General features: G+C 62.6%; 46 protein-coding genes (2 of these 46 running past the window's edge). 20 read left to right on the top strand and 26 right to left on the bottom strand.

Annotation, left to right across the window (positions count from 1 at the left end):
• The 4 genes in view from hutU to hutI are tightly spaced (at most 11 nt apart) and all read right to left on the bottom strand, a layout consistent with a single transcriptional unit that may run on beyond the window.
• A protein-coding gene (hutU, locus tag ACT53S_RS02415; protein ID WP_476065803.1) for a urocanate hydratase crosses the window boundary here: on the bottom strand, nucleotides 1-571 show its beginning. 1,115 nt of this gene lie to the left of the window's left edge; only the first 571 of its 1,686 coding nucleotides appear in the window; the start codon lies at nucleotides 569-571; the stop codon falls past the left edge of the window.
• An 11-nt stretch (nucleotides 572-582) separates the two neighbouring features.
• Complete coding sequence (gene hutG / locus ACT53S_RS02410) at nucleotides 583-1,383, bottom strand: N-formylglutamate deformylase (protein ID WP_476065802.1); 801 nt, start codon at nucleotides 1,381-1,383, stop codon at nucleotides 583-585.
• 2 nt (nucleotides 1,384-1,385) lie between these two features.
• The gene (gene hutH / locus ACT53S_RS02405; RefSeq protein WP_476065801.1) at nucleotides 1,386-2,921 is read right to left on the bottom strand and encodes a histidine ammonia-lyase; all 1,536 of its coding nucleotides are present in this window, start codon (nucleotides 2,919-2,921) and stop codon (nucleotides 1,386-1,388) included.
• Complete coding sequence (hutI, locus tag ACT53S_RS02400) at nucleotides 2,918-4,177, bottom strand: imidazolonepropionase (RefSeq protein ID WP_476065800.1); 1,260 nt, start codon at nucleotides 4,175-4,177, stop codon at nucleotides 2,918-2,920. Before hutI ends, hutH begins: the two co-directional genes overlap by 4 nt.
• Nucleotides 4,178-4,297: 120 nt before the next feature.
• Between hutI and ACT53S_RS02395 the strand changes: the two genes are divergently transcribed.
• Both ACT53S_RS02395 and hutC read left to right on the top strand, forming a co-directional pair.
• Complete coding sequence (locus ACT53S_RS02395) at nucleotides 4,298-5,659, top strand: formimidoylglutamate deiminase (protein WP_476065799.1); 1,362 nt, start codon at nucleotides 4,298-4,300, stop codon at nucleotides 5,657-5,659.
• A 59-nt stretch (nucleotides 5,660-5,718) separates the two neighbouring features.
• The gene (gene hutC / locus ACT53S_RS02390; protein ID WP_476065798.1) at nucleotides 5,719-6,450 is read left to right on the top strand and encodes a histidine utilization repressor; all 732 of its coding nucleotides are present in this window, start codon (nucleotides 5,719-5,721) and stop codon (nucleotides 6,448-6,450) included.
• Between the two features lie 5 nt (nucleotides 6,451-6,455).
• Here the strand turns inward: hutC and ACT53S_RS02385 are convergent, their stop codons facing one another.
• Both ACT53S_RS02385 and ACT53S_RS02380 read right to left on the bottom strand, forming a co-directional pair.
• On the bottom strand, nucleotides 6,456-7,628 hold the full coding sequence (locus ACT53S_RS02385; RefSeq protein ID WP_476065797.1) for a trans-sulfuration enzyme family protein: 1,173 nt from the start codon (nucleotides 7,626-7,628) through the stop codon (nucleotides 6,456-6,458).
• 145 nt (nucleotides 7,629-7,773) lie between these two features.
• Complete coding sequence (locus ACT53S_RS02380) at nucleotides 7,774-8,682, bottom strand: hydrogen peroxide-inducible genes activator (protein WP_476065796.1); 909 nt, start codon at nucleotides 8,680-8,682, stop codon at nucleotides 7,774-7,776.
• Between the two features lie 241 nt (nucleotides 8,683-8,923).
• On the opposite strand from ACT53S_RS02380, the gene katG reads away from it, so the two are divergent.
• On the top strand, nucleotides 8,924-11,101 hold the full coding sequence (katG, locus tag ACT53S_RS02375; RefSeq protein ID WP_476065795.1) for a catalase/peroxidase HPI: 2,178 nt from the start codon (nucleotides 8,924-8,926) through the stop codon (nucleotides 11,099-11,101).
• Between the two features lie 192 nt (nucleotides 11,102-11,293).
• Nucleotides 11,294-11,641, top strand: a complete 348-nt coding sequence (locus ACT53S_RS02370; protein WP_476065794.1) for a hypothetical protein — start codon at nucleotides 11,294-11,296, stop codon at nucleotides 11,639-11,641.
• An 81-nt stretch (nucleotides 11,642-11,722) separates the two neighbouring features.
• On the opposite strand, the gene ACT53S_RS02365 is transcribed toward ACT53S_RS02370, so the two are convergent.
• The 7 genes from ACT53S_RS02365 to mscL form a co-directional block, all read right to left on the bottom strand.
• Nucleotides 11,723-12,214: a DcrB/PsbP domain-containing protein gene (locus ACT53S_RS02365; protein ID WP_113377112.1), complete on the bottom strand. Its 492-nt coding sequence runs from the start codon at nucleotides 12,212-12,214 to the stop codon at nucleotides 11,723-11,725.
• Nucleotides 12,215-12,540: 326 nt separating this feature from the next.
• Nucleotides 12,541-13,653, bottom strand: coding sequence for an ABC transporter permease (locus ACT53S_RS02360; RefSeq protein ID WP_476065793.1), 1,113 nt, complete (start codon nucleotides 13,651-13,653; stop codon nucleotides 12,541-12,543).
• A 3-nt stretch (nucleotides 13,654-13,656) separates the two neighbouring features.
• Nucleotides 13,657-16,452 carry a ribosome-associated ATPase/putative transporter RbbA gene (gene rbbA / locus ACT53S_RS02355; RefSeq protein WP_476065792.1) on the bottom strand — a complete coding sequence of 932 codons (2,796 nt, stop codon included), beginning with the start codon at nucleotides 16,450-16,452 and terminating at the stop codon, nucleotides 13,657-13,659.
• Nucleotide 16,453: 1 nt separating this feature from the next.
• Complete coding sequence (locus ACT53S_RS02350) at nucleotides 16,454-17,524, bottom strand: HlyD family secretion protein (protein ID WP_476065791.1); 1,071 nt, start codon at nucleotides 17,522-17,524, stop codon at nucleotides 16,454-16,456.
• Nucleotides 17,525-17,709: 185 nt separating this feature from the next.
• On the bottom strand, nucleotides 17,710-18,738 hold the full coding sequence (galE, locus tag ACT53S_RS02345; protein WP_142073622.1) for a UDP-glucose 4-epimerase GalE: 1,029 nt from the start codon (nucleotides 18,736-18,738) through the stop codon (nucleotides 17,710-17,712).
• Nucleotides 18,739-18,916: 178 nt separating this feature from the next.
• Nucleotides 18,917-20,086 carry a pyridoxal phosphate-dependent aminotransferase gene (locus ACT53S_RS02340; protein ID WP_142073624.1) on the bottom strand — a complete coding sequence of 390 codons (1,170 nt, stop codon included), beginning with the start codon at nucleotides 20,084-20,086 and terminating at the stop codon, nucleotides 18,917-18,919.
• A 142-nt stretch (nucleotides 20,087-20,228) separates the two neighbouring features.
• A complete protein-coding gene (gene mscL / locus ACT53S_RS02335; protein WP_113377106.1) occupies nucleotides 20,229-20,654 on the bottom strand; it encodes a large conductance mechanosensitive channel protein MscL in 426 nt (141 codons plus the stop codon).
• 197 nt (nucleotides 20,655-20,851) lie between these two features.
• Here mscL and ACT53S_RS02330 point away from each other — a divergent pair, with 197 nt between their 5' ends.
• The gene (locus tag ACT53S_RS02330) at nucleotides 20,852-24,358 is read left to right on the top strand and encodes a PAS domain-containing hybrid sensor histidine kinase/response regulator (protein ID WP_476065790.1); all 3,507 of its coding nucleotides are present in this window, start codon (nucleotides 20,852-20,854) and stop codon (nucleotides 24,356-24,358) included.
• A 9-nt stretch (nucleotides 24,359-24,367) separates the two neighbouring features.
• Here ACT53S_RS02330 and ACT53S_RS02325 read toward each other — a convergent pair whose 3' ends face one another.
• A complete protein-coding gene (locus ACT53S_RS02325) occupies nucleotides 24,368-25,864 on the bottom strand; it encodes a pyruvate kinase (protein WP_476065789.1) in 1,497 nt (498 codons plus the stop codon).
• Nucleotides 25,865-26,023: 159 nt separating this feature from the next.
• Here ACT53S_RS02325 and ACT53S_RS02320 point away from each other — a divergent pair, with 159 nt between their 5' ends.
• Entirely contained in the window at nucleotides 26,024-26,764 is a 741-nt protein-coding gene (locus ACT53S_RS02320; protein WP_476065788.1) for a metallophosphoesterase family protein, read from the top strand.
• 38 nt (nucleotides 26,765-26,802) lie between these two features.
• Complete coding sequence (locus tag ACT53S_RS02315; protein ID WP_476065787.1) at nucleotides 26,803-28,263, top strand: serine/threonine protein kinase; 1,461 nt, start codon at nucleotides 26,803-26,805, stop codon at nucleotides 28,261-28,263.
• A gap of 15 nt (nucleotides 28,264-28,278) precedes the next feature.
• Here the strand turns inward: ACT53S_RS02315 and ACT53S_RS02310 are convergent, their stop codons facing one another.
• On the bottom strand, nucleotides 28,279-29,994 hold the full coding sequence (locus ACT53S_RS02310) for a GH32 C-terminal domain-containing protein (protein WP_476065786.1): 1,716 nt from the start codon (nucleotides 29,992-29,994) through the stop codon (nucleotides 28,279-28,281).
• A 158-nt stretch (nucleotides 29,995-30,152) separates the two neighbouring features.
• Between ACT53S_RS02310 and ACT53S_RS02305 the strand changes: the two genes are divergently transcribed.
• Complete coding sequence (locus tag ACT53S_RS02305) at nucleotides 30,153-31,184, top strand: glycerophosphodiester phosphodiesterase family protein (RefSeq protein ID WP_476065785.1); 1,032 nt, start codon at nucleotides 30,153-30,155, stop codon at nucleotides 31,182-31,184.
• Nucleotides 31,185-31,253: 69 nt separating this feature from the next.
• On the opposite strand, the gene ACT53S_RS02300 is transcribed toward ACT53S_RS02305, so the two are convergent.
• The 3 genes from ACT53S_RS02300 to ACT53S_RS02290 form a co-directional block, all read right to left on the bottom strand.
• Nucleotides 31,254-33,470: an FAD-dependent oxidoreductase gene (locus ACT53S_RS02300; RefSeq protein WP_476066620.1), complete on the bottom strand. Its 2,217-nt coding sequence runs from the start codon at nucleotides 33,468-33,470 to the stop codon at nucleotides 31,254-31,256.
• A 170-nt stretch (nucleotides 33,471-33,640) separates the two neighbouring features.
• Nucleotides 33,641-34,849, bottom strand: a complete 1,209-nt coding sequence (locus ACT53S_RS02295; RefSeq protein ID WP_476065784.1) for an acetyl-CoA C-acetyltransferase — start codon at nucleotides 34,847-34,849, stop codon at nucleotides 33,641-33,643.
• Nucleotides 34,850-35,048: 199 nt separating this feature from the next.
• Nucleotides 35,049-36,842, bottom strand: coding sequence for an acyl-CoA dehydrogenase C-terminal domain-containing protein (locus ACT53S_RS02290; RefSeq protein ID WP_476065783.1), 1,794 nt, complete (start codon nucleotides 36,840-36,842; stop codon nucleotides 35,049-35,051).
• A gap of 401 nt (nucleotides 36,843-37,243) precedes the next feature.
• Between ACT53S_RS02290 and ACT53S_RS02285 the strand changes: the two genes are divergently transcribed.
• The 3 genes from ACT53S_RS02285 (at nucleotide 37,244) to ACT53S_RS02275 (ending at nucleotide 43,030) form a co-directional block, all read left to right on the top strand.
• Nucleotides 37,244-41,098 (top strand): peptidoglycan-binding protein, encoded by a 3,855-nt coding sequence (locus ACT53S_RS02285; RefSeq protein WP_476065782.1) that lies wholly within the window; start codon nucleotides 37,244-37,246, stop codon nucleotides 41,096-41,098.
• A gap of 203 nt (nucleotides 41,099-41,301) precedes the next feature.
• Nucleotides 41,302-42,219: a sulfite exporter TauE/SafE family protein gene (locus ACT53S_RS02280; protein ID WP_113377096.1), complete on the top strand. Its 918-nt coding sequence runs from the start codon at nucleotides 41,302-41,304 to the stop codon at nucleotides 42,217-42,219.
• Between the two features lies 1 nt (nucleotide 42,220).
• Nucleotides 42,221-43,030 (top strand): TIGR02186 family protein, encoded by an 810-nt coding sequence (locus ACT53S_RS02275; RefSeq protein WP_476065781.1) that lies wholly within the window; start codon nucleotides 42,221-42,223, stop codon nucleotides 43,028-43,030.
• A 2-nt stretch (nucleotides 43,031-43,032) separates the two neighbouring features.
• On the opposite strand, the gene pdeM is transcribed toward ACT53S_RS02275, so the two are convergent.
• From pdeM to ACT53S_RS02250, 5 genes are all read right to left on the bottom strand, one after another.
• On the bottom strand, nucleotides 43,033-43,758 hold the full coding sequence (gene pdeM, locus ACT53S_RS02270) for a ligase-associated DNA damage response endonuclease PdeM (protein WP_476065780.1): 726 nt from the start codon (nucleotides 43,756-43,758) through the stop codon (nucleotides 43,033-43,035).
• A 48-nt stretch (nucleotides 43,759-43,806) separates the two neighbouring features.
• The gene (locus ACT53S_RS02265) at nucleotides 43,807-46,314 is read right to left on the bottom strand and encodes a ligase-associated DNA damage response DEXH box helicase (protein WP_476065779.1); all 2,508 of its coding nucleotides are present in this window, start codon (nucleotides 46,312-46,314) and stop codon (nucleotides 43,807-43,809) included.
• 54 nt (nucleotides 46,315-46,368) lie between these two features.
• Nucleotides 46,369-47,196 carry a CPBP family intramembrane glutamic endopeptidase gene (locus tag ACT53S_RS02260; RefSeq protein ID WP_476065778.1) on the bottom strand — a complete coding sequence of 276 codons (828 nt, stop codon included), beginning with the start codon at nucleotides 47,194-47,196 and terminating at the stop codon, nucleotides 46,369-46,371.
• A gap of 7 nt (nucleotides 47,197-47,203) precedes the next feature.
• Entirely contained in the window at nucleotides 47,204-47,842 is a 639-nt protein-coding gene (locus tag ACT53S_RS02255; protein ID WP_142073646.1) for a DUF6198 family protein, read from the bottom strand.
• Between the two features lie 118 nt (nucleotides 47,843-47,960).
• Nucleotides 47,961-48,899, bottom strand: coding sequence for a methyltransferase domain-containing protein (locus tag ACT53S_RS02250; protein ID WP_476065777.1), 939 nt, complete (start codon nucleotides 48,897-48,899; stop codon nucleotides 47,961-47,963).
• Between the two features lie 154 nt (nucleotides 48,900-49,053).
• Here ACT53S_RS02250 and ACT53S_RS02245 point away from each other — a divergent pair, with 154 nt between their 5' ends.
• The 3 genes from ACT53S_RS02245 to ACT53S_RS02235 are packed head-to-tail and all read left to right on the top strand — an operon-like array spanning nucleotide 49,054 to nucleotide 51,203.
• Nucleotides 49,054-49,320 (top strand): DUF6460 domain-containing protein, encoded by a 267-nt coding sequence (locus ACT53S_RS02245; protein WP_113377089.1) that lies wholly within the window; start codon nucleotides 49,054-49,056, stop codon nucleotides 49,318-49,320.
• Nucleotides 49,321-49,326: 6 nt separating this feature from the next.
• Nucleotides 49,327-49,824 carry a CAP domain-containing protein gene (locus ACT53S_RS02240; RefSeq protein WP_142073650.1) on the top strand — a complete coding sequence of 166 codons (498 nt, stop codon included), beginning with the start codon at nucleotides 49,327-49,329 and terminating at the stop codon, nucleotides 49,822-49,824.
• A 35-nt stretch (nucleotides 49,825-49,859) separates the two neighbouring features.
• On the top strand, nucleotides 49,860-51,203 hold the full coding sequence (locus ACT53S_RS02235; protein ID WP_476065776.1) for an MATE family efflux transporter: 1,344 nt from the start codon (nucleotides 49,860-49,862) through the stop codon (nucleotides 51,201-51,203).
• On the opposite strand, the gene ACT53S_RS02230 is transcribed toward ACT53S_RS02235, so the two are convergent.
• Nucleotides 51,179-52,267: a quinone-dependent dihydroorotate dehydrogenase gene (locus tag ACT53S_RS02230; RefSeq protein ID WP_476065775.1), complete on the bottom strand. Its 1,089-nt coding sequence runs from the start codon at nucleotides 52,265-52,267 to the stop codon at nucleotides 51,179-51,181. The genes ACT53S_RS02235 and ACT53S_RS02230 overlap by 25 nt on opposite strands.
• A gap of 2 nt (nucleotides 52,268-52,269) precedes the next feature.
• A complete protein-coding gene (locus ACT53S_RS02225) occupies nucleotides 52,270-52,623 on the bottom strand; it encodes a DUF952 domain-containing protein (RefSeq protein WP_476065774.1) in 354 nt (117 codons plus the stop codon).
• A 105-nt stretch (nucleotides 52,624-52,728) separates the two neighbouring features.
• Between ACT53S_RS02225 and ACT53S_RS02220 the strand changes: the two genes are divergently transcribed.
• From ACT53S_RS02220 to ACT53S_RS02200, 5 genes are all read left to right on the top strand, one after another.
• Complete coding sequence (locus tag ACT53S_RS02220; protein WP_476065773.1) at nucleotides 52,729-53,163, top strand: hypothetical protein; 435 nt, start codon at nucleotides 52,729-52,731, stop codon at nucleotides 53,161-53,163.
• A 132-nt stretch (nucleotides 53,164-53,295) separates the two neighbouring features.
• Entirely contained in the window at nucleotides 53,296-53,943 is a 648-nt protein-coding gene (locus tag ACT53S_RS02215; protein ID WP_113377084.1) for a response regulator transcription factor, read from the top strand.
• A 120-nt stretch (nucleotides 53,944-54,063) separates the two neighbouring features.
• Complete coding sequence (locus ACT53S_RS02210) at nucleotides 54,064-54,732, top strand: S24 family peptidase (RefSeq protein ID WP_476065772.1); 669 nt, start codon at nucleotides 54,064-54,066, stop codon at nucleotides 54,730-54,732.
• A gap of 12 nt (nucleotides 54,733-54,744) precedes the next feature.
• On the top strand, nucleotides 54,745-55,467 hold the full coding sequence (locus ACT53S_RS02205) for a thermonuclease family protein (RefSeq protein ID WP_476065771.1): 723 nt from the start codon (nucleotides 54,745-54,747) through the stop codon (nucleotides 55,465-55,467).
• Nucleotides 55,468-55,607: 140 nt separating this feature from the next.
• Complete coding sequence (locus ACT53S_RS02200; RefSeq protein ID WP_113377081.1) at nucleotides 55,608-56,021, top strand: tellurite resistance TerB family protein; 414 nt, start codon at nucleotides 55,608-55,610, stop codon at nucleotides 56,019-56,021.
• Between the two features lie 19 nt (nucleotides 56,022-56,040).
• Here the strand turns inward: ACT53S_RS02200 and ACT53S_RS02195 are convergent, their stop codons facing one another.
• Entirely contained in the window at nucleotides 56,041-56,964 is a 924-nt protein-coding gene (locus tag ACT53S_RS02195) for a transporter substrate-binding domain-containing protein (protein ID WP_476065770.1), read from the bottom strand.
• A gap of 118 nt (nucleotides 56,965-57,082) precedes the next feature.
• Between ACT53S_RS02195 and ACT53S_RS02190 the strand changes: the two genes are divergently transcribed.
• On the top strand, nucleotides 57,083-57,671 hold the start of the coding sequence (locus ACT53S_RS02190) for a glycosyltransferase family 2 protein (RefSeq protein WP_476065769.1). It continues 1,334 nt past the right edge of the window; 589 of the gene's 1,923 nt are visible here — the first part of the coding sequence; its start codon is at nucleotides 57,083-57,085; its stop codon lies off the right edge, out of view.

Genomic DNA, 57,671 nt, shown 5'->3' with positions numbered 1-57,671 from the left:
AGGCGCCGGCCATGACGGCGGCGAGTGGCTGGGCGCCACCCATGCCGCCGAGACCACCGGTCAGGATCCACTTACCCTTGAGATTGCCCTGATAGTGCTGGCGACCGGCCTCGACGAAGGTTTCATAGGTGCCCTGCACGATGCCTTGCGTGCCGATATAGATCCATGAGCCGGCGGTCATCTGGCCGTACATGGCCAGACCCTTCTTATCGAGCTCGTTGAAATGGTCCCAGGTTGCCCAATGCGGTACGAGGTTGGAATTGGCGATCAGGACACGCGGCGCATCCTTGTGGGTGCGGAACACGCCGACCGGCTTGCCGGACTGGACGAGCAGGGTTTCTTCCTCGGTCAGCGTCTTCAGCGTCGCGACGATGCGGTCGAAATCCTCCCAGGTGCGGGCGGCGCGGCCGATGCCACCATAGACCACGAGTTCGTGCGGGTTTTCCGCAACATCGGGGTCGAGGTTGTTCATCAGCATGCGCAGCGGCGCTTCGGTCATCCAGCTCTTGGCCGTCAGTTCATTGCCCCGGGGCGAACGGATGTCGCGGATGTTGTGGCGAGAATTGGTCATGTCTGATCCCCTTATGATTTGAGGTCGAGCGCGATCGCTTCGATCCGGGTGAGCATGGTCTTGAGGTGGCTGCGCAGGCGCTCCGCCTTTTCCGCGTGATAGGCGAAGGGCGGCGTTTCCGTGGCGAGATGGGTGGATTGGGCGAGTTCCATCTGAATGGCATGAACGCCGCTCTCAGGCCGGCCATAATGGCGGGTCGTCCAGCCGCCCTTGAACCGGCCGTTCAAAATGCTGGTGTAACCTATGGCGGCGGCCGTGGCTTCGACTGCCGCCTGCTCGATACTGACATCACAGGTGCGACCACCATCGGTGCCGGTGTTGAAATCCGGCAGGATGCCGTCGAACAGAAACGGGATCCTCGAGCGAATGGAATGGCAATCATAGAGGATGGCAACGCCGTGGATCGCTTTCACCCGATCGATCTCGGCCTGGAGTGCCGCATGATAGGGGCCGTGAAAAGCGGCCAAGCGATCCGCTGTGTCAGCGTCTGTCGGCTCGGCGCCGTCTCGCCAGATCGGCAGGCCGTCGAAGTCCGTGGTCGGCACCAGCCCGGTGGTGTTCTGCCCCGGATAGAGGCTGACGCCGGCAGGATCGCGATTGGCGTCGATCACGTAGCGGTGGAAGGTGGCGCGCACCGTGGTGGCATCGGTCAACAGACCGTCATACAGGTCCTCGATGTGCCAGTCCGTATCAGCGAGCAGGCGGCCATTGTCATTGAGGCGCGCCCAGATGTCGGCCGGCACATGCGTGCCGGTATGCGGCAGACCAAGAATGACAGGGGACGCCCCCCTGACGACATCGACGACGTTCATTCTTAAACCTCCAGTGCTGGCAGTATGCCTGCCGAGACAGAAGCGGCGACAGCACCCGATGCGACCAGTGCGGAAGCCTGCTGCAGATCCGGCGCCATGTAACGGTCTTCTTCGAGTGTCGGCACATGGGCGCGGAGCACGGCGACAGCCTTCTGCAATTCGGCGCTGGTTTTGGTCGGGCCACGCAGCTCGATACCCTGCACCGCAGTGAGCGCCTCGATGCCGAGGATGGCGAACAGGTTTTCCGTCATCGGCAGCAGACGGCGGGCGCCGTGGCAGGCCATGGAAACATGGTCTTCCTGATTGGCGGAGGTCGGCGTGGAGTCGACCGACGCCGGATGGGACATCTGCTTGTTTTCGCTCATCAGGGCGGCAGAGGTGACTTCGGCGATCATCAGGCCGGAATTGAGACCCGGCTTTTTCGAGAGGAAGGCCGGCAGGCCGTAGGAGAGTGCTGGATCGACCAGTAGGGCGATGCGGCGCTGGGCGATCGCGCCGATCTCGCAGATGGCCAAAGCGGTCTGGTCGGCGGCGAAGGCGACGGGTTCGGCATGGAAATTGCCGCCTGACACCACCGAATTGTCGGAGAGGACAAGAGGATTGTCGGTCACGGCATTGGCTTCGATGCGCAGGGTATTCGCCACCTGGCGCAGAAGATCGAGGCAGGCACCGTCCACCTGCGGCTGGCAGCGGATGCAATAGGGGTCCTGCACGCGCTCGTCGCCCTCGACATGGCTTTCACGGATTTCCGAGCCTTCGAGAAGCTCGCGCAGGGCCGCACCGGCATCGATCTGGCCGCGATGACCGCGCAGGGTGTGAATATCCGGATGGAAGGGTGCAGACGAGCCCATGGCGGCATCGGTGGAAAGCGCGCCCGTGATAAGTGCCGTCTGCAAGGCCCGGTGAGCGCGAAAGAGGCCGGCCAAAGCCAGCGCGGTCGAGGCCTGGGTGCCGTTGATCAAGGCCAACCCTTCCTTGGCTGCCAGAACGACCGGCTGCAGGCCGGCTCTTGCCAAAGCGTCGCGGCCGGACAGCGTTTCTCCGGCGAAGAAGGCCTCCCCCTCGCCCATCATCACGGCGGCCATATGGGCGAGCGGTGCCAGATCGCCCGAGGCGCCGACCGAGCCTTTTTCCGGGATCACGGGGATGACACCCTTATCGAGCATGGCTTCGATAAGGCGCACCAGTTCGAGGCGCACGCCGGAGGCGCCGCGGCCGAGCGAAATCAGCTTCAGCGCCATAATCAGCCGCACGACATTTTCAGGCAGCGGACTGCCGACGCCGCAGCAATGGGACAGGATCAGATTGCGTTGCAGGGTGGCGAGGTCGGCGGAGTCGATCTTGATCGAGGCGAGCTTGCCGAAGCCGGTATTGATGCCGTAGACCGGCGCATTGCCCGAGGCAATTTCGGCGATGCGGTCTGCTGCGCGGGCGATCCCGGCATCAAAGCACGAATCGAGCCGGGCCGAACCGTGTTCCCAGTAGATCGTGGCAAGATCGGCGAGCGTGACACTGCCTGGGTGAAGGATGATGCTCATGCGGACACCTTTTTGCCTTTGAATATGCTGCTATGAAGCGGGTTGAAGCCGATCCGGTAGACTAGTTCGGCGGGGCGCTGGATGTTCCAGACAGCAAAATCGGCCGACTTTCCGGCTTCGAGCGTGCCGACCTCGTGCTGCAAACCCAATGCACGCGCGGCCTCGCGGGTCGCGCCTGCCAGGCATTCCTCGACAGTGAGCCGGAACAGGGTCGCCGACATGTTCATCGTCAGCAACAGGGAGGTGAGCGGCGAGGTACCGGGATTGCAGTCGGTGGCGATGGCGATCCGGACCCCAGCGTCACGCAGGAGCTGGACCGGTGGCTTTTGGGTTTCCCGGATGGCGTAGAAGGCGCCCGGCAGGAGAACGGCAACGGTTCCGGCCTCAGCCATGGCCGCAGCACCCTCGGCATCGAGATATTCGAGGTGATCGGCCGAGAGGGCGCCACAGGAGGCGGCGAATTTGGCGCCGCCGAGATTGGAGAGCTGCTCGGCGTGCAGCTTGACCGGCAGGCCGAGTTCGGCTGCCTTGGCGAATACCCGGGCGATTTCCTCGACGGAGAAGGCGATACCTTCACAGAAGCCATCGACCGCATCGACGAGGCCTTCTGCATGGGCCTGTTTCAGGCCGGGCAGCACGACTTCGGAGATATAGGCACCATTCCGGCCGAGATACTCGACGGGTGTCGCATGGGCCGCAAGATAGGAGGTGACGACGCGCACCGGGCGCAGGGTTTCCAGCCGGCGGGCGGCGCGCAGCATGTTGAGTTCGCCTTCGATCGAAAGACCGTAACCCGACTTGATTTCGATCGTGGAGACACCTTCGGCGAGCAGAGTGTCGAGACGCGGCAGCGCCGCTTCGGCAAGCTGCTCGACAGTAAGGGCGTTGGTGGCCTTGACCGAAGAAACGATGCCACCGCCGGCGCGAGCGACCTCTTCATAGGTCGCGCCATTCAGCCGCATCTCGAATTCCATCGCGCGGTCGCCACCGAAAACGAGATGTGTGTGGCAGTCGACGAGACCGGGAGTGACGACGCGGCCGCCACAGTCGGTGACTTCTGCAGCCTCTTCCACGGACATGGGCAGGTTCTTTTCAGTTCCGGCAAACAGAATACGGCCATCACGCACGGCAATTGCGCCATCTTCGATCAGGTCGATGCCAGCGCCTTCCGCGAGCGTCAGCAAACGCGCGTTGCGCCAGAGGCGGATCGCGCCATCCGTTTCAGTTTTGTGGTTCAGCTTTTCGTTCCCGGTCATGGCAATTCCGCCTTTCCTTTGATCGAAATATGTATATACATAACAATCCGATGACAAGCGAAAAATCCGGCGCATGATTGCCAGCATGGAATTGCGCCCGATCGGGGAGAGACGGAACTTATGGGACAGACCGCAACGACCAGCCTTCATGCGATTAATGCCCTGCTCCCAGGGGGATGGGCGACAGGTGTGCGGGTTGAGGTCGCCGACGGGACGATCGCACGGATCGAAACCGGCGTTTCGCCGCAAAGTGGAGACGAGATACATTCCGTCCTCCTGCCCGCCATGCCGAACCTGCACAGCCATGCCTTTCAGCGGGCGATGGCGGGTTTGGCGGAAGTGCGCGGACCTGATAGCGACAGCTTCTGGAGCTGGCGCACGATCATGTACAAGTTCGCTCTGTCGATGACACCCGAACAGATGGAGGCCGTGGCCACGCAACTCTACATGGAGATGCTGGAAGCGGGCTTCTCGCGGGTCGGCGAGTTCCACTACCTGCATCACGACAAGGATGGCCGCCCCTATGCCAACATCGCGGAACTGGCCGAGCGGATCGGCGCGGCGAGCGCGGAAGCCGGCATCGGCCTGACACTCCTGCCGGTCTTCTATGCTCATTCCGGCTTCGGCGGTGCCGACCCGGTGGACGGGCAGCGCCGCTTCATCAACTCTATCGACAGTTTCGCCCACCTGATGGACGGCTGCGAACGGATTGTAGCCGGTCTGGACGGCGCCGTGCTTGGCGTCGCGCCGCATAGCCTGCGCGCTGTCACTCCAACGGAGCTCGAAGCGGTGGTGCCGCTTGCCAAGGGCGGCCCGGTTCACATCCATGTGGCGGAACAGGTGAAAGAGGTCGAGGATTGCGTCGCCTGGTCCGGCGCGCGGCCGGTGGAATGGCTGCTGGAGCATGCGCCGGTCGATGAACGCTGGTGCCTGATCCATGCCACCCATATGACGGAGGAGGAGACGCGGCAGATGGCGCGGCGGTGCGCGATTGCCGGGCTTTGCCCGATCACCGAGGCCAATCTGGGCGACGGAACCTTCGACGCGCCGCTGTTCCTCTCCGAAGGGGGCCGCTATGGCATCGGCTCGGATTCGAATGTGCTGATCTCGCTGCCGGGCGAATTGCGGCAGCTGGAATATTCGCAGCGGCTTGCGCGCCGGGCCCGCAATGTGATCGCCGAGCCGAACGGTTCGACCGGACGGCACCTGTTCAATCAGGCGCTTGTCGGCGGTGCGGCAGCACTGGGGACACAGACGGGCCTCAGCGTCGGGAGACTTGCCGATCTCGTCTCACTCGACACGACTGCCCTGCCCTATCTCTCCGAAAACCAGTTGCTCGATCACTGGATCTTTGCGGGCGGCGTTGAGGTCGACAGCGTCTGGGTGCGTGGGCGCAAACAGGTCACAGGCGGACGGCATGTCAGGCGGGCCGAAATCGAGCGCCGGTTCGTGGAGACCATGCAGGCCTTGATGAGCGCCTGACCGGCCTTGCATTCGGACGGTCATGCGCTATCCGATAAGGGAAAAACGTGGCGTGATGATTGCGGAGGGACACGGCGATTTCTGGTGATACCACCCTGCACAGCAGGATCCTTGCCGACATCGAGGGACAGATCGTGTCGGGCGAATGGCCGCCCGGACACCGCTTGCCGTTCGAGGTGGATCTCGCGGCCCAATATGGCTGCTCGCGCATGACGGTGAACAAAGTCATGGGGCAGCTGGTGCGCAGTGGGCTGATCGAGCGGCGGAAGAAGTCGGGCAGTTTCGTCGCTCAGCCCAAGGCGCAGTCTGCTGTACTTGAGATCCACGACATCAAGGACGAGGTGCAGTCCCTGAAGCTCGCCTATGGTTATGCCCTGATCTCCCGCACCACGCGGCGTTCGGATGCGGAGGACATGCGGCGGCTGGGGCTTCCCAAGGCAACAGACGTGCTGGATATCACCTGTCTCCATAGCGCTGGGCCCGACCCCTTCTGCCTTGAAAAGCGACTGATCAACCTCGCGATAGTGCCGCAGGCGGCAGGCTTCGACTTCATCGAGATCGCGCCCGGCCCCTGGTTGCTGGCGGAAGTGCCTTGGACGAGTGCACAGCACAGCATCCAGGCGATCTCTGCCGAGAAGGAGGAAGCGAGGTTGCTTCGGCTCCCGCCACACCAGGCCTGCCTTGTCATTGAACGACAGACCTGGGGCCAGGACGGGCCCGTCACCAATGTTCGACTGACCTATCCCGGCAGCCGGCATGTCGTAACAGCACAGTTCAAGCCGGGCGGCTGATCGCCTTATCCCGGATGCTGTTCCAGCGCCTGCAGGAACCGTTCGACATCGGCCCAGAGTTCGGCTTCGTCTTCGAGCCCGATGCTGAGTCTGAGAACCACATCCGGTCTGGTCCAGGGCGTAAGGCTGCGGTGTCGGGCAACAGGCATTGGCGCCACCAGGCTGCGCGTACCGCCCCAAGATGCGCCGATGGCGAAGAGCCGGAAGGCGTCGAGAGCCGCCGATACACGGTCGGAAACCGCCTTGTTGAAGACGATGCTGAACACGCCGCTGGACCCTAGAAAATCGCGCGCCCAGATCGTGTGCCCTGGCGAAGTCTCCAGTGCCGGATGCAGCACCTGATCCACCAGCGGATGGGCAGCTAGGCGACGGGCAAACTCCAGTGCGACACGCTCCGAATGCCGCAGGCGGACGCCAAGGGTCTCGAAACCACGCAACACCAGAGAGGCATCATCGGGCGACACGCCGATGCCGAAACGGCCCATCTGAGCGCGGATGGAGCCGATCAGCCGCTCGTCAGCCACCGTGAGCGACCCCATCAGCACGTCCGAATGGCCTGAAACGAACTTCGTCAGGGCCTCCGTCACGATGTCGGCGCCGTGGCGCAGCGGCTTGTAGTTGAGCGGCGTCGCCCAGGTGTTGTCAAGGCCGACCAAGGCCCCATGGGCATGGGCGATCTCTGCGATCCGGGGCAGGTCGATCACTTCCATGGTGGTGGAGCCGGGACTTTCGCACCAGACCATGCGCGTCGTCGGCCTTATGCGGGCAGCGACGTCTTCCGCATCGAGAGGATCGAAATAATCCACCTCGACACCGAGGCGTCGTAGATCCGTTTCGGCAAAATCCCGCATCGGCGGATAGACACTGTCGACCATTAACAGATGGTCTCCGGCGGCGATGAGGGGCAGGATCGCCAGGATATTGGCGGCCTGGCCCGAGGGCGCGAGGAAAGTCCAGGCCCCCTCTTCCAGCGCGGTCAGCTTGGCTTCGAGCGTGCGGGTCGTCGGCGTGCCGTAGAGACCGTAGGAGTAACCCTGATGGCCGCGCTCGCCGCGCGCCGCGTAAGCCGCCGCATCCTTGAAGACGATGGTCGAACCCCGGTGGATCGCGACGCCAAGCGGATCGAAACCCTCCGACGACACAACGGGGTTCAGAACACATTGGGTCAGATCAGTCATCGATAGGAGCCTTCAGAGATCTTTGGGAGAGGCACAGAAGCCTATTTGCGACGCCAATTCCATATGCAGAATTTAACACGTCGCCGCTTTCCGGCGGGTTTTACCGGGGTCCTTGCTCGCGCAGCGGCACCACCGCGACACAAGATCATGCAGCCGCCGTACGCAATCCTTCCGCCGCTTTTCGCACCAGATCTGCCACCTCGGTTAACTGCCGCGCGATCGGGCTGGTCTTGCGCCAGATCATGCCGATGGTGCGAGAGGGTTGCGGCTCCTGGAAGCGGGCGATGGAGACGGCGGCCGAGCGTGTCTCGACCGACATGGCGATTTCCGGGATGAGGGTGACGCCGATGCCGGCGCCGACCATCTGCACCAGTGTCGTCAGCGAACTGCCGTCGAGGATTTCGCGCGGGCGGACGGACCCCATGTCACAGAAGGAAAGTGCCTGCTCCCGAAAGCAATGACCTTCCTCCAGCAACAGCAGGCGCATTTCGCGCAGCGTGTCCTTGTTCGGAACGGGCTTGTCTTGATCCTCCAGCGGGCGGACCAAGACGAAGCTCTCGTTGAACAGGGGGGTCTCTTCCATCTGCGGCTCCGAGATCGGCAATGCGACGATCGCCGTATCGAGCCGTCCCTCTGCCAGCTCTTGAAGGAGCTTGGGCGTCACGGTTTCACGCACATGGATGTCGAGATCCGCATTGGCGGTCGTGAGGCTGGAGATCAGCGCCGGCAGGAGATAAGGCGCAACCGTGGGGATCACGCCGATACGCAGTCGCCCCACCAGTTGGTTTCGGTTGGCGCGGGCGAGATCGCCCAACTCTTCGACCGAGCGCAGGATGTCGCGAACCCTGAGCAGGAATTCCTCGCCGAAGGCCGAAAGCCGGAGCTGCCGGGCAGACCGCTCGAACAGTTCCGCGCCGAGTGCCTCTTCGAGGTCCTTGATCTGCACCGACAGAGCGGGCTGGGAAATCGAGCAGGCCTCGGCGGCACGGCCGAAATGGCCATGACGTGCCAGCGCATCGAAATAGCGCAACTGGCGGAGGGTGAAATTCATCATAACTTTTTCCTATGGAACTTATCAGTATTTCTAACTTACATTAATGATTCCGCTTTGCTAGAACAATTCCAGAAGCTGCCGACAGAGCGTCGTTCACAAGGGGTGAAGGCGCTCTGGATCGGCAGTCGGCGATGGCTCCCCCGCCTCTCGCCGGCGACTTCATCAGGCTGTGACGCTGCCGTGTTCGAAAGGGCAATGGCGGCTGCGTCCAGCTACCCGCGGGTTCTTCTAGGAGGTTACAATGGATACCCTGAGCAACAAAGGTGCCGGAAAATGTCCGGTCATGCACGGATCGAACACTGAAACCGGCGCGACGCCCGTGGCCTGGTGGCCCAATGCGCTGAACCTCGACATCCTGCACCAGCACGATACGAAGACCAACCCGCTGGGTAAGGACTTCGACTATCGCGAAGCGGTCAAGTCGCTCGACGTCGCTGCCTTGAAGGCGGACATGAAGGCCCTCTTCCGGGACAGCCAGGAATGGTGGCCGGCCGACTGGGGCCATTACGGCGGGTTGATGATCCGTCTCGCCTGGCACTCCGCCGGCTCCTACCGCTTGGCCGACGGCCGTGGCGGCGGCGGCACCGGCAACATCCGTTTTGCTCCGCTCAATTCCTGGCCCGATAATGCCAGCCTCGACAAGGCCCGCCGCCTGCTGTGGCCGCTCAAGAAGAAATACGGCAACAAGATCTCCTGGGCCGACCTCATCCTGTTTGCCGGTACCGTCGCCTATGAGGACATGGGTCTGAAGACCTTCGGCTTCGCCTTTGGCCGTCCCGACATCTGGGGTCCGGAAAAGGATGTCTACTGGGGTGCCGAAAAGCAGTGGCTCGCCCCGTCGGACAACCGTTATGACGACGTGACCAAGCCGAACACGATGGAAAACCCGCTTGCCGCCGTGCAGATGGGTCTCATCTACGTCAATCCGGAAGGCGTGAACGGCAAGCCGGATCCGCTGGCGACTGCCGCGCAGGTCCGAGAAACCTTCGCCCGAATGGCGATGAACGACGAAGAAACCGCTGCACTTGCCGCCGGCGGCCACACCGTCGGCAAAGCGCATGGTAACGGCAATGCCCAGGCACTCGGCGTCGAGCCGGAAGCCGGTGAAGTCGAAAACCAGGGCCTCGGCTGGCTCAACCCGAACCAGAACGGCAAGGCGAGCCTCGCCGTGACCTCGGGCATCGAAGGCGCCTGGACGACCAATCCGACCGTGTTCGACATGGGCTATTTCGAGCTGCTGTTCGGCTATGACTGGGAACTGACGCACAGCCCCGCTGGCGCTCAGCAGTACCAGCCCGTCGGCATCAAGGAAGAGCATATGCCTGTTGACGCGACCGATCCGTCGATCCGTCGCATGCCTGTCATGACCGATGCCGATATGGCGATGAAGGTCGACCCCGCCTATCGCGCCATCTGCGAAAAGTTCATGGCCGATCCGGACTACTTCAAGGAGACCTTCGCCCGCGCCTGGTTCAAGCTGACCCATCGCGACCTCGGACCGAAGGTTCGCTACATTGGCCCGGAGGCTCCGACAGAAGACTTGATCTGGCAGGATCCGATCCCGGCCGGCCCGAAGAACTACGACGTCGGCGCCGTGAAGGCGAAGATCGCCGCCTCCGGTCTCTCGATCGCCGAACTGGTCGCAACGGCCTGGGACAGCGCCCGCACCTATCGCCAGTCCGACATGCGTGGTGGCGCCAACGGTGCGCGCATCCGGCTCGCTCCGCAGCGCGAATGGGAAGGCAATGAACCGGCCCGTCTGGGCAAGGTGCTCTCGGTTCTCGAACTGATCGCCGAAGAATTCGGCGCCAGCGTCGCCGACGTCATCGTGCTCGCCGGCAATGTCGGCATTGAAAAGGCAGCCAAGGCTGCCGGCTTCACGGTCGACGTACCGTTTGCCGCTGGTCGTGGCGATGCCACGGCGGAGCAGACCGATGCGGCGAGCTTTGCAGCGCTTGAGCCGCTCGCCGATGGTTTCCGCAACTTCGCCAAGAAGGACTATGTCGTCAGCCCGGAAGAGATGCTTCTCGACCGTGCCCAGTTGATGGGCCTGACGGGTGCGGAAATGACCGTGCTGCTCGGTGGTCTGCGTGTGCTCGGTGCCAATTTCGGCGGCTCCAAGCATGGCGTCTTCACCGACCGCGAAGGCCAGCTGACGACCGATTTCTTCGTCAACCTGACCGACATGGGCTTTACCTGGAAGCCGACGGGCAAGAACTCCTACGACATCTGCGACCGCAAGACCGGCGCCGTGAAGTACACCGCGACCCGTGTCGACCTGGTGTTCGGCTCGAACTCCATCCTGCGCGCCTATGCGGAAGTCTATGCCCAGGACGACAACCAGGAAAAGTTCGTGAACGACTTCGTGGCGGCCTGGACCAAGGTGATGAACGCGGATCGCTTCGACCTGCAGGCCTGATGCGACCCTATGGACCGGCACCCCTTGCGGTGCCGGTATCCTCGAAGCCGGAGACGCCGCCGCGTCTCCGGCTTTTTGCATTCCGGCGGGATCTTGAAGGCTGGCGTAGATCTGCTTTTCACAGAATATAAACAGGATGCGTGACACGACTTCCGACAAGACCTGTCTCTTAAACGCTGTAGGATGCCCCAATTGCCCAGACTGCCGCTTCTTGCCCTTTTCCTCGCTTCACTCCTCGCCTCCCCAGTCAGCGCCGAAGAAGACCAACTGCCCGACCACGCCTCACCTTCGGCCTGTGTGGTAATTATCGGACTGGCGCTTGAAAATGGCGCCATCGATGCCGATCACGAAGAGGACCACAAAACGGCCGCCGCGACATTCCGCGCGAAATCGGAAGAGCTTAATGGCGGCAAGGATGCCGCGAACCAGATGATCGGTAGCACTGTCGCCTTCTTCGACGAGCTCAGCAGGAGCGAGCTCGAAGAGGGTGCCGATATGTGCCTGAGTGCCGAAGACGACAATTTCGAAGCAGACGAATAAGTCTAAGCAGTTCGAACAAAAAACCCGCCGGAAATCGGCGGGTTCGCAGAAGCGTGAAGGTCATCGACCGTCTGGTTTCCCTCAGCTCGCCGGCTTGAGCGAAGCGAGAATTTCACCCAGCTCCTTCTGGTGAGCGTCCTGGGTTTCCTTCGAACCCCAATAGGTGAAAATCAGGACCTTCTCGCCGGCGGCCGCAAAGCCGATCGATACGTCGACCGGGCCGTCCTCGTCTGTGCCCTGGTAGTCAAGCGAGGAAATCTTGAGGCCGTTCACGTCGGTCTCAGGTGACTCCTTCAGCGTCGCCGGGTCGATCTTCACGCCGTTCTTTGTCAGAAAGTCGATCGCAATCTCGGTCGTCTTGTCGGAAGATGCGGCATCCGCCACATCAATGGAGAAGTAGATGGCGCCGTCTTCGGACGTGGCGTCAACGCCGGTGTCCGTTTCCTTCGGCCCCCAGCTGTCGGGAATGGTGACGGAAGCAACCGGATCATCGCTCGGGAAGATAAGTTCAGCAGCAGATGCCCCGAACGGAATAGAGAGCGCGAAAACGGAGGCAATAAGCAGCTTCTTCATGGTTGTCCTTCAAGAATTGGCCCCATCAGGGCAGGAGGCAGTCTAGCGACAGATTCTATATTTGCAGCCAATCTGATTCGCAAATGTAGACGCATCCAACGCCGCAAAACCTCAGCTTTCTGATTGTTGTGACATGTGCATATCAAACACTTTCCGTTCTGCTGCGTGTTATGCACGCATCAATACACGGCTTCGTAGAGGATATTAATGAACGCAACTCTTCCCAGGGAAGAACGGGCTTAACGGAATACGATTTCCTCGAGACCGTCGAGGCCGCAAGGGTCGATTTCTCCGACTTCTCTTATCCCGCGAACGTCACAGGAGGCTCAGCGCAGGAAGTCGCGGAACCGACGCAGGGACAGCCCGAAAAACACGATCGAGATGGCCAGGAGCGCCAAAAGCTGCGGCCAAACCACTGTGAGGCCGGCATCGCGGAACAGCACCGCCTGAGCCAGGATGACGAAATGCGTGTTGGGGGCCAGCGTCATGATCCACTGGATCACCTCCGGCATGCTTTCCCTCGGCGTCATACCGCCTGACAGGATCTGCAGCGGCAGGAGCACCAGCATCAGCAGGAGCCCAAACTGCGGCATGGAACCGGCAATCGTCGCCAGAAAGATGCCCATGCAGGTCGCGGCGACCAGTTGCAGGGCTGCTCCCAGGATAAACAGGAGCATCGATCCGTAGAGCGGAACCTGCAGGGCTCCCTCGACCACCACGAACAGCGAGAAGATGGTCGCCAGCAAAACGACGAGTCCCATGGACCAGATCTTGCTCAGCATGATCTCCGATGGGCTGACCGGCATGACGAGCAAATGTTCTATGGTGCCGTGCTCTCGCTCACGAATGAGAGCAGCCCCCGTCAGGATGATCGACAGCATGGTCACCGCCGAGATGACCTCGTTGATCGAGCCGAACCAGCTCTTGTCGAGTTCCGGATTGAAGCGGGAGCGAAGCACCAGATTGGCCGGGATGGTCGCGTCATCGCGTCCGCGCGCGAGGAAATCGTTGACTTCCTTCGTGACGATCTGCTGGACATAGCCGCCGCCGGTGAAAGCCTGTGTCATGCGTGTGGCATCAATGTTCAGCTGGATCTCCGGCAGCTTGCCGGCAAGAAGGTCACGCTGAAAGTCCGGCGGGATATCCAGCACGAAGGTATCGAGACCAGAATTCATCCTGCTGTCGATCTCATCCGGCGTGATCAGCTTCGGGGACAGGAAATAGGGTGGATAAAAGGAAGCGACGAGGCGCTCCGAGAGCGGCGAACGGTCCTCGTCGATGATGGCGATCGCGGCTTTGTTGAGCGTCTCCGGTTCGGCGGTCGCCGCCGTGTAGATGTTCACGGAGAAGGCATAGACAATCAGAAGCATCAATGCCGGATCTCGGGCGAGACCACGCAGTTCCTTGATGCCGAGCTGGAAGATTGTTGCCAGTCGCATCACTCACTCCGCCTGCTTCTTGAGCATAAGGGTCCCCGCGATCAGCAGTATGGGACCGACCATGGCGAGCGCCACCAGCGGCGTGCCGAGGTCTGCGAAACCGAGGGCTTTGGAGAAAACACCACGGGAGATGGTGACGAAATGGCTTGCGGGATAAACCTGACCGATCAAGGCGCCCGCGCCCTGGAGAGCCGAAACCGGAGACAGCATTCCTGAGAACTGGACCGCCGGAATGATCGTGATCAAGGTGGTACCGAAGATGGCCGCGATCTGGCTTTTCATGAAACTGGACAAGAGAAGTCCCAGCGCCGTGGAGGCGAATACGTAAAGCAGAGCCCCCAGAGCGAGCGCCCAGAAATTTCCCGTCAGTGGCACCCGGAAGGCGAAGACAGCAAAAGCCGTCAGCATCAAAAAATTCGCAAAGGCAATGGCGAGATAGGGGATTTGCTTTCCGAGCAGAAATTCCAGTCGAGTCACCGGTGTCACATAGAAATTGGTGATCGAACCGAGCTCCTTTTCACGGACGACACTGAGCACGGAAAGCATGGCCGGGATCAGCATGAGGAGCAGCGGGATGACGGCGGGCACCATGGCCACGAGGCTCTCGACACCCGGGTTATAGCGGTAACGAAGCGCGAGCCCGAACTGTCCTGTGGCTGCGGCATCGCCATAGAGTTCACGCGCCTTGCGCGTCAGCCAGCCGGCATGCATGCCCTGAACATAACCCGAGATCGTTTCCGCCCGCATCGGCATGGCGCCGTCTATCCAGGCACCGATCTCCACGGGCGTCCCGTTCCGTTCCAGATTGCGCCCGAAACCGGCCGGAATTTCGATCGCGAGGCTGATGTCCCCGGACCGCATGCGCCGATCGAGATCGGCATAATCGGTGATCGGTGGGCGCTCGATGAAATAGCGAGACCCGGAAATCTCCGCGATGTATTCGCGGCTGAGGACGGTGTCGTCGCGGTCGAGCGCCGCGAAGGTGAGGTTCTCGACATCCAGATTGATTCCATAGCCGATCACGAACATCAGAATCAGACTGCCGACCATGGCGAGCGTCGCGCGAATGGGATCGCGGCGTAGCTCCAGCGCCTCGCGACGGCTGAAGGCCAGGAGACGACGCCGATCTATGAGCGGTCGCGGCCTCGTCGAGGCGCGAGGCGCTGGAGCCATGGAGGAAACTTCACCCGCGACCGTATCGGAGGCGACACCCTTGAGAGGTTCAGTCGGCACAGGCGCTTCGCCGATCGCCTGCTCCAGATAAGCAATAAAGGCCTCTTCCAGGCTTTCCGTCTTCTGGCTTTCCACGATCGCCTTCGGCGTGTCCGTCACGAGCACCCGGCCCGCATGCATCAACGAGATGCGATCGCAGAGCTCTGCTTCGTTCATGAAATGGGTCGAGACAAAAATGGTGACATTGTCCGAGCGGGAGAGGTCCGCCAGGATGCGCCAGAAATCGTCACGTGCGACCGGATCGACACCCGATGTCGGCTCATCAAGGATCAGAATGTCGGGGCGATGGATGAGGGCCACAGCCAAGGAGAGCCGCTGGCGCATGCCCAGAGGGAGGCTGTCCGGCAGATTGTCGAGTGCGGAGGACAGGCCGAAGCGACGTGTGAGTTCCTCGATACGGGGCGCGACCTCCGTGTCTGCCATGCCGAACAGCCGACCGTGCAGATCGAGGTTTTGGCGCACGGTGAGTTCACCGTAGAGGGAGAAGGCCTGGCTCATGTAGCCGACCCGGCGGCGGAGGCCGATGTCCTTCGGATCCACCGGACGCCCGAAAACCTCGGCCGTGCCTGCACTGGCGGCGAGCAGGCCCGTCAGCATTTTCATCGTGGTGGTCTTGCCGCATCCGTTCGAGCCCAGAAACCCGAAGATCTCGCCACGCGGAATCTCGAAGCTGACACCGTCCACGGCGGTAAAATCGCCGAAGCGCATGGTCAGACCTTCGGCCCGGATTGCGGTTTCCACTGTCTTCGAGATCGAACGCGGCGGGATGGACAGGGCCTCGTGGCCTCCGCGCTTTTCGGCGGGGAGAAGCGCGATGAAGGCTGCGTCGAGATTTGACGTATGCGTTCGGGCCAGAAGGTCTGCAGGTGTCCCCGTCGCCAGTATTCGGCCGTCATCCATGGCGACCAGCCAGTCGAAGCGTGCCGCCTCCTCCATGTAGGCGGTGGCGACGACTACGCTCATTCCCGGGCGCCCGACTCGGATCTCTTCGATCAGCTGCCAGAATTGCCGCCGCGACAGGGGGTCGACACCTGTGGTCGGCTCGTCGAGGATCAGAAGATCCGGATCATGAATGAGGGCACAACACAGACCCAGCTTCTGCTTCATCCCGCCCGACAGCTTGCCGGCGGGCCGGTCAGCAAAGGGTGCCAACCCCGTCGCGGCCAGCAGGCTGCGGATGCGCCTTTCGCGCTCGTGCCGGTCCTGGCCAAAAATGCGACCGAAGAATTCGACATTCTCGAAGACGGACAGCGTGGGATAGAGGTTTTTGCCCAATCCCTGTGGCATGTAAGCGATGCGGGGACAGCTGTCGCGTCGGTGCTTTGCCTTTGCCATGTCGCCGCCAAGAACTTCGATCCGGCCAGACTGTATGACCCGCGCGCCCGCCACGAGCGAGAGCAGACTCGATTTGCCGACCCCGTCCGGCCCGATCAGGCCGACCATGACGCCGGCAGGCAGATCAAGGGTGACGGATCTCAGCGCCGAAGTCTTACCATAGGCGAGGCTGACATTCTCCAGACAGACCACCGGGCCTTGCCCTGCGTCGTTGCGCGACAGGGCGTCCATGTCACTTCACCAACGTGCCGGTCAGGGCATCCGGCCAGGGTCGCTGCGGATCGAGGTTGACATAGGCCATGCCGGGAAGTCCCGTCTTCACCTGACGGATATATTTTTGCAGCAGTTCCTTGGGGATCGTCGCCTTGACACGAAACATCAGTTTTTGGCGTTCCTCGTCCGTCTCGACCGTCTTTGGGGTGAACTGCGCGACATCGGCGACGAAGCTTACCCGGGCCGGAATGGTATAATTCGGGACAGCATCGAGAACGATCCGCGCTTCGCTTTCCAGCGCAATTCGTCCGACTTCGGCGGTGGGCAGGAAGAAGGACATATAGACATCTGCGAGATCAACCATGTTCAATATACGCCCGCCGGCAGCGAGGACCTCACTCGGTTGAGCAACCCGGTACTGAATCCGGCCATCGCGCGGGGCCCGCAGGACGCTGTCGGCAATGTCAGCTGTCACCTTTTCGATCGAAGCGGCGGCGACGTCGACAGACGCCTGGGCATCGATGATCTGAGCCCTGGCCGCGCCGATCGCGGCATCGGAGGCTGCGACCTGTGCCTTTGCGGCGGCAAGAGCCGCGCGGGCACTGGCCACATTGGCCCGGTCATCGTCCACCGTCTGCTGGCTGGTGGTGTTGCTCTGGATCATGCGCTCGGCGCGAGCGAGCTTGATGGCGGCCGCATCGAGCTGCGCCTCACGCTGATCGACCGTCGCCAAAGCTGCCGCGCGTTCGGCCTCGCGCTGAGCGACAAGGCTCTTGGCGGTTTCGACCCCGATCTCGGCTCGCCGTCGCTCGGCTTGCGCCTGGCGAAGTCCCGCCTGTAGCTGATCAGTGTCCATCACAGCGAGGATCTGGCCGGCCGTGACGAAATCCCCCTCCCCGACGAGAATTTCCTTAACTCGGCCACCACCCTTTGCGGCGATGTCGATCTCGACGGCCTCAATGCGTCCATTGCCGCTGGCGATATTGTCCGGCAGACCGTCTCCGGCATAGGTTTTCCAGCCGTAGTATCCACCGCCCGCCGCCAGGAGGATTACCACTGCAGCAAGCCAACCGCCCTGTCGCATCGCCATCTCGTCTCTCCGCAAACCCGTGCGCCCAACCCAATTCGGCGGTCGGCGCTTCCGCAAGCAGTGATAGGATCGCAGCGCAATATTGATCTTGATTCAAATCAAGAACCGGTAGCGTCGCGGAAGCACACGACGAAAAGCGCCGCCCGACGGTGTCGGGCGGCGCTTTCGGAGGCGACAAACGTGTCTTAAAATCCGCTGGCGAGCCTGCGCAGATCCCTGATGTCGGGGGTGGCCATCGCTTCGAGATGCCGCTCCCAGGCTAGCGCCGTCTCGACGATCACGTCGAGATCGTCGTATTTCGGCTGCCACTCCAGGACCGTCCGCGCCAGGGTGGAATCCGCGACAACCAGACCCGCGTCACCTGGACGGCGGTCGACATATTCCACTGAGAAGTTGTGGTTCGTTGCACGGCGGACGGCTTCGATGATGTCGAGTACGGAGTAGCCGCGACCATAGCCACAATTGGCAACCAGAGGACCGCCACCCTTGCGCAGGTAACACAAGGCCCGCAAATGCGCGTCGACGAGGTCGTTGACATGGATGTAGTCACGAACGCCGGTCCCGTCAGGCGTATCGTAGTCTGTGCCGAAGACGGACATCGACGGACGGCGGCCAAGTGCTGCCTCGCAGGCGACCTTCAGAAGATGGGTCGCGCCCACAGCCGAATTTCCAGTGCGCCCCCTCACGTCGGCACCGGCGACGTTGAAATAGCGCAGGGCAACGTAGTTGAGGCCATGGGCGCGGGCCGTGTCCCTGAGCATCAGTTCGCTCATCAGCTTAGACTGGCCATACGGTGTTTCGGGCCGCAAAGCTGCGTCCTCGCGGATCGGCAGCGCGCTGTCGGGTGTCCCGTAGACGGCCGCCGTCGAAGAGAAAATCACCTTATCGATGCCAGCCTTGACGGCGGCGGTCAGCAGGCGATGGGTGTTGGCGGTATTGTTCTCGTAGTAGCCGAGCGGATCTGCGATGGAATCCGGGACGACGATCGAGCCCGCGAAATGGATGATGGCCTCGATGTCGTTTTCCGCCAGCACATGCTTCAATACCGAGGGCCTGCCGATGTCGCCGAGGTAGAACCGCGCCTGCGGGGCGACGGCCCATCGAAAGCCGGTGGACAGACGATCGACGACAACGACCTCTTCGCCCGCATCGAGCAAGGCCCAGACCATGTGACTGCCGATGAAGCCGGCACCGCCGGTGACCAAGATCGCCATGATTTTCTTCCCGCATTTTCTTATGGGGAAGACGAAAGCACGACTTATCTTTCCGAGTGCTTATCAAGCGCACTCAAGCCATTGAAACCGATCGCATTTTAGGAGTTTTGCTGAAGATCATCTAAACGCATTCACTCGAATTTTATGCAGTTTGCATTGCGCGCACCAAAGCGAGACCTCAAAGGGCCTTGATGAAGCCGGCAAGTCGCTCTGCCGCGTCCTCTATGTGGGCGGGATTGCGCAGGAAGCAGGCACGCAGGAACGGCAATCCTCCTTCGCCGAAGGCCGTACCCGGTGCCAGGCCAACACCAGTCTGATCGACAATGTCGAGCGCCGCCTGCCGGCTGTCCGTGATGCCGTCGACCTTCAGGAAGGCATAGAGAGCGCCTTCGGGTTTCAGCGTCTCCACCCGGTTGGTGGCAATCAGGGCATCACAGAGGATGTCGCGGGATGTGGTTGCGCGGACAATGTTCTGACGCACGAACTCGTCGCCCTCGTCGAGGGCTACGACCGCACCGCGCTGCATGAACTGGGCAACACCGGATGTCGAATACTGGATGAGGTTTTCCAGCACCTGTCCCAGTTCCGGCGGCGCCACGATCCAGCCGACACGCCAGCCGGTCATCGACCAGTTCTTCGAGAAGGAATTGGCGAAAATCACCCGGTCGCCCTCTTCCATCACGTCGAGGAAGGAGGGCGCGCGCTCGGCCGCTCCGTAGTAGTAAAGGGCATAAATCTCGTCTGCCAAAATCCAGATGCCGTGGCGACGGGCGATGTCGAGGATCGCTTTCAGATCTTCCCGGGAGGCCGTCCAGCCGGTCGGGTTCGAGGGCGTGTTGATGAAGAGCGCACGCGTCTTCGGCGTGATCGTCTTTTCAAGGCGGTCGAGATCCAGAACCCAGCGTCCCTCCGCGAATGTCAGCGGCAAGCCGACCGATTTGCCGCCGGCGAGATCGATTGCGGCAACGATGTTGGGCCAGCACGGGGAGAGATAGATCATCTCGTCACCAGGCGAGGTGATGGCCTGCACGGCCAGCGCAATCGCCTGCATGCCGGAGCCCGTTGCATAGAAATGCTCGGCCGGAAGATCGACGGAGAAATGGCGCCGATAGTATCGGGCAAGCGCCTGCCGCAGCTCCGGGATGCCCCGCTGCCAGGTGTAGAAGGTCTCGCCGCCGAGCAGTGCTTCGCTTGCAGCGCGATTGATGAAGTCTGGCGTCGGAAGGTCGCCCTCGCCGGCCCAGAGCGGCAACAGGCCTTCGCGGCCGCGGGCGTAATTGATGATCTCGACAATGCCGCTTTCAGGGGCTGCGAGGGCGCGCGGGCTCAGGCTTTCCAGCAAAGACATGCAGTGGGCTCTCCTTCCATCGAAGCGCCCTGTCTAGCTCATCCAAAGAGAAAAATCCCATGATATTCCGTGAGGAAGGGATCGATACGGCTGATGGGTGGCTGCGGCCGGACCGCGACGATACGGCCGCAGTTCGCCCCGCTCAGCGGGTCTTCAGGAGATCGCGGATTTCGGTCAGCAACTGGATGTCTGCCGGCGGCGGTGCTGCTTCCGTCGCCTTCTGTTCTTCCTTTTCCAGCGACTTGCGCAGCGTGTTCACGCCCTTCACCATCAGGAAGATGATCCAGGCGAGGATCAGGAAGTTGATGACGACGGTGATGAAGTTGCCATAGGCGAAGACTGCGCCCTGTTCGCGTGCGGCCGCGAGCGTGGTGGCGGTAACCTTGCTGCTGAGCGCGATGAAGTAGTTGGAAAAATCGAAGCCACCGAAGATCACGCCGACAACGGGCATGACGATGTCCTGGACGAGCGAATTGACGATCAGGCCAAAGGCCCCCCCGATAATCACGCCGACCGCCAGGTCCATGACGTTGCCACGTGCAATGAATGTCTTGAATTCGTTCAGCATACCGCTCTCCTTTTGTCCTGCCGTGCCCGACGCCGTCCCCGGCGGTTCAAGCCATGGTTAATGAAAATCCGTCCATTCGGAAATGGTGATTTTCGTACTTTCGCGATTTCTCTTCGACTTTAGGTCAAGTCGCGAGGCGATTTCAAAATCGCCAGACATCCCCTAGAGTTCCCATCGGGTACGATGAGGAGGAAAGCGTGCTCCCAGGCTGGATTATCGTTGTCGCGGCGCTCGGCTATCTGCTGTTCCTGTTTGCCGTGGCAAGCTATGGCGACCGCAAGTCGAAGATCAACGGCGTGCCGCCGGGCGGCCGCCCCATGGTCTATGCCTTGAGCCTTGCCGTCTACTGCACCTCCTGGACCTATTTTGGCGGCGTGGGCCTGGCGGCCGAGCGTGGCCTCGAATTCATGGCGATCTATATCGGGCCGATCCTGATGTACACGCTCGGCATGCCGATCCTCCAGCGCATCGTCGAGCTCGCCAAAACCGAAAAGATCACGTCAGGCGCGGACTTCGTCGCGGCGCGTTACGGGAAAAACCCGATCGTCGGGCTCCTGGTCACCATCATCTATCTCGTCGGCATCATCCCCTATATTGCGCTTCAGCTGAAGGCAGTCTCCAGTTCCGTTGCAGCCGTCATGGACCCCTCGGCCTATGGTATTGGCACCGGCAATCTCTATTTCATCGACCTACCTCTGATCGTCGCTTTTCTGCTGGCTTGCTTCGCCGTCGTATTCGGGACCCGCCACACAGATGCCACCGAACACCAGGATGGCCTGATCCTCGCTATCGCCATGGAATCGGTCGTCAAGCTCGTCGCGTTCTGGACACTCGGCATCTTCGTCGTCTTCACGCTTTACGACGGGCCGGCAGACCTTTGGCAGAAGGCGACGGAAAGCCCTGCGGTGATGGCCGCGGTGGCGCATCAGACACCGGCAAGCCGGTGGATCCTGCTCATCCTGCTGTCGGCCTTTGCCATCATCATGCTGCCGCGCCAGTTCCATGTGACCGTGGTCGAGAACCGCACAGCCCGCGAACTAAAACTCGCGGGGATCCTGATGCCGATCTATCTGATTGCCATCAATATCTTCGTGCTGCCGGCCGCCATCGGCGGGGTGATGACCTTCGGGGGCGGCGGTGACGCCGACCTTTATGTGTTGTCGCTGCCGCTCGAAGCCGGGCACGGCCTTGTCACGCTGATCACCTTCATCGGCGGCTTTTCGGCGGCTACCGCCATGGTCATCGTTGCGTCCGTCGCGCTGGCGATCATGATCTCAAACGACATGGTTCTGCCGATTTTCCTGAGGCAGCGGCTGCTGGGGCGGCCGAGCCAGCGGGAGGATTTTGCCAAGACACTGCTGCATATCCGACGCACCGCAATCTTCGGCGTGCTGGCGCTCGGCTATGTGTATTTCCGCTCCGCCGACAACACGACGGGGCTTGCGAAGATCGGCCTCCTCTCGTTTGCGGCCATTGCGCAAATCGCACCTGCCATGTTCGGCGGGCTGATCTGGAGGCGAGCCAATGCGCGCGGCGCCATTGCCGGGCTCACCTCGGGTTTCCTCGTCTGGGCCTATCTGCTGTTCCTACCGAGCCTTGGCGCCGACGATCACTCCTGGATCGCGTCCAGCGTGCTCGGCTTCCTGCTGCCCGGCCTCTCGATGTTCGAGCCGCAATATGCCGACGCGCTGGTGAACGCGACGATCTTCAGTCTGCTGATTAATACGCTCGCCTTCATCGTCGGCTCGCTCAGCCGCAATCCGCGACCGGTCGAACGCATCCAGTCGGCGATTTTCATCAAGCGGCAGCCACGCTCCAATTTTGCCATCCGGGGCTGGAAAACGAGTGTCGCGGTCGGCGACCTCAAGACGGCCATCGCCCGTTATCTCGGCAATGAGCGCATGGAGCGTTCTTTCCGCTCTTACGAACAGGCGGCCGGCCGCAAGCTCGCGGATGACAGCCCGGCCGACATGGCCTTCATCCACTTCTCCGAACAGTTGCTCGGCAGCGCGATCGGCTCGTCCTCGGCACGCCTTGTGCTGTCGCTGATCCTGCAAAAGGCCGAAGACCCGTCGGCCGACACCGTCTGGCTGCTCGACCAGGCCTCCGAGGCGCTACAGTACAATCAGGACATGCTGCAGACGGCACTGGCCCAGATGGAACAGGGCATCGCGGTCTTCGACGCCTCGGACCGTCTCACCATCTGGAACCGGCGTTTCCGCAGCCTTCTCGATCTGCCGGAGCATGTGGGGCAGGTCGGGTTCCCGCTCGCCGACATGATCGCCATCCTCGCACAGCGCGGTGACGTCGCCGCATCCGATGTGGCCGCCGTCATCCATGGCTTCCACCAGTTCGATCACCCCTTCCAGATGGTGCTTGGTGGCGGGCAAAGGATCATCGAAGTCCGTTGCAATCTGATGCCGGACAAGGGTCTGGTCGCAACCTTCAGCGACATTACCGCCCGGGTCGAGGCCGATCAGGCGCTCAAACAGGCAAACGAGACGCTGGAACAGCGCGTCAGCGAGCGCACCGCAGAACTCACCCGCGTCAACCATGCGCTCGCCGAAGCCCGCGCGGCGGCCGACGAGGCGAACATCGGCAAGACCCGCTTTTTCGCAGCGGCGGGCCACGACATCCTGCAGCCGTTGAATGCCGCACGGCTTTATTCTTCCTCGCTCGTCGAACGTCTCGGGGATTCGGAAAACAGTGCGCTGGTCGAAAACATCGATTCCGCGCTGGAATCAGTCGAAAGCATTCTCGGTGCCGTGCTCGACATATCGCGGCTCGATACGGGGGCGATGAAACCGCGTTTCTCCACCGTTCCCCTTGCCGGGTTGCTGCAGAAGATCGAGACCGATTTTGCGCCGATGGCCCGCGAGAAAAATCTGAAACTGGTGGTGATGCCCACCCGGTTCTCCGTCCGCTCGGACCCGACCCTGCTGCGCCGCCTGATCCAAAACCTTGTCTCGAACGCGATCAAATATACGCCTTCCGGCCGGATCGTCGTCGGCGCCCGGCGTCGCGGCGACAAGGTCGTGATCCAGGTCACCGATTCCGGCATCGGCATTCCGTCGTCAAAATTCCGCACCGTGTTCAAGGAATTCGCCAGGCTGGAAGAGGGGATGCGCACCGCTTCCGGACTTGGCCTCGGGCTTTCGATCGTAGACCGCATCGCGCGTGTCCTGCACCATCCGGTCGAACTGGCTTCAAAGCCCGGCAGAGGCACGACGTTCAAGGTGGTCATGCCGATCGACGTTGCCAAGCCGGCTTCCGACGGCGTCGTCAAGCTTGCTAGCGACAGTCGCACGACACCGTCGCTCATCGGCTTCCGCGTCCTGTGCATCGACAACGAGCCGAAGATTTTGGAGGGCATGCAGTTGCTGATCTCGGGCTGGGGCTGCGACGTCACATGCGCAGGATCGATTGCCGACATGGATGCGGCTCTGGAAGGTGCGGCCGCACCCGATCTCGTGATTGCCGACTATCATCTTGGCGACGGCAGCGGCATTGGCGCAATTCTCCGGCTGCGTGCATTGACCAAAACGGAACTCCCCGCCCTCCTGATCACCGCCGATCGTTCGGCAGAGGTGCGCGCAGAGGCAGAGCGTCACGCAATCACATTGCAGCACAAGCCGGTACGCCCGGCGGCATTGAGAGCCTTCCTGACACAGATTTCCTCGCAGCGTCGCGTCGCAGCGGAGTAGAGGGGAAGTTCACCAGCTCTTCAGCGCACGCAGCGTCGGGGTCTTCTTGAACAGATGTCCGTCCATGCGTGCGAGCAGACGGTCGAGCAGCGAGACCGCCTCGACGATCGCCGGCCCCTTGTTGAGCATCACGCATTCGGCGCGGGCTGCCATGGCCGCATCGGTCATCTCGCCGCGGGTCGGAATGCCCTCCTTGACCATGTCCTCCAGGACCTGCGTTGCCCAGATGCAGGGAACGGAGGCCGCCTCGCACAGCCAGAGGATTTCCTCCTGCATCTCGGCCAGCCGCTCGAAGCCGATTTCGGCGGCGAGATCGCCACGGGCGATCATGACGCCGAAGGGGCCCCGTCGACGCGCACGGGCGATCAGGCCGGGCAGATTGGTCAGTGCCAGCGGTTGTTCGATCTTGGCGATCAGGCCCAGCTGTCGAGCGCCCTGGCCGCGTCGGGCGAGAACGGCATCGAGAAGGTCGATATCCTCGGGCCGGCTGACGAAGGAATACCCGATGAGGTCGGCGCATTCGATGACCGTTTCGAGATCGGTCTCGTCCTTGGCGGTGAGCGGTGAGAGGCCCAGTGCCGTGTCCGGCAGATTGACGCCCTTTTCCGGTTTCAGCTTGGTTCCGCCTGCCTTCGTTCGCTTCACGACGACCACAGCCTCACCATCCCCTACGCTTTCGACAACGGCCTCCAGCTTGCCGTCATCGTAACGCAGCCGGTCTCCTGCTGTCAGGCGCGTCACCATTTCGGGCAGGGAGACGGTGGCGGAGAAGCGGACCGCGTCGTCGAGACGAGGTTCACCGTCCGCGACGAGGCGCAGCCGGTCACCGACCTGCAGGCGGGCCTTCTTCTCAGCGGTTGCCACAGCTTCGGTTCGGATCTTCGGGCCGGCCACATCCATCAGCACCTTAATGTCACGCCCGACCACCTTCCCGGCCTGACGCACGTAAGCGGTCATGGCGCGCCATACTTCCGGGCCATCGTGCGCGCAGTTGATGCGCGCGATATCCATGCCGGCGCGGGCGAGGTCGAGGATCATGTCGGGACCATCTGCTGCCGTTCCCGGCAGCGTGACCATAATGCGGGTACGGCGGTCTAATCCTCTGTCGCCGAGTAGCGCGCCGGTGGCTTCGTCCAGGCGGGCTTCGCCTGCGAAGAATGAGGTTTCATCGGTGGCCGGCGGAGGTATATCGGGCCGTCCGCCCGCAAGCGCAGACAGCGCGTTTAGCACGGCATCTATAGTGGGCAGGACACGGTTTTCCAGCCGACCCATGGAGGAGAGGCCAAGCGCCATCAAGCGGCGCTGGAGGGGGCGGATGTCGTGGTGGCGTAGGGCGAGATAATGGCAGAGGTTGTCGATGGCCGGGTCGTCCTGGGCGCCCCCTTCGCCGCTGATCCGTGTTTTCCGTTCGGCGGCATCCGTCAGGATCTGCGCCCGAAGCCCAAGAAGCTCTTCGTGGGCTGCAGCGGCGCGCATGGCGGGGGTGTTGGCGGCGGTGATGTTCATTGTCTTGCCTTGTTCCGGCTGATGCTGCCGACAGGCTACACCGGGGATCTTGACGTTCACGTGACACACGTCAAGCCTTCGTCTTCCGGCGAATAGCGGTGCGCGACAAAGCACTCTATGGTGCCACCAACCGACGCGGCAGGGAGGGCTGACGAAGGCATGAAGATCGCAATTCTGTCCGACATCCATGGCAACCGGCAGGCCTTCGAGGCCGTGCTCGCGGATGCCCGCGTGCGCGGTGCAGAGCGCTTCGTCATCCTCGGCGACATCGTGGGCTACGGCGGCGACCCGAAATGGTGCGTCGAAACATGCATGGATATGGTCAGCCATGGCGCTGTCGTGGTGCGGGGCAATCATGACCAGGCGATCAGCGATCCTTCGTATGCCATGAACGCGTCCGCCGGTATCGCGATCGACTGGACCCGGATGGCGCTGGAACCACGGCACCGGGAGTTTCTCGCCCGGCTGCCGGTTTCCGTCACAGACGAGGACCGACTCTACGTGCATGCGGAGGGATCAGCACCGAGCCGCTTCACCTATGTCCATGACCGTGGCGATGCCGATGCGCATTTCCGGGGCTGCGATGCGCGGCTCAGCTTTTGCGGTCATGTGCATGCGCCTGCCCTCTACGGCCTCGGTCTCGGCGGCAAGGTCACGACCTTTGTTCCGGCCTCCGATATCGGCATTCCCGTCGGTCCCCCGCGACGCTGGCTGGCCGTCATCGGATCGGTCGGACAACCGCGTGATGGAAATCCAGCAGCGGCCTGGGCGCTTTACGACACGGACGCCTATGAGCTGTCCTTCCGCTGGACAGCCTATGACATAGACGGAGCCGCTTCCGCCATTCGCGCGGCCTCCCTGCCGGAAGGGCTCGCGCTCAGACTTTACAAGGGACGCTGAGAAAGGGCGCCTCGACGGCGCGGGACAGAGGGGGCCGCATGGCACGCACACGCATCGACGAAGGCGACGTCATCGACGGTTTCACGCTCGGCAAGCTCGCCCATACCGGGGGCATGGCCAAGCTCTACGAAGTGACCCATCCCGATCACCCGGGTCCCCTTTTGATGAAGGTGCCGCGTATCGGCTCCGGCACGGATCCGGCCACCATCGTCGGCTTCGAGATGGAACTCATGATCCTGCCGCGGATCAGCGGGCCGCATGTCCCACGCTTCGTGGCGCGCGGCGACTTTTCGCAGCAACCCTATATCGTCGTCGAACGCCTGCCGGGCAAATCCCTCTACCCACTCCTGGAACGTCTACCCTGCTCCCAGCCGGAAGTCGTTGAGATTGCATCCAAGATTGCGACCGCGCTTGCCGACCTGCACCGGCAGAAGGTGGTGCATCTCGATATCAAGCCATCCAACATCCTGTTTCGGGATACCGGCGAGGCCGTGCTCGTCGACTACGGCCTCGCCCGTCATCTCGAACTACCGGACCTGATGGACGAGGAGTTCCGCCTGCCCTATGGCACGGCGCCCTATATGGCACCGGAGCAGATCCTCGGCGTGCGCTCCGACTTCCGCTCGGATCTCTTCGCGCTCGGGGTTCTCATGTATTTCTTCTCGACCGGCCGGCGACCCTTCGGCGATCCGCAGCGGATGAACGGGCTGAAGAAGCGCCTCTGGTGGGACCCGCCACCGCCACGCGAGCTCAATCCAATGGTCTCCAAGGCCTGCCAAGAGATCATCCTGCGCTGCCTGGAAGTGGACCCTGCCCGCCGCTACCAATCCGCAGCGCAGCTCGCACTGGATCTCGGCGATCTCTACAATGTCCGGCTCACTGCGCGGGCGGAGAAAACCAGCAGAGATGGCTGGCGGAAGGTGGTCAAGCGGATGCTGAACCCCGACCCGATCGAACTGATCAAACCCAAGGGGGCGGCAGCGATCCTCGCATCCGCACCGATCGTGATGGTGGCGATCGATCTGAACGCGGCCAGCCAGGAACTGGCGGAAGCCTTACGGGAGACGGCCAAGCGCATCATCCGCAACACGCCGCATGCCCGCATCGCCTGCGTCAACGTGCTGAAGATCGCGCGTATCGCGCTCGACGACGATCTGGATGCCGAGGGCAACAGCAAACATGTGATGCGGCTTGCCGCCCTCAAGCATTGGGCAGCGCCGCTCGGGGCCGATGAAGCGGATATCACCTATCACGTTCTGGAAGCCGTCTCCCCGGCCCAGGCGATCCTGACCTTTGCGCGTGACAACAATGTCGATCATGTAGTGATGGGGGCCAGAGCCAATTCGACGCTGCGCTCGTTGATGGGCAGTGTTTCCGGCGAGGTGGCGGCATCCGCACCCTGCTCCGTCACGGTGGTCAGGGTGCGAGGTGCGACGTCGCTGAAGCCGGTCTACGGATCGGGTGACGACAACGAGGCCGAGACGGTCGGTCACGCCTGAACCGGCCATGCCAGATCAAAGCCGAAGAGACCAGACGGTTGCGTTGTTGACCACTCCCTGTTCGGCGATCAGCCTGACAGAACGGATCGGCTCGAACCCCGCGATGCGTTTGGTTCCCGCGATCCGCCCGCCATCGGCGAAGACTTCCAGCGACCCGTAGTCGAGAAAGACCCTCACGCGGCGGATACCCGCAGCCTTGGCAAGATAACGCGGGCCGGGAGGCTCTTCTGCCCGGTCGAAATAGGCATGCAGGATCTCCAGCCCCTCTTCATGTTGGGCAAGCGCAAGGCGAATTTCCAGGTGGTCGAATTCCAGCCGAAAAGCGCCTGCGGCCTCTGTCAGCTCGAACGTGATTTCTGCGGCACCATTCGGCAGCGTGACCACCTGCCCGGCAGCGAGCCGGGTGCGATCCAGCATCCGCGTCCGCAGGCTTTCGGCAGCACCGATCGGCGGGGTCAGAAGTGTGTCCCCCTCCAGAACGAGGGTGCGCGGCAGCGTCATGGCCGAGGGAAAATCGACGGTCGGCCCCGTGTCCGCCCAATTGCCGAGCCAGCCTATCCCGACAGGCGTGTTGCCGTCGACGAAAGCCTGGAAGGCGTAGTTGTCGGTGCCAAAATCCAGCTCGCGGCCGAAGGCCTTGGCAAAGCTCTTGCCATCGAACCAGCCGATATCGATCATCGTGAGGTTCCGGCGGCCGGTTTCCTTGTCCTCGCCATTCATCAGGCCATAGATCAAGGCCCAGCGCGTGGCTGGATCCCGGTGATCGCCATCGATGGGCAGTAGGCAGGGGCATTCCAGCGCAGAGGTTTCGAAGCGGGTCTCGGTGTAGAGTTTGCCCAGGTAGGTCCAGCCGCCGGCAGCGGTGTTGTCTTGTGTCTCATACAGCAACACAACTCCGCCCTCGGCGCTCTGGCTGCCGAGCAGCATCTTCCAGAGTCCATCGGGACCCTTGAACACATAAGGATCGCGGAAGTCGAAGGTGAGGCCTTCGCCATCCGGTCTGCGGGGCAGCAGCACCTCGGCGGCACCGGCACTAAAGAGATCCGCCGATGTGGCCGTGAGCTGGATTTCCTGTTCGGGGATGCGGTCCGCGATCTTTTCCGTGAAGAAGACCCGGATGCCCGGTCCATCGGTCCGGGCGATCGCCGATCCCGAGAAAGCGCCACCGCGCTTGTCGGGTCTCACGGTGAGTTCTTCCGAGGGAAACAGGAAGACCGGCAGATGACGCCAACGCAGATAATCCGCCGAGACGGCATGGCCCCAATGCATGTTGTTCCATATCCGGCCATGCGAATAGTGCTGATAAAAGAGATGCGGGCGTCCGCCAAAGCGGCCAAAGCCGTTGGGATCGTTCATCCAGCCGAAGGGCGGGCGGAAGTGATAGCCATCGGGAAGATCCGGCGGCTCGTTGGCGGGATTGGTGTGGATCACCGTGATGCCGGTTTCCAGCACATCCGACGGCGTGAACCAGTAAGCGACCGAGAGGGACGTGACCGCCGTGTCGTAGGCGAGCGTCACCGTGCCGCCGCCGAAAACGTGGTAGATGCGGAAGGAATTTTCCTCGGCATTGACCGCCTGAACTTCACCGAACTTGCCGCTGACGCTGTACAGAGAGACCGACCCAGGTTCATTCGGTGTGACCGCCTTCAGCCAAAGATGCAACACGGCATTCACGGGAAGGTCGACCTCGATCGCCCTGTGATCCTCGGGTATGGCGGTCGTCGTCTTCATCGGCATCTCCCTTTCTGGCTGTTGTCCCGCGCTCAACGGGAGCATGCGCGGGCCTGTTCCATACTTCGATGTCACAGAGGCTTCAGAAAACCTTCACGGCGGTTTCACGCGACGCGCCTATTGCGGCGGGAACGACACTGAAGATCGGAGTCCTGCTCATGCGTCTCGCCGTTCTCGTCCTCGGCCTCTTGCTTTCGCTCGTCACAGGGGCGGCCAGTCTTGCGCCCATTCCCATGGCGAACCGGGCCGCTCTCGTTCACGACCGGTTGGTGCATGCCAATCTCAACCGCGATCATGTCATGGTCGTGGCTCATCGGGCCGGTTGGAAAAAGGACGGCGTGATCATGCGCGCCGAAAATTCCTTCGCGGCCATCGATCACGCCGTATCCGTCGGCGTCGAGATGGTCGAACTCGATGTGCGCCGCACGAAAGACGGCGCGCTTGTGATCATGCATGATGACACGCTCGACCGAACCACCACCTGCCGCGGCAAGGTGGCGGACCACACGCTCGCCGAATTGCGAGCCTGCCGACTCGTGGTTGAAGGTGAGCGGAGGCTGACGGACGAGCATGTCTTCACTCTCGAAGAAGCCATGTTGCATGCACGCGGCCGGATCATGATCAATATCGACAACAAGCTCGAGCCGGAGGCCTTGGTCGAGGTGGCGGAGCTCGCCCGCAGCCTGGGCATGACCGATGGCGTGCTGCTCAAGCTCCCGGTCTGGAACGCGGATCGCCTACAGCTTGCCCGGGACATCCGCCGGGCTATCGGCCCCGACATTGCCTTCATGCCGATCCTCGCCGATGACGCAGTGACGGAACCGGCTTTCATTGATCGGACACAATCGACACTCGGCGCACCGGCAGCGGAGTTGGTGCATTGGCACCGTGATGCAGGGCAGCCGCTCACGTCGGATGGCGGGCCGCTGCTTTCGCCCCTCTCAAGAGCTGCGGCGATCCGCAACAACGCGCATCTGTGGATCAACACCTATCCGATCACCGACCGCCCCGAAGGCATGGTGGCTGGTGGTCGCGGCGATTATCTTGCGCTGACGACCGGACGCCCTGAAGATGTCTGGGGCTTCTTCGTCGATCGGGGTGTGACGATCATTCAGACCGACGAGCCGGAGGCCGTGATCGCCTGGCTCGATGCCCAGGGTCTGCGACGCCCCTATGATCTGACGAACTGAGGTATCGCCCACAGCAGGAAAGAGAAAAGGCGGCCCGGAAGCCGCCTTTTCCACTCATACCGATTTGCCTCAAGCAGCCTTTGCGGCTTCACCGTAGGGATCGAAGCGGCCGTAGAAGGTCTCGCCCTTGGCAGACATGTCCTTCAGCAGCGGCGTCGGGGTGAAGTGCGCGCCGTAGTCCTTCGCGAGGCGTTCGCAGAGGCTTACGAAGTTCTTCACGCCCATGCCGTCGATATAGGACAGGGCACCACCGGTGTAAGGTGCAAAGCCGAAGCCGAGGATCGAGCCGACATCGGCCTCGCGCGGGTCGGTGACGATGCCTTCCTCGACGGTGCGGGCGGCTTCGAGCGCAATGGTTGCAAGGAAGCGTTCCTGCAGTGTCTTGACGTTGACGGCGTCCGGCTTCTGCTGCGGATAGAGATCCTTCAGGCCGGGCCAGATGTGCTTCTTCGCCGGCTTTGCCGGATAGTCGTAGAAGCCCTTGCCGTTCTTGCGGCCGAAGCGCTCTTCCTTCTCCACCATGCGGGAGACAAGCTCCATGTGGCGCGGGTCGATCGCCTTTTCGCCGAGATCGGCAACGGTGGCCTTGAGGATCTTGTAGGAAAGATCGATCGCCACTTCGTCGTTCAAGGCGAGCGGGCCGACCGGCATGCCGGCGAACTTCGCGGCATTTTCGATCATGACCGGCGGCACGCCTTCGATGAGCATGTTGTAGCTCTCGGACATGTAGCGCAGGACGCAGCGATTGACGAAGAAGCCGCGGGTGTCGTTGACGACGATCGGGGTCTTCTTGATCGCGGCGACGTAATCGAGGGCGACGGCGAGCGCCTTGTCGCCGGTTTCCTTGCCGAGGATGACTTCCGTCAGCATCATCTTCTCGACCGGCGAGAAGAAGTGGATGCCAATGAAATCAACCGGGCGCTTGGAGTTCTTGGCGAGACCCGTGATCGGCAGCGTCGAGGTGTTGGAGGCGAAGATTGCGCCTTCCGGCAGCACGGCCTCGACCTTCTCGATGACGGCCTTCTTGACGTCACGGTCTTCGAAGACGGCTTCGATGACGAGATCGGCGTCGGCAAGCGTGCCGTAATCGTCGGAGGGCGTGATGAGCGAGAGCAGCTTGTCGCCCTCGTCCTTGGTCATCTTGCCCTTACCGACGGCACCGGCAACGAGACCTTCCGAATGCGTCTTGCCCTTGCCCGCGGCGTCCATGTCACGATCGATCAGCACGACATTGATGCCGGCTGCTGCCGTGACGTAAGCGATCGAAGCGCCCATGAAACCTGCGCCGACGACGCCGACCTTCTTGATCTCCGACTTCGGCTGGCCGGCGGGGCGGCGGGCGCCCTTGTTCAGTTCCTGCATGGAGACGAAGAGCGAGCGGATCATCGAATAGGCTTCGGTGGTCTGGACGATCTCGGTGAAATAGCGCTGCTCGATCCGAAGGCCCGTGTCGAACGGCACCTGCAGGCCTTCATATACGCATTTGAGGATGGCGAGTGCTGCCGGATAGTTGCCCGCGGTTTCGCGGCGCAGGATGGCCGAGGCTGCCGGCCAGAGCTGGGCAGAAGCCGGGGTCCAGATTCCGCCGCCGGGAACCTTGAAGCCCTTTTCGTCCCAGGGCGCGACCGGCTTCAGACCGTCCTTGATCATCTGCTTGGCGGCACTGATCAGATCGCCGGGTTCGACGACCTGGTGCACGAGGTTCATCGCCTTGGCGCGGGCAGCTGAAAGGGTCTGACCTGTGGTCATCATCTGCAGGGCATCCTGCGTGTTGGCGAGACGCGCTACGCGCTGCGTGCCGCCGGCGCCGGGGAAGATACCGACCTTGACTTCCGGCAGGCCGATCTTGACCGACTTCGCGTTCGACGCCACGCGGCCATGGCAGGCGAGCGACAGTTCAGTCGCGCCACCCATGCAGGTGCCGTTGATCGCCGAGACCCACGGCTTGCCGCAGGTTTCGATCTTGCGCCACAGCCAGGTCATGCGGCCAGCGGCGTCGAAGAGCTTCTGGACAGCGGCGGCCGGGTCCTTGGCCTTTTCCTCTTCGAGCATGGAGAACATGCCCTTGATCATGGTGAGATCGGCACCGCCGGAGAAGGACGACTTGCCCGAGGTGAAAACCACGCCCTTGATGCCGTCGTCGGCAACGGTCTGGTCGAGGATCTTCTCGATCTCGTCCATCACTTCCACGGTGAAGACGTTCATCGACTTGTCGGGCATGTCCCAGGTCACGAGGGCAATGCCGTCTGCGTCGGTCTCGATGGTGAAATTCTTGTAGGTCATGATGGGATTCCTCTTCCCTTGATTTCGCCGATGTCGCCGCCGCTCCGCGTTGGGTGCGATCTGGCGGGGTTAAGCCCCTCCCCCTTGTGGGGAGGGGTTGGGGAGGGGATCCTGTGCAAAAGCCCCTCCCGCCTGCCGGCCACCCTCCCCACAAGGGGGAGGGTTGGACCCCATCAAACGCGCTCGATAACCGTCGCCGTGCCCATGCCGGCGCCGATGCAGAGCGTGACCAGCGCGGTGTTGAGATCGCGGCGTTCCAGCTCGTCCAGCACCGTGCCGAGGATCATCGCGCCGGTGGCACCGAGCGGATGGCCCATGGCGATCGCGCCACCGGCGACGTTCATCTTCGAATGGTCGACGTTGAAATGCTGCATGAAGCGCAGGACGACGGCAGCGAAGGCTTCATTGAGTTCGAACAGGTCGAAATCGGAGATCTTCATGCCGGTGCGCTTCAGGAGCTTTTCCGTCACGTCGACCGGGCCCGTCAGCATGAGCGCCGGATCAGAGCCGATATTTGTGAAGGCGCGGATGCGGGCGCGAGGCTTCAGGCCCATGCTCTCACCACCGGCCTTCGAGCCGACGAGAACGGCCGCGGCACCATCGACGATACCGGAGGAATTGCCCGCATGGTGGATGTAGTTGATACGCTCGATTTCCGGATGGGCCTGGATGGCGACGGCTTCGAAGCCGCCCATTTCGCCAGGCATTTGGAAGGACGGGTTGAGGCTTGCCAGCGACTGCATGTCGGTGCCGGGGCGCATGTGTTCGTCGCGGTCGAGAATGACGAGGCCGTTGCCATCCTTCACCGGGATGACCGACTTTGCAAAATTGCCGGCAGCCCAGGAGGCGGCAGAGCGCTTCTGGCTTTCGACGGCATAGGCGTCGACGTCATCACGGGTAAAACCGTACTTGGTGGCGATGAGGTCAGCGGAGACACCCTGCGGCATGAAATAGCCGGGGAAGTTGACAGAAGGATCCATGTACCAGGCGCCGCCCGACATGCCCATGCCGACGCGGGACATGCTTTCGACGCCACCGGCAATCACAATGTCGTCCGAGCCGGCCTTGACCTTGCCGGCTGCAAGGTTGATCGCGTCGAGGCCAGAGGCGCAGAAGCGCGAAATCTGGATGCCAGGAGCAGCAAAGTCATAGCCAGCCTCGAAGGCGGCGGCCTTCGGGATCACGGCGCCGGCTTCCATGACCGGATCGACACAGCCGAAGATGATGTCGTCGACGGTGGAGGTGTCGAGGCCGTTGCGGTCGCGCAGCGCTTCCAGCGTCTTGGCGGCGAGGCGGGGGGTCGGCACTTCGTGCAGCGATCCATCCTTCTTGCCGCGCCCGCGGGGCGTGCGCACGTGGTCATAAATGAAGACTTCAGTCATCGTCTCTCTCCCTTGGGCGCGCAGGGGCGCCGGAAATTCACTGTCCTTCGCCTACCAACTCTGGGCCAGGCGGGGCCGCATCCTCGGGGTCAACCCTCCCCCTTGTGGGGAGGGTCGGAGCGCAGCGACGGGGAGGGGTTTATCCTTACAAGGCCCCTCCCCATCCCTCCCCACAAGCGGGAGGGAGCAGGTCGCGCAATCAAAACGCTTCCGCGGCCATTTCCATCAGGCTGTCGGCGCCGGTCTCGATGCGGGCCTTGCGCAGGCCCGTCTCCGGCATGACCTTTTCCATGTAGAAGCGGCCGGTCAACAGCTTGTTCTTGTAGTAATCGGCATCGCCAGAGCCTGCGGCAAGGTTGTCGTTGGCGGCCTTCGCCATCTTCGCCCACATGTAGCCGAGCACGACGAGACCGAAGAGGTGCATGTAATCGGTCGAGCCGGCACCGGCGTTGTCGGGCTTGGCCATTGCATTCTGCATGAACCACATGGTGGAAGCCTGCAGGTCGTTCAAGCCCTTCTTCAGGCCCTTGGTGAAGAAGGCCATCTTCTCGTCATTGCGATGCTCTTCGCAGAAATCACCGATTTCCTTGAACAGCGCCATGACCGCACGGCCGCCATTGAGGCCGAGCTTGCGGCCAACGAGGTCCAGCGCCTGGATGCCGTTGGCACCTTCATAGATCATCGCGATGCGGGCATCGCGGACATACTGGCTCATGCCCCATTCTTCGATGTAGCCGTGGCCGCCATAGACCTGCTGGGCCATGACCGCGTGGTCGAAGCCCTTGTCGGTCAGGACACCCTTCAGGATCGGCGTCATCAGGCCAAGAACGTCGTCGGCGAGCTGCTTCTCAGCCTCATCGCCCGAGCGATGCGCGATGTCGGACTTCAAGGCGGTCCAGAGCGTGAAGGCACGGCCGGCTTCGTTGAAGGACTTGATGGTCAAGAGTGCGCGGCGGATGTCCGGATGCACGATGATCGGATCGGCCTTCTTTTCCGGCGCTTTGGCACCGGAGAGAGAGCGGCCCTGGATGCGCTCGCGGGCATAGTTGGCGGCGTTCTGGTAAGCGATTTCAGAGATCGACAGGCCCTGCAGACCAACGCCGAGGCGGGCCTCGTTCATCATGACGAACATGGCAGCCAGACCCTTGTTCTCGGCACCGATCAGATAGCCGGTCGCCTCGTCATAGTTCATGACGCAGGTAGCGTTGCCGTGGATGCCCATCTTGTGCTCGATGGCGCCGCAGGTGACCGTGTTTCGGGCACCGACCGAGCCGTCATCGCCGACCATAAACTTCGGCACGATGAAGAGCGAGATGCCTTTGGTCCCCTCGGGCGCGCCTTCGATGCGGGCCAGCACGAGGTGGATGATGTTATCCGACATGTCGTGTTCACCGGCAGAGATGAAGATCTTCTGGCCGGAAATCTTGTAGGAACCGTCGCCGTTCGGGACCGCCTTGGTGCGCAGCAGACCGAGGTCGGTGCCGCAATGGGGTTCGGTGAGGTTCATCGTGCCGGTCCAGATGCCCTCGACCATCTTTGGCAAATATTTCTGCTTCTGCTCGTCGGAGCCATGCACGAGGATCGCGGCGATCGCGCCCTGGGTCAGGCCCGGATACATCATCAACGCCATATTGGCCGACGACATGTATTCGCCGACGGCGGAATGCAGGACATAGGGCAGACCCTGACCACCAAACTCTGTCGGAACGGCAAGACCCAGCCAGCCGCCCTGACAATAGGCGTCATAGGCTTCCTTGAACCCCTTCGGCGTCTTGACCGAACCGTCATCCGAACGGACACAGCCCTCCTGGTCGCCGGACAGGTTGAGCGGGAAAAGCTGCTCTTCCGCGAGCTTGGCCGCCTCGCCGACAATCGCCTCGATCATGTCGGGGGTGGCGTCTTCAAAGCCCGGCAGGTTGTTGTACCGCTCGAGACCAAGGACGTCGTTCAGAATGAAAAGCGTGTCGTTTACGGGGGCCTTGTAGACAGGCATCGGTCATCTTCCTCCAAAGACTTTGGTTCCGACGGGATCGGACTGTTCCGGCTTATACAAATAATTGACGTGCGCGTAAACGTCAAAATTTATCCTGAGCCGGTTTTTCGCGCGCGGGCGGGCAGCAGTCCTCCCCCCCCGACAATGTGCGCGAAAGGGCTTGCGCGGGGCATTTCAGACATCCCTGAACTAGCCTCGGTTTGCGTATTTCTTAACCGGACTTAACGGCTTGTTTACCATGTTTCATGAAAGGTTGCGTTTGAAAGCCGATGATCGAACACCGATTCCCGCCGCCCTTGGCCGTTCTTGCGCCCAGGAGCGGGAAACGAAGGACAAAATCACCGGCACCGGACGCATCGGGGGGTGCGACGCCTTCCCCGCATCATGAAGCGAGCAGAACCATGAACGGATCTCGATCCTCCTCTCCGCGCCCCGGCAGCCCGTCCTCGCTGGATGCGCTCAGCCGTACCATCGAAGGGCTTGAGGCAAGGATCGAGGGCCTGATGAACCAATCGGGCGCCCGGGTTGCAGCACCAGAATCTGCCCCCCGGCCCCTGCCCCGCAGCCGCGCTGAGGAGCAACCTCGCCGGCTCGATCCGCTCGCCGAAATTCGCCAGCGCCAGAAGGCCCTGGAAGAAGGTCGCGCCCGTGGCGCCGAACGCGGCAGCCTCTACAATCGTGGCGACGATCAGCCTGCGCGCGTGCCCGTCCGGACACCACCGCTGTCGGAGTCGCGCCCCGCCTTCAACACACGCAGTGAGCCCCGCGCAGAGCCGGCACCGGCTGCCAGCCCGATCGCAAACCATGACGTGAACTCCGCCCTCTCCAATCTTCGCAAGGAGCTGCGCCAGGACGTGACGGAAACCCTGTCGCGTGAAATTGCCGGGCTTCGCGACGAGATGCGCGCAATCCGCGCTATCGCCGAAGAGCAGCGCCCCCAGGACGACATGCGCGCCGACATCGCGCGGCTTGCCGAGAGCCTCCAGCAGCTCGAAACCGCGCGGATGCCGGGGACTGACGGTTTGAAGCAGGATTTCAACGCGCTGCGTTCATTGATGGATGGGCTTGCCCGCGAGGAAAGCGTGCAGCGCATGGAACAGCGCTGGAGCGACGTCGAGGTACGCCTCGATGAGCTCGACACCGGCGCCATGCGCGACGAGATCATCCGGCTGGCAGACCGCCTGGACGAGATCAAGAGCCAGCTCGGCGCCATGGGCGACAGCCGCACCATCCGGGCACTCGAAGACAAGCTGATGACGGTGGCCAGCGCTCTCGAGCATATTGGCGCTCACATCGACCCGAACGAGCGTCTGGTGATGGAGCAATTTGCTGGTCTCGACCTTCGTCTGGACGAAATCACCCGCGCCATCGCTGCCAACAGCCGCGCCAGCGGACCGGCGAATGATCCGGCCACCTTCCACCGGCTGGAAGAACGTCTGGTTGGGCTCGCCCGGCAGATCGAAATGCTGTCGGATCGCCGCCAGCCGGAGCCGGACGCCTCGCAGGAACTGGCCGAGCGGCTGGAACTGCTGACGATGCGCATCGAGCAGCTGTCGGCCGAACAGAGTGCTGCACGCCTCGAGGAGCGCCTCGACCAGCTGTCCTACATGCTGGAACGCGGCCAGTCGCCGGCAGCAGCACCGGAACTGACGGGTTATCTTGCCGATATTTCGCGCAAGATCGATGCGCTGGATCAGGGCGCGGGCAACGAGCGTCTCGCCGATCGTCTCGATATCCTGGCGCGGCGCATCGAGGATCTCGACGCGCCACACCCCGCCGCCGTCATCGACGACAACGCGCTGCGCAATCTTGAGGACAGGCTGAATGCCGTGGTCGACCGGCTGGAGGAAACCAGCGTCAGCGGTTCGGTCACCGAAAATGCCAGCCTGCGTGGCCTCGAAGAGCAGATCGCCCATCTGTCCGCTCTGATCAGCCAGCCGCCGGCTGATCTGGAGGTTGCAGGCCGCATCTCCGCTCTCGAAGACTATGTCGCGACGAGCGACGAATACATCATCGAGGCGGCCCGCCAGGCGGCCGAAACGGTGATGGCCAACTTCACCCAGCGCAACCTCCTGAACGGAACGGCACAGCCCGCCGATCTTTCGGCCCTGACCGCGCTCTCCGACCACCTGAAGCAGCTCGAAGACTACTCCCGCCATTCCGAGGAGCGGACCCACCGCACCTTCGAAGCGCTGCACGACACGCTGGTGCAGATTGCCGGGCGTCTGGACGAATTGCATGAGTCCGCGCAGCGGCAGGATGCGCCTGCCATGTTTGCCCAGGCGCCCATTGCAACGGCACAGCCGGCGCGCCGGGCCGAGCCTCAGGCTCAGCCCCAGACGGCCAGCGTCAAGCCGCCGGAGATGCCGGCACCGGCCGCCAGCCACCCGATCGATGACGAGCTGCTGGCAGCCGCCGACGATTTCGCCCAGACGATGACAGCCATGCCGGTCATCGATGCAGCTCGTGAGAAAAAGGCATCCAAGCCCAGCCTTCTGGCGGGACTCGGCAAGAAGCTGATGCCGGGCAAGAAGGCAGAGAAGGCATCCCAGACCGCGAAGGTCGAGACGCGCGAGGTGATCGAACCGGCACCCTCGCTCGATCCCGTCGATGTTCTGCCGCCGGACGAGGCGAACGAACTGCTGGAACCGGGATCGGGTGCGCCCGATGTCCGCAAGATCCTCGAGCGTGTCCGCGCCAGCCAGCAAGCCGCGCAGTCCGGTGGCACGGAGCCGGAAAGTGGCGACCGCACGGATTACATTGCCGCTGCCCGCCGCGCCGCCCAGGCGGCCGCGATGGAGATGAACAGGACGCAGAAAGTCAGCCCCTCGGCAAAGGCGACCGCAAAACCGGCCGGCAAGGCCGGCGCCAAGGCGAAACCCGCTTCGGCGTCGGGACAGTCCTCGCTGTTTTCCCGCTATCGGCGACCGATCCTGATGGCCGTCGGCGCCATCCTGCTTGCCGCCATGGCGATGCCGCTGGTCAATACACTGACAAGGAGCGAAGCTCCTGCCGCGATCGAAGAGGCCGTTCCAGAAGACAATGGCGCGGTGACCCCGACCGAACCGAGCACCCCCGAACGCACCAGCGAGGCGCTGCCGGAAGCCGATGCCGTTGCACCCGATAATGGCGCGGCGGAAGCCAAGGCTCTTGCGGAATCGCCCGCCACGGCAGCAGCTCCGGTTGCCGACGAACCGTCCGCTGCTCCAGCTGCATCCACGGCTGCAGCGACCATCACCGCCGCCGCACCGACAACAGCCCCTGTCAATGCGCTAATGTCCCCCGTCGAAACGGCCCCAACCCAGACCCTGAGCGTCGCTGAGGCCCCCGCTGTTGCTTCCGAAGCGCCCTCCGCGCCAGTCGAGACAGCCACCACCGCTGCCGCCGCTCCCGCTGCGGACATTGTCGTCCCTGCCGAGATCACGCCGCCATCGCTGTCGATTGCGGCCAAGAACGGCGATCCGCTCGCGTTGTTCGAAATCGGCGCGCGCTACACCGAAGGACGCGGCGTCGCGAACAATTTTGCCGAGGCGGCGAAGTGGTACAAGCTCTCCGCTGACAAGGGTTTTGCCCTCGCTCAATACCGCCTGGCCAATTTCCTGGAAAAGGGAACGGGCCTCGCACCCGATATCAAGGAAGCCAAGCGCTACTATGAGCTGGCTGCAACTGCCGGCAATGCCAGTGCCATGCACAATCTGGCGGTGATCTATGCCTCCGGCAAGGACGGTGCACAGGATTATGCCAAGGCGGTCGAATGGTTCGGCAAAGCCGCTGAGCGCGGCGTATCCGACAGCCAGTTCAACCTCGCCATCCTCTACGCCCGCGGCAATGGAGCGGCACCGGACCTCGTCCAGTCCTACAAGTGGTTTGCCATCGCGGCCAAGGGTGGCGACAAGGATGCGGCCCAGAAACGCGACGAGGTCGCCAATGCGATGAAGCCGGACCAGCTGGAGCGCGCCCGTGCCGAGGTTGATCTGTGGAAGGCAACGCCTCTGGACCAGGATGCCAACTCGGCGAACACGCCGGACGAATGGGCCGGCAAGGGGCTGAAGACCGCCAGCATCGACATGAAGAAGGCGATCCGCAACATCCAGGCGATCCTGAACAAAAACGGCTTTGACGCTGGCAATCCGGACGGCGTGATGGGTGCAAAGACGGTGTCTGCGATCAAGGCCTTCCAGACCTCGATCGGCGAAGAACCGAACGGTCAGGTGAGCGACAAGCTGGTCAAGGAACTGCTTGCCCGCAACAAATGATCGCGCCGTCACAAAAGGCGTAAATTCCCTGCTTATGCAGGATCTCGAATTGACTCGCAGGGGATGCGGGCGCAAGAAGGAAATGCCGAGGGATCAAGTCCGATCAAATACTTGGTCTCTTCGAACTGATCTGAAAACGGGGCCGCCCAGGTCCGCACGACGTCCGCGCCGCAAGCGCGGATAATCGCATTTGAGGTCCTGACGTGACGATCTATCTGCCGATCGCCGAGTTGTCGGTCAACGTGTTCATCATCCTCGGCATGGGCGCGGCGGTCGGTTTCCTCTCGGGCATGTTCGGCGTCGGCGGCGGCTTCCTGATCACGCCGCTCCTGATCTTCTACAACATTCCGCCAGTCGTTGCGGTCGCCACCGGGGCGAACCAGGTCGTTGCCTCCTCCGTCTCCGGTGCCATCACCCACTTCCGTCGCGGCACGCTCGACATGAAGCTCGGCACGGTGTTGCTGATCGGCGGCCTTGCCGGCGCCAGTATCGGCGTGGGCATATTCTCCTGGCTGCGTCGGCTCGGTCAGTTGGACCTGATCATCTCCCTGCTGTATGTCGTCTTTCTCGGGACCGTCGGCGGGCTGATGCTGGCGGAAAGCCTTCGGGCGCTCAGGCGAGCAGCCCGCAACGAAACGGCACCTCTGAAGCGGCCCGGCCAGCACAACTGGGTCCACCGCCTGCCGTTCAAAATGCGCTTCAAGAAGTCGAAGATCTATTTGAGCGTCATCCCCATTCTGGCGCTGGGTTTTGCGATCGGCATCCTGACTTCGATCATGGGCGTCGGCGGCGGCTTCATCATGGTGCCGGCAATGATCTATCTCCTGCGCATCCCGACCAATGTCGTCGTCGGGACATCCCTGTTCCAGATCATCTTCACCACGGCCTACACGACAATCGTACAGGCCGCGACGAACTATTCCGTCGACATCGTGCTCGCCTTCATCCTGATGGTTGCGGGTGTCATTGGTGCGCAATACGGTGTGCGTGTCGGCCAGAAACTGCGCGGCGAACAGCTGCGCGCGCTGCTCGGACTGCTCGTTCTCGCCGTCGGCGTGCGACTGGCCATCGAACTGATCGTGCCGCCAGACGATATCTATTCGATTGCGATCGGAGGCTGAGATGTCGATCCGGTTTCCGACCCTTGCCTTGGTCTTGATGCTATCGCTGCTCACCATCCACCCGGTGGCGGCGCAGGATCCGCTCGCCCTCGACTTCACGGGCAAGGAGAGCCTCGATATCGGCACCTCCACCAGCGAAATCGCGATTACCTCGGATTTCTCCGGCGCAGACCTCACCATATTCGGGGCGCTCGCCAATACCGACCAGCTGCTGCTCGCCATCGGCCAATACGATGTTGTGGTCACCCTGGAAGGCCCGAGCGACTGGACGACCGTGCGGCGCAAGGAGCGGCTGTTCGGGATCTGGGTCAACCGCACGTCGATGACCTTCGAACAGATGCCGATCTCCTATTCGCTGGCCAGTACCCGGCCTGTCGAGCAGATTTCGGCCGCGCGGGAGCTGACCTCCCGCAACATCGGCATCGACCATCTGGCGCTGACGCCGACGGGTTACATCACCACCGCCGCCAACCTCGCAGAATTCCGCGATGCGTTCCGTCGGTTGAAGCAGAGCCAAGGGCTCTATCAGCGCGACACGAACGGCGTGCGCTTCGTCTCGTCCAGCCTGTTCAAGGCGACGCTCCGCCTTCCCGCCAATATCCCCGACGGGGTCCATATGGTGCATGCCTATCTGTTCAAATCGGGCGAGTTCATCGCGGAGAAGGAATTGCCGCTGCGCGTGATCAAGACTGGCCTCGAGGAAACAATCACCGAGGCTGCGCATCAGCAGCCTCTCGTCTACGGCGTGTTCGCGGTGGTGATCGCACTGCTGACCGGCTGGCTGGCGAGCCTGGTTTTCCGGAAGGATTGAGGCTAGCCCAGCAGATTGCCGTAACGCACCGAGTAGATCCGGTCGCGACCCAACAAGTGGGCGATCAGATCGCTGCGGGCGAAAAGGCCGGTGAAGGCCTTGTGGCGCAGGTCCAGGCCGCCGGTGGTCACGCCGAAGGATGGCATCACCAGACGGTTGCCATCGGTGGCAAAGCAGGGCCGGCGCACGGACTTTTCCCGGCGACGAACGGTGGCCGACGGATGGAGATGTCCGGCGACTTCTCCCTTGCCATGCACAAGGGACGGTTCGTGGCGGAACGTCAGGCCGGCCAGGGTGATCTCGTCGGCCGAAATGCCCGGCAGATCGGTCGTACCATCCGGATCATGATTGCCGTTGATCCAGATGAAATCGCGGCCACGCGCCATCGCCTGGATCATTTCCCGAAACGGCAGAGGCATCAGGGCCGAGCCCGCCCGATCGTGGAAATTGTCGCCGAGGCTGATGACCGTCTTCGGCTGATATCGGGTCACGACGCCATCGAGCAAGCGCAACGTCGCCAGCGTATCATAGGGCGGCAGAAGCTGGCCGCGTCGGGCGAAGGCCGCACCTTTTTCGAGATGAAGGTCGGAGACGACCAGCGTATCGAGATCGGGCAGATAAAGCGCACCCACAAGGTCGCACACCGCCGCAACGCCGCAGAGCGCGATCTCGGTGGCGACCACGGTCGTGTCGGGTGGCGATAGTCGCCGTGCGGTCAAGCTCGTCATGCGTCAGTCCTGCCGCTTGCGGCGTTCGTTCTGCCGGTTCCTCCGGCGTCAGGCCATGGCCTCGGCGATCAGATCGTCGGCGGCCATGGAGAGCACGTGTTCTTGCGCCTCGCCGGCCACCGGCTCCTTGCCGATCTCCAGCATCACCGGCACGGCGAGCGGCGAGATATGGTCCAGCCGTTTGTGCAGGATGTGCCCCTTGATTCGCTCCAGCATATCGGCAAGTCGGGCGATGTCCAAAAGTCCTGCGGCGGCATCCTGTCGCGTCGCCTGCATCAGGATGTGGTCCGGTTCGTGGCTGCGCAGCACGTCATAGATCAGATCGGCCGAGACCGTCACCTGCCGTCCGGACTTTTCCTTGCCCGGATGCCGCTTTTCGATCAAGCCGGCGATGACGGCGCAGGTGCGGAAGGTGCGCTTCAGCATCCAGCTCTCGTCGAGCCAGGCTTCGAGATCGTCTCCCAGCATATCCTGGTCGAAGAGTTCCGACAGGCTGAGCACGCCCCGTGTAATGCGCGAACCCATATCCTCCAGACCCCAGATGGCAAGGGCATAATCGGTGGCGACAAAGCCGAGCGGCTTGGCACCCATCCGCTCCAGTCGCCGGGTCAAAAGCATGCCGAGCGTCTGGTGCGCCAGCCTGCCTTCAAAGGCATAGACGACCATGTAGAAGCGCTCGCCGCGCGGAAATGTCTCGATCAGCAGGTCGCCACGCTTCGGCAGGACAGACTTTTCCGCCTGCAGCGACAGCCAGTCGCGCACCTGATCAGGCAGACCCGTGCGGCGATCGGGATCATCCAGCATGGCGCGGACCTGCTCGGCGAGATAGGTCGACAGCGGAAACTTGCCGCCGGCGTAAGCGGGGATCTTCGGATCCATCGAAAAGGCATTCGAGACCAGACATTCGTTGTCGCGAATGCCTTCAAAACGCAGCACCTTTCCGGCAAAAAGGAAGGTATCGCCTTGGGTCAGCTGCTCGAAGAAATACTCCTCGACCTTGCCGAGCGTCATGCCACCCCGGCCGATCGAACCCAGGTGGTTTCGCTTGACGAGCCGGACATTCAGCATCGGCATTTCGACGATGGTGCCGAGGTTCAGGCGATACTGCTGCGCCACCTGCGGGTTCGAGACGCGCCAGAGGCCCTCCTTCGTCTTGCGGATGCGGGCATAACGCTCGTAGGTGCGAAGGGCATAACCGCCCGTCGCAACGAAATCGACGATGCGGGCGAAGGTCTCGCGCGGCAGACCGGCATAGGGCAAGGCGCTCGTCACCTCGGCGTAGAGATCCTCCTCGTCGAAAGGGCCGGCACAGGCCATGCCGAGCACGTGTTGTGCCAAGACGTCGAGCGACCCCTCGCCGACCGGCGGCGTGTCCTGTGCGCCGAGATAATTGGCGTCGAGGGCCGCCTGGCACTCCATCACCTCGAAGCGGTTGGCGGGCACGAGAATGGCGCGCGACGGCTCGTCCATGCGGTGATTGGCGCGGCCAATGCGCTGGGCGAGCCGCGAGGCGCCTTTCGGGGCGCCGACATGCACGACGAGATCGACATCGCCCCAGTCGATGCCGAGGTCGAGGGTGGAGGTCGCAACGACCGCCCGCAGTTTGTTCTCGGCCATGGCCGCCTCGACCTTGCGGCGCTGCGAGACGTCGAGTGAGCCGTGATGCAGCGCGATCGGCAGATTGTCGTCATTGACCGTCCAGAGCTCCTGGAAGAGCATCTCGGCCTGAGACCGCGTGTTGACGAAAAGCAGCGTCGTCTGGAAGTCCTTCAGCACCTTGTAGACGTCGGGAATGGCGTAACGCGCCGAATGCCCCGACCAGGGGATGCGTTCCTCGGTTTGCAGGATGGTGATGTTGGGCCGCGCGCCTCCGTCTACGGTGATCACACCAGCTGCCGCGTCTACATCGGGACGTTGGCCCACGAGCCAGCGACGCAAATCCATCGGCTGGGCAACCGTCGCTGAAAGTCCGATGGTCTGCAGGCCGGGTGCGAGCTTGCGCAGCCGGGCGAGGCCCAGAGACAGCAGATGGCCGCGCTTCGACGTCACGAGCGAATGCAGCTCGTCGAAGATGACGTAACGCAGATCCTTGAAAAACCTCCCGGCATCGGAATGGGACAGCAGCAATGCCAGCTGCTCGGGCGTCGTCAGCAAAATGTCCGGTGGATTGGTCTTCTGCCGCTGCCTCTTGCCGGCCGGCGTATCGCCGGTGCGGTTCTCGATGGTGATCGGCAGGCCCATCTCGGTCACGGGCTTCATCAGATTGCGCTCGATATCGACGGCGAGCGCCTTGAGCGGCGAGATGTAGAGCGTGTGGATGCCGACGAACGCCTCGCCGGGCTTCTTCGCCCCACGCTCGGTGAGTTCGGTCAGGGACGGCAGGAAGCCGGCCAAGGTCTTGCCGGCGCCTGTCGGCGCGATCAACAGCAGGCTTTCGCCGGCGCGCGCCCGGCCAAGCAGCTCCAACTGATGGGCGCGCGGGTTCCAGCCCTTTTCACCGAACCAACGGAGAAAGGGAGCAGGCAAAAGGGACAAGGTGGAATCAGCGGTGCTCACTGCGCCAAGGTAGTGGACGCAAAGGGAAAAAGAAGGGGGATGTGACCTGCACCCTTAGTGCGGCGGGGTCATGCGACCATCGCGCAAGGCTCGCGCGGCCCAGAGGCCGGCAACCATGACCATCGTGGAAACGAGCGCTGGGCCAAGATCACCAGCGGCCGGCGTCGCCACGGAAAAATTGTAGGCCGTGTGCCAAAGCGCGCAGACGAGGATGGAGTGCTGGAATTTCAGATAAAGCCAGGACAGGATGAAGGCACCGAGAAGAAGCCCGATCGCCCAACCGACAAGGGCCGGACCAATCATATCCGCCATGTTGCGGTGGACGAAGAACAGGGGCAGATGCCAGATGAGCCAGAGCAGGGAAACCCAGAGGGTCGCCTTTAGCGCCGAGCGGTCGATCGCCAGCCACTCGAGCGCATATCCCCGCCACCCGACCTCTTCACCAAAACCATTGAGCAAGAGAACGAGGACAATCGTCATCGACCATCCAATTTCTGGCGGCACGCCAGGATAACCGAAGAAGGCGTCTGGCGCCGGCCAGCCCATCCCCCGGACGCGGTCAATCAGGATCGCAAGGACCAGCAGCAGGAGCGGGAGAAGGACAAGCAACAACGCCAACCAATGGCGCACCGGCAGACGCACGCATCTGCGCAAGAGATCGATCAGACCTGTCCTGCCTTCGAAAACTGCCGTCGAGACCATGGCTCCGACAAGCGGCCCCGCGAGGCCTGGCAGATGTGTGGCTGGCGAGCCCGGCTGTACCATCTGCCCCGTGAGGAACATCCATCCCCAGTAGGTCCAGGAGAATGCCAGCGTAACGCCGTAGAAGACACCCAGGCGTGCCAGGAGAATTCGGGAGTTGGCGGAGGGATCAACCGACAAGAGCGCCCTACCTCAGCGCGATATACCGATCGGAGCGGTGATTGATCGCTAGAAACAGGTTCAGCACGACGGCGCCGATCACCGAATAGAGCACCACGCTAGGGCTGACGACTGCGAAGGCCAGCGCCATGACGCAGAGGTCGAAGGCCAGTTGCACAAGCCCTGCACGAATGCCGAAGCGATCCTGGATGTAGACTGCGAGAATGCCGAGACCGCCGAGGCTCGCCCGGTGGCGGTAAAGCGCCAAAAGTCCGAAACCGAGCAGCAGACCACCGAGCACGGCGGCCCAGACCGGCGCGATGCTCTCGATCACCAGGAACCGGCTTTCGATTTCAACCAGGAAGGAGGTCAATCCGACGGCGATGAAAGTCTTGATGGTAAAGTCGAGGCCGACGCGGCGGAAGGACAGAATGTAGAAGGGAAGATTGAGCAGGAAGAAGAGCAGACCAAAGCTCCAGCCGCTCCAGTAGTGCAGGACGAAGGCGAGGCCCGCCATGCCGCCGGTCAGGAGGCCGACCTTGGCGAGGAAGTACAGCCCCAGCGCCGCAATGAGACTGCCGGCCACGAGACCCTGCAGATCTTCTGCCGGCGTGTGGCGGGTCGGGTTGGAATTCCAGATGCCCAGCATGCTCGTCATTTGCGCCATCACATCTCTCCGGAAAACGAGGCCTCCCGAGTGCAAATGCTACGCGAGAATCCCAGCTTCGCAAGAGCGATGGGTCAGGAAACCTGACCTAACGATCAAATCGCAAGAATGCTGCTTTTCAGGGCCTTCTCGACGCAAGAAACAGGATGCCGGAGACCGGTTTGCCGGCATCCATGCGAATGGTCGTCCGCCGCAGTTTCAGAAGGTCAAAGCCGTTTTCGGAAAGACGCGTCCGCACATGCGGCTCGGTGTGGGCGTAACGGAGGCTCGGCGCGAGCTGGAACCCCTCTCCGTCACCCGCATCCTCGACGGAAAATGCAAACAATGCGTCAGGCTCGGCGAGTGCCGCTGCAAGCATAAAGGCATTGCCGAGATCGCCGAGATACATCAGCACATCGGCAGCCGAAACGAGACCGGCACGCGCCTCCCGAAGCCCTCCGACGAACAGGCCCGATGCTGCCGCATCCAGAGACAGATCCGCCTTTGCCAGGAGATCGTAGAGCTTTTTCTCTCCGGCCTTGGCCAGCATGTTGAGCGAGAGATCGAAGCCTTCCAGCCTGTCCGTACGCTGCCGGATTTCGGCGCCGAACAGACCCGTGCCGCAGCCGAGGTCGACGGTGGTTGCAAATCTTTCCGGATGATGCTCGGTCACCAGGGCGGCAAGCTTGGCCGGCACCGTATAATCGAGCCGCTCGACCAGTGCCTTGTCGAAACGATCGGCGTAGTCATCGAACAAGGCTTCGACATAGGCGCTTGGCGGCGCGTCCGGAACGTCTTCGGCTCCGAGAAGAGCGAGCTTCAGCCGCGCGCCAAAAAGGTCCTCGGCATCCCGCTCCAGCACCTTGCGCAGCGCCGCCACGGCCTTGTCCTTCGCGCCCACCTTCTCCGCATAATCGGCGAGACGCACGAGACCCGCCGGCCAGTCGGGGGCCAGTTCGAGGGCCTGCTCCATCAGTTCGACGGCCGCCTCATGTTCGCCATTGTCGGCAAGCATGCGGGCGTAGTCGGCGCGGCGATCGGCGATCACGTCGCCGGATGAGAATTGCGTGGGATGCATCGGCCCGTTCCTCAGTGCCTTTCCCGAAACGGCAAGGCGCGCGGTCTTGACCGATCGGCGGAAAAAACTCAAGTCCTATCGGCAGGACCGCATCCGGCGGCTTGCGCGGACAGGGCGGTGCGCCCATATCTCTCGGTATCAACAGGAGACAGGCATGGCAGACGGCATCAATCGATTTCTCGGCGACACACCCGGCAGAACGCTGGTCAAGCTGATCGTCGTCTCGCTGATCGTCGGCTTCGTCATGGCCGTCTTCGGTCTGGAGCCGATGGATCTGATCAACGGCATCCGCTATTTCATCATCGATCTCTGGCATACCGGTTTCGATGCCTTGGGGCGCGTCGGACAGTATTTCCTGATCGGTGCGACGGTGGTCATCCCGGCCTTCATCATTCTGCGCCTGTTCGCCTCGCGGAACTGATCGCCGATGACAATGCCCTCCCTGCCGCGCCGGCGGCTGCTTCTTCTGTCCGCAGGTGGCCTTGCCGCTGCCATGGCCGGATGCCGCACGACCGACGTCCTATCCCCAACCGACGGCCAGTCGCGGGTGGAGACGGAGGCAGCGCTCGCCATGGTCAACACACTTCGCCAGTCTCGCGGGCTTTCGGCGCTCAGCCGCAACCCGCAGGCCGAAGCCGCTGCGGTTGCCCAGGCAAAACGCATGGCCCGCGCCGGGCAAATGTCTCACCTGATCGGTTTCAACGACAGTTTTGCGGCCCGCATGAAGGGGCATAGTGTGCCCCTGCCCGCTGCCGAGAACATCGCGACGGGCCAGGATACGGTCCAGCGCGCGGTGCAGGCCTGGATCGATTCCAAGCGCCATCTCGACAACATGCTCGGCAAGTTCAACGGGCTCGGCGTTGCGGTCGCCTGGGATGCCTCTTCCGGTAACCGGCCTTATTGGGCCATGGTGCTCTCGGCCTGAGTGATTCCCCGCTCCGGTCCCTGCCGGAGCATTCGATGAGCCATCCCTCCATTCCATCCCGTCACATCGAGGTTTCCCACCGGAGCGTGCTGGCGATCGCGGTGCCGATGACTCTCGGCTTCGTCACGACGCCGCTGCTCGGCCTGACCGATACTGCTGTCGTCGGGCGCTCCGGGTCGGCCGAAGCGCTGGCCGGCCTTGCCATCGCCGCCGCTCTCTTCGACCTGCTCTTCGCCAGCCTCAATTTTTTGCGCGCCTCGACCACGGCCCTGGTGGCCCAGGCGCAGGGGCGCGGGGAAACCGATGAACTTTTTGCGGTGTTCTGGCGCTCCATCGCGCTGTCCGTTGGCTTCGGTCTGCTGATCCTGCTGATGGCGCCGTTGATCATCCATGCAGGGCCTGTCCTGATGGGCGCCAGCGGCGACGTCCAGACGGCCGCAGCCACCTATATCGGCATCCGCATTCTCGCCGCGCCCGTCACGCTGTGCAATTTCACGCTGCTCGGTTTCGTCCTCGGACGGGGACTGGGATCGGTCGGACTTGCGCTTCAGCTCCTGCTCAACGGCGTCAACATCGCCATGTCGATCCTGCTCGGCATTACCTTCGGCTACGGCATTGCCGGGGTCGCCTGGGGCACAGTCATCGGGGAAACGGTCGCCTTGCTTGCGGGCCTCGGCTTCGTCTTCTGGCGTTACGGTGCCGCAGCCTTTCCGCGCATGTCGATGCTAACCGATGGCGCCAAGCTCATGGCGCTCTTCCGGCTCAACCGGGACATCCTCATCCGCACCTTCTCGCTGATCACCGCCTTCACCGTGATGACCCGCATCGGCTCCGGTTTCGGTGCTATCACGCTCGCCGCCAACGCCGTGTTGATGAACTTCTTCATGATCGCGAGCTTTTATCTCGACGGCATGGCGACAGCCGCAGAGCAGATCGTCGGCGAGGCGGTCGGGGCGCGCCAGCGCAAAGCCTTCGTCAAGGCGGTCCAGCTCACGGGCCTCTGGTCCTTCGGCCTCGCAGTTGCCAGCGTGTTCTTCTTCCTCGCCTTCGGGAACGCGATCATCGGTTTCATCACGACGGCTGGCGATGTCCGGGCGCTCGCCGAAAACTATCTGCCCTATGCGGCCCTAACCGCCCTGACCGGCGCGCTCGCCTTCCAGATGGACGGCGTCTTCATCGGCGCCACCTGGTCGTCGGAGATGCGCAACATGATGATCCTGGCGCTTCTCGGCTATCTCGCAAGCGTGGCCGCCCTCGTACCGCCTCTCGGCAATCACGGCCTGTGGATCGCGCTCAACGTGTTCCTGGCGTTGCGCGGCCTGCTGCTCCTGTCACGCTTGAAGGCAAAGACGGATCAGACCTTTGCCGTCAGCCAGTGATCCAGTCTGCTGTCGCGTAGCTCACGGATATTCGACACTCCCTCGCGGTCAAGCAGGGACGACAGGCCTCGCAAGATGCGCCCAGGCAACGCCGGCCCTTCATAGACCATGCAGGAATAGAGCTGGACGAGATCGGCACCGGCACGGATCTTCTCGAGCGCCGTTTCGGCCGACGAGACACCGCCTACCCCGATGATCGGCAGGTTGGGACCGACGCGCTTGCGCATGCGGGCGAGGACGGCCGTGGACTTGTCGAAGAGCGGCGCGCCCGAGAGGCCGCCGGCTTCGGCCGCATGCGTGCGGTCCGACAGGCCGTCGCGTGACAAGGTCGTGTTGGAGACGATCAGGCCGTCAAGATCATGGGCAAGCGCCACCTCGGCAATGTCGTCCATGCCTTCTTCGGTCAGATCGGGGGCGATCTTCAGAAACACCGGCAGGCGCTTGCCGGCGCGGATCGCCTCTTCCGAGCGAGCGGCGAGAACGGCCGACAGAAGCGCATCAAGGCTTTCCTTGGCCTGCAGGTCGCGGAGGCCGGGCGTGTTGGGCGAGGAAATGTTGGCGGTAAAATAGCCCGCGACATAATAGAAGCGGCGGATGCCGGCGACATAATCGGCGATCCGGTCGGTCGCATCCTTGTTGGCGCCAATATTGACGCCGACGATGCCGGGCCGGCTGCCACGTGCGGCGAGGCGTGAGAGCGCCGCTTCATGGCCGCCATTGTTGAAGCCGAGGCGGTTGATCACCGCGCGATCGCGCTCCAGCCGGAAGATCCGCGGCTTCGGATTGCCGGCCTGCGCCTTCGGCGTCAACGTACCGACTTCGGCGAAACCAAAGCCGAGCGCCAGCAGGGCATCCGGCACTTCCGCATTCTTGTCATAGCCGGCGGCCATGCCGAGCGGATTTTCGAACCGTATGCCCGCCACCGTCTGGATCAGACGTGGATCAGCGTTCGAACGGCAGGCCGGCACAAGGCCCGATTTCAGCGCCGCGATCGACAGGCCATGGGCCGTTTCCGCATCGAAGAGAAACAGGCCGCGCCGGCCGAGCGAAAAAAGATCGGGCATGATCACGCCTCCTGGAATTCAGCTGGGAAGACATGGGCGCCGTCGGACCCGAGCGGCAGCGGCTTTTCCCAGAGCACGGCATCGAGCGGCAGATCGGCGAACAGATGCGGGAAGAGATCGCCGCCCCGCGACGGCTCCCATTTCAACGTTTCGCCAAAGACGGTCGCGTCGACCGCCACCAGCAGCAGGTCGGCTTCGCCGGAAAAATGCAGCCGCGCCGTCTCGACAGCCTGGGCGCCCGTCGAAAAATGAATGTAGCCGTCCTTGCGATCGATCGGCGCCCCCTGGAAAACGCCCGTCTTTCGCGCGTTTTGCCATAATTCTCGCGGCACAATCTTGTATATGGTCTTCACCACGGCCCGGTTCCTCGCTGATGATCAGGCATCGGGCTGCGGTTTGCCGCAAACCGCCGCAAATGTCCACGCCAGGGCGTCCGTCATTCGGAGCAAAAGGAGGAGACGATGCGTTTTTCCAAGTTCCTGGGCCTGCCGCTCGCCACAGCCGTTCTCGCTTTCGCCGTGTCGACGTCGTTCGCCATCGCACAGGATGGCGGAACCGATCGCTATACACTGGAGAGATCCGAGAGCGGCTTTGTCAGGCTCGATCGCCAGACCGGTGCCGTGACGCTCTGCACCGAAACCGAGGGCACGCTCACCTGCCGGATGGGCGCCGACGAGCGGGCGGCCTATGATGCCGATCTCGCCCGGCTGGAACAGCGCGTAACCGCGCTCGAACGACAACTCGCCTCCGCTCCTCGAGCCACCGGCGAACCTCTTCCGAGCGATGCCGAAATCGACCGTTCGATCGGCATCATGGAGCGCTTCATGCGCGCCTTCTTCAACCTCGTGCAGGAGTTTCGCAGCGAAGAGGCAAAGCCTCTGCCCGACCGAACGTGACGCGTCGCCCATGCGTGAGCGTATTCCGTGAACAGCCCTTGCCTACAACCATTGTCTAGTGGCGCAGCAAGCGCTAAAAGATAAGAACGCGATCACGCGCAAATGACATCGCTCTTGGGAGGGGGCTTTGACATGGCTGCATCGACCTTCATCATCGCCGACGATCATCCGCTGTTCCGTGGTGCGCTGCGCCAGGCGGTCACCGGTATCGACGGCACCCAGACCATCATCGAGGCCGGCGATTTCGAGGCCGCGCGCAAGGCGGCGGCAAGCCATCCGGACGCGGATCTGATGCTGCTCGATCTCGCCATGCCCGGCGTTTCCGGCTTTTCCGGGCTGATGTCGCTCAGGGCCGAATTCGCCAGCCTGCCGCTGGTCATCGTCTCGGCCACCGACGATCCCGTCACCATCCGACGGGCACTCGAACTCGGCGCGTCCGGTTTCATCTCGAAATCGGCCGGGATCGAGGATATCCGCGCCAGCATCCAGTCCGTGCTGGAGGGGGATATTGCCACCCCGGCCAGTTATGCCGGCGGGCAGGAGACCGACCCCGACGTCGCCGATCTGATCAACCGTCTGCGCACGCTCACGCCGCAGCAGAGCCGCGTGCTCGGCATGCTGGGCGAGGGGCTGCTCAATAAGCAGATCGCCTATGAGCTCGGCGTCTCGGAGGCGACCATCAAGGCGCATGTGTCCGCGATCCTGTTGAAGCTCAAGGTGGACAGCCGGACCCAGGCCGTGATCCAGCTCGGCAAGATCAACATGGCCATGGTGGCTTGATCCGGATTCGACCCGAGGATTTTATTCCTTTTTGCTTTACTCGCAGGCCCTGCTCCAGTATTGTTCTTGCGATTGCCGGTTAGGATCATTCGACCTTCCGGCGCCGGGTGGGGCGCGAAGATGCTTTCGCATGACAGCATATGGGCCGCGATTGACAGGCTGGCGGAGCAGCACGCGCTGACGCCGTCCGGTCTCGCGCGTCGTGCCGGTCTCGACCCCACCTCCTTCAACAAATCCAAGCGCGTCGGGGCGGACGGGCGGATGCGCTGGCCGTCGACCGAGTCCATCTCGAAGGTGCTGGAGGCAACCGGCGCCAGCCTCGACCAATTCATGCGCTACGTGTCCCCGGAAGGCCTGCGGACGCGCCAGATTCCCGAAGGCTCCTTTCCGCCCCAGGCAAGCTCGATTCCCTTGCTCGGCATGGCACAGGCCGGTGCTGGCGGCTTTTTTGATGACGGCGGCTTTCCTGCCGGCCAGGGGTGGGATCTCGTCGAGTTTCCGGCTGCACCCGGCCGCAACAACGGTGTCTATGCGCTCGAAGTCCAGGGTGAGAGCATGAAGCCGCTCTACCGGGACGGCGATATCCTGATCGTCGAGCCGGGCGCACAGGTCAGGCGCGGCGACCGTGTCGTGGTGAAGACGCGCGAGGGCGAGGTCATGGCCAAGATCCTTGCACGCCAGGGCGCCAAGACAATCGAGTTGCAGTCCCTCAATCCCGAACATCCGCCGCGCAGTCTCGAGATGAGCGACGTGGAATGGGTGGCGCGGATCATCTGGGCAAGCCAGTAGGAATTGCGACCTATGCGACGCACCCTCACCTTGATCGCGGGCGTGGCCGGGCTCCTTCTCTGGGGCTTCCTGGTGGTCACCGCCGGCCAGAGCTTTCGCGAGGATCCGGTCGATTACGACATGCAGGATCTCGACGTGCCGGATCCCGCAGAACTCGACTTGCCGGATGTCAGTGCTGCGCCTGGGGTCCCGGCAGCGCCCCCGACAGAGACGGCTGATCTCAAACCCCGGCGCCAGGTGCGGGCGATCGAGCCGCAGCAATTCGCTTCGCCCGCCTTTGCCGACACCGGCGATCTCGAACGGGTGGAGGCGCGGGCGCCGCTTGCCGACCCGCCGAAACGCGCCAAGGCCAAGGTGGTTCTGCTGCATCGACCGACCAGCCTGCAGGCAGGTGTCATCGGGTTCGGGGAAAGCCAGACGCTGAGGCTGGTCGACATCACGGCAACGGAACTTGATCGCAGCTGCCGAGATGCCACGAACGCCACCTGGCCCTGCGGGGTGATGGCCCGCACACAGCAGCGGCTGTTCATCCGAAACCGCTCGCTCGCCTGCGAAACCTCAAGCACCGCCTGGCAGGGCGAAATCCGCACACGGTGCTGGATCGGATTGCAGGACGTGTCCGCCTGGCTTGCCAAACAGGGCTGGGCCGAGGCGGAGCCCTCATCCTCTCTTGCCCCACTGACCGAACTCGCCCGCGCCGAAAGACGCGGGCTTTTTGGTGAGGCGGTGCGCTAGAGGTTCTCCTGCCCGCGCACAGACCCTGCCGTTCCACCCTGCCCGGTGTGATGAAAGGACGGTCACTTCGCTTGAAAGGCGGCCCGGCACTTCCTACTCTCTCGCGAGACACTGAAGCCAGCAACAGGAACAACACATTCATGACCAACCACGTCTCCCCGCAAGAGGCCCTGATCTTCGTCATGGTGATGGCGTCTGCGGTCGACAATGCCATGGCCGAGACCGAACTGGTGCGCATTGGCCAGTTGATCGACATCCTGCCGGTTTTCGACGATTTCGAGAAAGAGGACCTGCTCGACGTGTCGCAGCGATGCGCCAAGATCCTGGCCGGCCCGGAGGGTCTTGAGATCGCATTGGAGACGATCCGAGACGCGCTGCCGGAAGCGCTGCACGAGACGGCCTATGCGCTGGCCGTCGAAATCGTCGCCGTCGACCTCTCGGTCAAGCGGGAAGAACTGCGTCTCCTGGAACTGCTGCGTGACCGGTTCCGGCTCGACAAGCTCACCTGTGCCGCGCTCGAGCGCAGCGCATCGGCCCGATACCGGCGCATCTAGGTTCTTCGCGTCCGGAACCTCAATAAAGTCCGGCGGGGAAATAACGCAGATAGATTTCTTCGAGCCTGCCGTTTTTCGACAGGGCGGCCAGTCCGCTTTCCAGCGCTGCAGCAAGGTTTTGATCCTTGCCTGCGACCATCACGGTCATGCCTTCTCCCAGATGGGCTTCCGAAAGATAGGCACCGTCAAGGAAGACACAGCAATTGCCCGCCGCCGGGCTCTGCATCCAGAAGGAGAGTTGCAGCGCGTCGGCAAAAACGGCATCGATGCGCTTGTCGCGCATCGCCTGCATCATGCTGTCGCGATCCTTGAAGGGGACCGGGCGGATATCCGGAAAGAAAGCCTTCATCATCGCCGCATGGGCGGTGTTTTCGACCACGCCGACCGGTCGCCCAAACAAGGCCCCGGCATCGGCGCGGGTGAGCCGCTTCTGACGGTTGACCAGGAACCGTGCCGGCAGCAGCAGATAGGGCCTCGTAAAGCGGAACCGTTCGCGCAGCTCCGTCGTCACCGCCACACCCGCGAGGACCGCTTCGCCCTGCCCCGCATCCAGCGCATCCGCCAGTTGCTCATACGGCAGAGCCTGAATCTGACAGCGCGTCTGCATGGCGAGTTCTTCACACAGGGCACGGGCGAGATCGACATGGAAGCCTGAAAGTCTGTCCGCCTGATCGATAAAGTTGAACGGAGGGAAGTCCGTCGTCGTCAGGAAACGCAGGCGCAGCATGCCGCTGATGTCGGGCCGGACAAGCCGCTCCCGGGCGTCGAACAACACCGGCAGGTCTTCGGTCGCCCGCCCGTGCAAGGTCGCATCATCTTCAGACTGCCCAGCAGCCCCTTGCTGGGCCGGTGCATGCGTCGCCGACAAGGGTAAAACCAAGGCGAGCACAAGAATCCGTCGCCACAACCCGACAAAATCTAGGGATGAAACTTTAGCGCGCATCTCTATCATCTTCTACCGGGGAAAGTGGGGGCGTCATCGCGATCCGGTGATGTTTATCAGGTTGGTTTGGACGAGGGAATACGGCCCGCGGCTGATTGCCGTGCGCCAACCACCAGCGGTGAGTACACAAGACCCGGACCAGAGCATCGCTCCCGGTTCGGGCACCACGGCGTCGCTTCGGGAAGAAGCCAGGCTTTTGCACACCCTCGGCATTTCGAAGCCGCTGCTGGCGCGCATGGCGCGCACCGCCATGCAGCGCGGAACGACGATCGAAGCCGAACTTCTGGCCAGCGGCGAAATCGACGAGGACGCGTATTTTGGCGGCCTCGCACGCATGTACGGCCTGCCTTTTCTGGCCGAGATTCCCAGCGAACTCGTGATCGATCACCGCGCCATCGACAGCCAGCTCGTCGAGCCGCGCATGCTTAGGCTGCATCATCCCGATCGTCCGCCGGTCATGGCGATCGTGCCGACCATCACCCAGATCGAGAGCATGGGTGCAAGGCTGAAACGCAGCGGGAGCCTCATCGAAGCCTGCGTCACCACCACACCTTCGGCGATCCGGCGGGCGGTCTGGCGGGTCGGCGAAGCACGACGGGCGCACAACGCCGTGCACCGGCTTTTCGACACGGCGCAACCGCTTTCTGCGCGCCTGGTAGTAACAGGAGATCAGGGTTTTCTCGCCGGTCTCTTGCTTTGCGTCGCGA

The organism is Allorhizobium sp. DMC15 (genome assembly GCF_056314065.1).
Note: the sequence above shows the minus strand (reverse complement) of the source record. Positions and strands in the feature narration are given on the sequence as shown.

What these genes read in the sequence shown, in the direction of transcription:
- katG (WP_476065795.1), top strand. Translation starts at nt 8,924, where the DNA reads ATGGATACCCTGAGCAACAAAGGTGCCGGAAAATGTCCGGTCATGCAC.
- ACT53S_RS02235 (WP_476065776.1), top strand. Translation starts at nt 49,860, where the DNA reads ATGAGCCATCCCTCCATTCCATCCCGTCACATCGAGGTTTCCCACCGG.
- ACT53S_RS02315 (WP_476065787.1), top strand. Translation starts at nt 26,803, where the DNA reads ATGGCACGCACACGCATCGACGAAGGCGACGTCATCGACGGTTTCACG.
- ACT53S_RS02215 (WP_113377084.1), top strand. Translation starts at nt 53,296, where the DNA reads ATGGCTGCATCGACCTTCATCATCGCCGACGATCATCCGCTGTTCCGT.
- rbbA (WP_476065792.1), bottom strand. Translation starts at nt 16,452, where the DNA reads ATGGACGCCCTGTCGCGCAACGACGCAGGGCAAGGCCCGGTGGTCTGT.
- galE (WP_142073622.1), bottom strand. Translation starts at nt 18,738, where the DNA reads ATGGCGATCTTGGTCACCGGCGGTGCCGGCTTCATCGGCAGTCACATG.
- hutG (WP_476065802.1), bottom strand. Translation starts at nt 1,383, where the DNA reads ATGAACGTCGTCGATGTCGTCAGGGGGGCGTCCCCTGTCATTCTTGGT.
- ACT53S_RS02255 (WP_142073646.1), bottom strand. Translation starts at nt 47,842, where the DNA reads ATGGCGCAAATGACGAGCATGCTGGGCATCTGGAATTCCAACCCGACC.
- ACT53S_RS02220 (WP_476065773.1), top strand. Translation starts at nt 52,729, where the DNA reads ATGCGTTTTTCCAAGTTCCTGGGCCTGCCGCTCGCCACAGCCGTTCTC.
- ACT53S_RS02320 (WP_476065788.1), top strand. Translation starts at nt 26,024, where the DNA reads ATGAAGATCGCAATTCTGTCCGACATCCATGGCAACCGGCAGGCCTTC.
- ACT53S_RS02295 (WP_476065784.1), bottom strand. Translation starts at nt 34,849, where the DNA reads ATGACTGAAGTCTTCATTTATGACCACGTGCGCACGCCCCGCGGGCGC.
- ACT53S_RS02205 (WP_476065771.1), top strand. Translation starts at nt 54,745, where the DNA reads ATGCGACGCACCCTCACCTTGATCGCGGGCGTGGCCGGGCTCCTTCTC.
- ACT53S_RS02350 (WP_476065791.1), bottom strand. Translation starts at nt 17,524, where the DNA reads ATGGCGATGCGACAGGGCGGTTGGCTTGCTGCAGTGGTAATCCTCCTG.
- ACT53S_RS02210 (WP_476065772.1), top strand. Translation starts at nt 54,064, where the DNA reads ATGCTTTCGCATGACAGCATATGGGCCGCGATTGACAGGCTGGCGGAG.
- ACT53S_RS02310 (WP_476065786.1), bottom strand. Translation starts at nt 29,994, where the DNA reads ATGAAGACGACGACCGCCATACCCGAGGATCACAGGGCGATCGAGGTC.
- ACT53S_RS02365 (WP_113377112.1), bottom strand. Translation starts at nt 12,214, where the DNA reads ATGAAGAAGCTGCTTATTGCCTCCGTTTTCGCGCTCTCTATTCCGTTC.
- pdeM (WP_476065780.1), bottom strand. Translation starts at nt 43,758, where the DNA reads ATGACGAGCTTGACCGCACGGCGACTATCGCCACCCGACACGACCGTG.
- ACT53S_RS02285 (WP_476065782.1), top strand. Translation starts at nt 37,244, where the DNA reads ATGAACGGATCTCGATCCTCCTCTCCGCGCCCCGGCAGCCCGTCCTCG.
- ACT53S_RS02250 (WP_476065777.1), bottom strand. Translation starts at nt 48,899, where the DNA reads ATGCATCCCACGCAATTCTCATCCGGCGACGTGATCGCCGATCGCCGC.
- mscL (WP_113377106.1), bottom strand. Translation starts at nt 20,654, where the DNA reads ATGCTGAACGAATTCAAGACATTCATTGCACGTGGCAACGTCATGGAC.
- ACT53S_RS02325 (WP_476065789.1), bottom strand. Translation starts at nt 25,864, where the DNA reads ATGAACATCACCGCCGCCAACACCCCCGCCATGCGCGCCGCTGCAGCC.
- ACT53S_RS02290 (WP_476065783.1), bottom strand. Translation starts at nt 36,842, where the DNA reads ATGCCTGTCTACAAGGCCCCCGTAAACGACACGCTTTTCATTCTGAAC.
- ACT53S_RS02240 (WP_142073650.1), top strand. Translation starts at nt 49,327, where the DNA reads ATGACAATGCCCTCCCTGCCGCGCCGGCGGCTGCTTCTTCTGTCCGCA.
- ACT53S_RS02195 (WP_476065770.1), bottom strand. Translation starts at nt 56,964, where the DNA reads ATGCGCGCTAAAGTTTCATCCCTAGATTTTGTCGGGTTGTGGCGACGG.
- ACT53S_RS02275 (WP_476065781.1), top strand. Translation starts at nt 42,221, where the DNA reads ATGTCGATCCGGTTTCCGACCCTTGCCTTGGTCTTGATGCTATCGCTG.
- ACT53S_RS02200 (WP_113377081.1), top strand. Translation starts at nt 55,608, where the DNA reads ATGACCAACCACGTCTCCCCGCAAGAGGCCCTGATCTTCGTCATGGTG.
- ACT53S_RS02340 (WP_142073624.1), bottom strand. Translation starts at nt 20,086, where the DNA reads ATGTCTTTGCTGGAAAGCCTGAGCCCGCGCGCCCTCGCAGCCCCTGAA.
- ACT53S_RS02230 (WP_476065775.1), bottom strand. Translation starts at nt 52,267, where the DNA reads ATGCCCGATCTTTTTTCGCTCGGCCGGCGCGGCCTGTTTCTCTTCGAT.
- ACT53S_RS02305 (WP_476065785.1), top strand. Translation starts at nt 30,153, where the DNA reads ATGCGTCTCGCCGTTCTCGTCCTCGGCCTCTTGCTTTCGCTCGTCACA.
- ACT53S_RS02245 (WP_113377089.1), top strand. Translation starts at nt 49,054, where the DNA reads ATGGCAGACGGCATCAATCGATTTCTCGGCGACACACCCGGCAGAACG.
- hutH (WP_476065801.1), bottom strand. Translation starts at nt 2,921, where the DNA reads ATGAGCATCATCCTTCACCCAGGCAGTGTCACGCTCGCCGATCTTGCC.
- hutI (WP_476065800.1), bottom strand. Translation starts at nt 4,177, where the DNA reads ATGACCGGGAACGAAAAGCTGAACCACAAAACTGAAACGGATGGCGCG.
- ACT53S_RS02360 (WP_476065793.1), bottom strand. Translation starts at nt 13,653, where the DNA reads ATGCGACTGGCAACAATCTTCCAGCTCGGCATCAAGGAACTGCGTGGT.
- ACT53S_RS02395 (WP_476065799.1), top strand. Translation starts at nt 4,298, where the DNA reads ATGGGACAGACCGCAACGACCAGCCTTCATGCGATTAATGCCCTGCTC.
- ACT53S_RS02380 (WP_476065796.1), bottom strand. Translation starts at nt 8,682, where the DNA reads ATGATGAATTTCACCCTCCGCCAGTTGCGCTATTTCGATGCGCTGGCA.
- ACT53S_RS02385 (WP_476065797.1), bottom strand. Translation starts at nt 7,628, where the DNA reads ATGACTGATCTGACCCAATGTGTTCTGAACCCCGTTGTGTCGTCGGAG.